Origin of the sequence: Algoriphagus machipongonensis (assembly GCF_000166275.1) — a bacterium.
GTDB classification, from domain to species: domain Bacteria; phylum Bacteroidota; class Bacteroidia; order Cytophagales; family Cyclobacteriaceae; genus Algoriphagus; species Algoriphagus machipongonensis.
Map to the genome: position 1 here is coordinate 4,267,887 of NZ_CM001023.1, position 49,614 is coordinate 4,317,500.

Genomic DNA, 49,614 nt, shown 5'->3' on the forward strand with positions numbered 1-49,614 from the left:
ACACTTGACCTAAGGCCATTTTTCCAGTTGAATTTTCTAATCCTATCTCCGTCAGAAAAGGGCTAGTATTCTGATAATAGAATGCTAATGGAATACAGATAAGAATGGAGGAAAGAAAAAATATTGCGAAATTCTTGTCTTTTAGCAAGGATAAAGCCTCCACTCCTGTAGACTCCCGAATATTGAATTCACCGCTGGATTTTGCTTTTGGCGGAGTTTTAGGAAGAAAAAAACTAAACAATCCCAAGGCAAATGACAAGGTTCCTGCCATCACCCAAGTAAATTTCAATAGACCTTCCTGTAATCCACTTTGACTGTCCCAGCCTAAAAAGCTAATCAAAAACCCTGCTGTGATCCATCCTATCGTACCCCAAACTCTCACGACCGAAAACTCCTTTTCAGGATTTTTCATTTGATTAAAGGAGATCGAATTGACAAGGGCTAGAGTGGGCATGAATAAAATCATATAAGCCAACAGGAAAGGAAAAAAAGAAGAGAAACCCTCTGCTTGGTACAAACCATACATTAAAGCTGCTCCTATTAAATGGATGACCCCTAGAATTTTTTCAGCATTGAAGAATCTATCGGCAATCAGCCCCACTATAAAAGGTGCTATGATCGCCCCAAATGATTGGGTGGAAAATGCCAGAGAAATTTCCTGATCCTTTGCCTGCAGGTTATTTCCGAGGAATGTTCCTAAGGTTACAAACCAAGCCCCCCAGATAAAAAACTCCATAAACATCATCAAGGACAACTGTGCTTTGGTAGCAAATTTCATAAGGATTGCGGTTGATTAGGTCAGATTTCTTCTAATTAAGTCAGAAAGTTTAATTTTTGGGCAATTTGCCGTATTTTAAGCACCTGTTTTGGAATTCAAAGAAGCGATTTTTGATGATTAATAAAATCCATTCATAACGTGAGGAAGCTATTAATCAATTATTCACCCTTCTCGATTAAAGAGCCAAGGATTTTCCAGACAGAATCAATTATTTCAAGCTATTAATACCTGAATAATCTATTCTCATTTATCTATGTCTAAAACAAAAAAATTAAAACTGGGACTAGTCGGCGGAGGTCCAGGATCATTTATAGGAGCCATTCACCTTAATGGAGCATTAATGGATGGTATGTTTGAGTTAGCGGCCGGTGCTTTTAGCTCTAATCCAGAAAAATCAAGAATCAGGGGTGAGGAACTTATGCTCCCTTCCGAACGAGTTTATGACAGTTATGACGAAATGTTTGAAAAGGAACTACAACTTCCTGAGTCAGAAAGAATAGATGTAGTCTGTATTGTCACTCCAAATAATGTACACCTTGACCCAACTCTGAAAGCATTGAAAGCTGGCTTTCATGTAGCATTAGATAAGCCTCTTACCCTCAATTACACAGAAGCTAAAGAGCTTTACCATGCTGTTCAGAAATCAGACAAGCTATTTCTCTTAACTCATACCTATTCTGGGTACCCGATGATCAAGCAAGCCAAGCAAATGATTGCCAATGGTGAAATCGGAAAAGTTAGAAAAGTTTATGTTGAATACCCGCAAGGCTGGCTTTGGAAGCTACTAGAAACCGAAAATAACAAGCAGGCTGCCTGGAGAACTGATCCAACAAAAAATGGATTGGCAGGTTGTATGGGTGATATTGGAACCCACGCTTTCCATATGGCTGAATACATCACTGGAGAGAAAGTAAGCCAAATTTGTGCAGATCTTTATATAAAAGTAGAAGGAAGGCCTATCGATGATGACGGGGTGGTCTTGATGCGATTTGAAAACGGAGCATCAGGAGTTTTAATGGCATCACAAACAGACACAGGCGCAGAAAACAACCTGAAAGTTCGTGTGTATGGAGAAAAAGGAGGGCTGGAATGGGAACAAGAACTAAATAACAGTTTAACTGTCAGATGGCCTGAAGGTCCCGACCAAATTTATCGTGCTGGAACAGGATATTTAGGTTCTCTTGCTAATGAAAACACCAGAACTCCAGCAGGACACCCTGAAGGTTATGTGGAAGCATTTGCTAACCTGTATAGAAACTTTGCTAGATGCATCTACGCCGAAAGAAATGGGGAAAAGCCAAAAGAAGAATGGTTAGACTTTCCTGGTGTGGAAGACGGCATTCGAGGAATGGCATTTATTGACCATGTCTTGAAAAGTAATAAATCAGAACAAAAATGGACTCCATTTATTGTTGAAAAATAAATTCTTTATTCAAACCCAAACCCAGAAACAAAAGAGGAATCTTGTGTTACTTTACCTGGGATTAAACCAATTTAGATAATGAAAACTATTAAAGGCCCTGCTATATTTCTAGCTCAATTTGCTGATGATCAAGCTCCATTTAACAATCTTGAAAATATTTGTAAATGGGTAGCTGGTCTTGGATACAAAGGGGTACAAATCCCAACCTGGGACAGTAGGTTAATTGATTTACAAAAAGCAGCAGAAAGTAAAACCTATGCTGAGGAAATAAAAGGAATCGTTGCAGAGGCAGGTATGGAGATTACTGAACTATCCACTCACCTTCAAGGTCAGTTAGTGGCGGTACATCCAGCTTACAACGAATTATTTGATGGTTTTGCACCTGCAGAACTCAAAGGAAACCTTCAGGGCAAAACTGATTGGGCAAGACAGCAATTAATGTATGCTGCAAAAGCTTCACAAAACATGGGGCTTACCGCGCATGCGACCTTTAGTGGTGCTTTGATGTGGCACACAGTTTATCCTTGGCCTCAAAGGCCTGCCGGATTGGTAGAGACTGGATTTACCGAACTTGCTAAGAGATGGACTCCAATATTGGACGAGTTTGATAAAAATGGCGTGGATGTTTGCTATGAACTTCACCCTGGAGAGGATTTGCATGACGGAATCACTTTCGAAATGTTCCTTGACAAGGTGAATGGTCATAAAAGAGCAAATATTCTTTATGATCCAAGTCACTTTGTATTGCAATGTCTTGACTACCTTGAATTCATTGATTTCTATCATGAAAGAATCAGAATGTTCCATGTCAAAGATGCTGAATTCAACCCAACAGGAAAGCAAGGCGTTTATGGCGGATTCCAAGGCTGGGTAGAAAGAGCTGGTCGTTTCCGTTCTTTAGGAGATGGACAGGTTGATTTCGCAGGAATATTCAGCAAACTTTCTCAGTACGATTTTGATGGATGGGCCGTTTTAGAATGGGAGTGCGCATTGAAGCACCCAGAGCAAGGAGCTGCAGAAGGCGCTCCATTTATCGATTCGCACATCATTAGAGTTACAGAGAAAGCATTTGATGATTTTGCCGGTGTGGGAGCTGACGAAGCTTTCAACAAAAAAGTATTAGGAATTTAAATACCCATATTAATTACATAAAAATGAAAATCACAAAACCGTTAAACCTAGGTCTTGCTGCTTTGGCAGGACTTGCGTTCGCTTGTGGAGGAGGAGAAAAATCCACTGAAACTACTACTACCCCAGCAGTGGAGTCTACTCCAGCTGAACCAGCACAGGAAATGAGCCTTGAAGAAAAATACAAGGATGATCCTATCTACATCAAAGGTCTAGCAAAATTAAAGACCTCTGATTGTACTACCTGCCATATGGTGGAAAGAAAGATCGTGGGACCTTCTTATGCTGACGTTGCAGCCAAATATGAAAGTACCGAGGAGAACATTGAGAAATTGGCTCAGAAAGTAATCGAAGGTGGAGTTGGTGTATGGGGTGAAGTTCCAATGCCTCCACATCCTACTTTGAGCATGGAAGACGCGAAGGACATGGTTGCCTATGTTCTATTGTTGAAATAATTACGAAATGAAGAAAAAGTATTTAGCCTTAGCCGCTTTTGCCAGTTTACTTGCAGCATGTTCTGCTGAGAAAACCGCTGAGCAGGCAACAGAAGAGCCCACAGAAGTTACCCAGAAACAAGAAGAATTTACTCCTTTATTCGAAGGAAATACATTTGCCGGATGGCATAAGTATGGAGGCGGAGAAGTAGGTAAAGCTTGGAAAATCGAAGATGGCACAGTTTACTTGGATGCCAAAAACAAAGATGGATGGCAAACAGGTGACGGTGGTGATATTGTCACTGATGAAGAATTTGAAAACTTCCACCTGAAGTATGACTGGAAAATTGCAGAAAATGGAAACAGCGGTGTGATTTTCTTTGTTCAGGAAGCTCCAGAATACCCGTATTCTTGGCATACAGGCATGGAAATGCAGGTTCTTGACAATGAAGGTCATCCTGACGCTAAAATCATTAGCCACAGAGCTGGGGATTTGTATGACTTGATCGTGAGCAGCGAAGAAACCGTAAAACCTTGGGGCGAATGGAATCATGCTGAAATCATTGCTGATCAAGGCAACCTAAAATTAAGACTAAATGGTGTCACTGTGGTTGAAACTGAATTATGGACCCCTGAATGGGAAGCATTAATAGCAGACAGCAAATTCAAAGACATGCCAGGCTTTGGTACATTTAAGAAAGGGAAGATCGCCCTGCAAGACCATGGCGATTTAGTTTACTTTAAAAATGTAGAGATCAAAAAGCTCTAACAAAAAAAGACCTCAAATATTTGAGGTCTTTTTTTTATTCAATTTTTTTTTAGAACCTGGTCACGTTATCCTTTTTAATGTAGGCTACTTGATCCTTCCACTCTACCTCATACCAGATATCTTTACTGGATTTAATTTTAACTCGATGTCCTGGCTCCACTCGATCAATAAGCTCTCCTCCTGCCGAAGGTTTTGATACGATCATGGTGGGGCTTTGAGTAATCAATGCTGCATTAGGTGCTTTGAGAAAATTATTAGCTGCAAATATCAAAATGATTAAAAATATCGTCGGCCAATAAAACGTTGACTCCGGATTTTTCTTACCTCTTACCCAAATCATGATAATCGATATCACTAAAAATAATGCTAAGGAACCGACGATTATTTCCTGATATTCTATCAGAAACAACATAAATCTCGCTGCATCACTCACTTCATACCCTACCAAATCACTCTGCCCAGTCAAGCTTTTTATCTTGGTAATTGTCTGAGAATTAGGATTCAAATCGTAATATTTACTCAGGTATAAGGTAGCATTTTCCTTATCTCCAATACCCTCTGCAATGAAGGACATTTTGAGTAACATGGCGGGAGAATAAATCCCTTCTTGGTAGTTTTGACGGTAAATTTCCATTGCTTCCTTGTAACTTCGCTGCTGAAACAAAGAATCTGCGTTTTGAAGGTCTTTCACATCTGCCTGACAATTAATGCTTTGCAAAGCAAAGACAAAAAATATCAAAAGTTTTGCAAGAAAGATTGAATTAGGGTTTGGCATTTATAAATCGGTAGCTTAAATTTGCAGTCCAATTACGACAATGATCTGGCAAAAAGCAAGGCCAAAGAGTCAATTTGAAAGGTAAAATTCCACAAAAAAGTGGTTAAAATTTCTGAAAATTTTCAGACCATATGATTCCGTAGCTCAGCTGGTAGAGCAATACACTTTTAATGTATGGGTCCTGGGTTCGAGCCCCAGCGGGATCACATTCGGTGAGATCAAAAGGGAATATGGCGAGAAGCCTGTCCCGATGAGACGATGCAAAGCAAGTCAATATCGGGAAGCCCCAGCGGGATCACTTAGAAATGGAGAAAGGCATTTAGCTATTCCCGATCATTTGGTTCGGAATTTCTCCCTAGTGAATAATTTAACTTGCAAGGAGTTAATAAGTATTTGAGTTTAGTTTAGGAAAAAGTTTCGGGGTGTAGCGTAGCCCGGTATCGCGCCTCGTTTGGGACGAGGAGGTCGTAGGTTCGAATCCTGCCACCCCGACTTTATTTTCCACCTTTGGTCTTCTTCTTTTAGAAGATTAAAATTTTATCCAGGTCCTGTAGCTCAACTGGATAGAGCAACTGCCTTCTAAGCAGTAGGTTTCAGGTTCGAGTCCTGACAGGATCACTTTCTAAAGCGGAATTACGTTCCGCTTTTTATTTTATTAATGAGTACCGATTCCGTAGCTCAGCTGGTAGAGCAATACACTTTTAATGTATGGGTCCTGGGTTCGAGCCCCAGCGGGATCACAAAAGCAGACTAGAGATGGTCTGCTTTTTTTGTTTTCAAGCTAAGAGTTTTGAACACCTTCAATTATTCCAGAATTTTAACAAGCACTAAAAATGATATATGGGATGATTTCATTGGATGTTTAAATACACATACCTTTTACCAAAAGTCATTTGAGTTTCTTGGGGTTGAATTAAAAACTCATCCTATTAAGATTTATATCTCTAAAAGAAGAAAAGAGAATCTGTAATCCTAAGATTGAAATCAAGAAGACACATTAAAGCGATAAGTTATACCTAATGGAGAAAAACACCTCGACTTTAATGAATGGGTCCTGGTCCTCGATAGCAATCGGGACGAGCCCCAGCGGGATCACAAAAGCAGACTAGAGATGGTCTGCTTTTTTTGTTTTCAAGCTAAGAGTTTTGAACACCTTCAATTATTCCAGAATTTTAACAAGCACTAAAAATGATATATGGGATGATTTCATTGGATGTTTAAATGCACATACCTTTTACCAAAAGTCATTTGAGTTTCTTTGGGTTGAATTAAAAACCCATCCTATTAAGATTTATATCTCTAAAAGAAGAAAAGAGAATCTGTAATCCTAAGATTGAAATCAAGAAGACACATTAAAGCGATAAGTTATACCTAATGGAGAAAAACACCTCGACTTTAATGAATGGGTCCTGGTCCTCGATAGCAATCGGGACGAGCCCCAGCGGGATCATAAAAGCAGACTAGAGATGGTCTGCTTTTTTTGTTTTCTAGAGATAGGCAGCTTCATCTTTTAAAGAGAGAAGCTTGCCCGGGTGAGACCTTGCGTCTCATTTATAAAATTCCATTTGCGAATCCTGCCTTTTATACCCAATGTTGGGGTATGAAAAACCTGTTCCTTCTCTTTTGCACTTGGCTTCTGATAAGCTCTTGCGAAAATCCCGTTTCGGACCAACACTTTTACGATGAAGGTATTTCTGCTGAATTAGCGAAATTTCGAAAACAGCAAGTCTCGGAGATCCATTATCAATTACAATTTGATATTCCAGAAAAGAAAACGGATCCCATCCCAGCGAAATTAATTTTAGAGACAAGCATTTCAGACCTCTCCCACCCTTTGATCCTGGATTTTCATGAAGAGGCTTCGCACCTTATCTCACTAAAGGTGAATGGCAACGAAACTGAGATCAACCACCGAAACCAACATTTAATTATCGCCGAAGACAGACTGGAGAAAGGGTCCAATTCAATTGAAATTAATTTCCTGGCTGGAGAACTCTCGCTCAATAGAAATGATGATTTTCTTTATACCCTATTGGTTCCAGATCGCGCCTCTACTCTTTTCCCTTGTTTTGACCAACCAAATCTGAAAGCAAACTACTCACTAACCATATCTGCTCCCAATGAATGGAAAGTCCTCGCTGGAGCACCTGAAATAGCTTCAGAAGAGAGCGATGGATCCACCATCCACCGCTTTGCAAAATCAGATCTAATGAGCACCTATCTTTTTTCATTTGTGGCCGGGAATTTTGAGGAGGCAAAAGCTGAAGGCGATTTTCCACAAAGAATGCTTTATAGAGAGACCAATTCTGAAAAAATCGCAGCAAGTATACCTGAAGTTTTCTCCCTTCATGAAAAAGCAAAAGACTTTTTAGAAGCATACACAGATTACCCCTTCCCTTTCCAGAAACTTGATTTCACCACAATACCCATATTTCAATATGGAGGCATGGAGCACGTTGGGGCTATTCAATACCGTGAGTCCTCTTTGTTTCTAGATGAAAATGCTACCAATTCGCAATTGCTCTCCCGCGCTAAGCTCATTGGTCATGAAACGGCTCACATGTGGTTTGGTGATTTAGTGACCATGGATTGGTTTGAAGATGTTTGGATGAAGGAAGTTTTCGCAAATTTCATGGCTGGAAAGCTTGTCAACCCAGCATACCCAGATATCAATCATGAACTCTCATTCTTGACCAACCACTACCCTTCTGCTTACGGTGAAGACCGAACGAAAGGAACCAACCCAATCCGTCAAGATTTAGCCAACTTAAAGGATGCTGGCTCACTTTATGGAAGTATTATCTATAATAAAGCGCCAATCATGATGAGGCAGCTGGAAACCGTAATGGGTGAAGATGCATTTCAGAAGGGTATTCAGACTTACATCAAGACTTTTGCAAACAGCAATGCGAGATGGAGTGACTTAGTAGAAATCCTCAACCGAGAAACCGCACTCGACTTAAAGGAATGGAGCGAGGTCTGGGTCAATCAATCGGGAAGACCTATTATATCCGATGAAATTGAGTTTTCTGAAAATGGGAATATCACATCATTTAAAATCCATCAAAAAGCTGAAGATGGCTCTGAAAAGGTATGGCCTCAACTATTCAACCTTACCTTCTTTTATCCTCAAGAATCAAAAACAATTGAGATATCCTTAAATGACAAAACAATCAATTTGGAGGAGGCTATTGGTTTAGAAAAACCTACCGCTATTCTTTACAACAGCAATGGCCTTGGCTACGGGGTTTTCCCATTGGACATTAACTCATTGGAAAAGATAACAGACCTCCAAGATGAGGTGATGCGGGGACAATCTTACATCAACCTATACGAGAACACCTTAGCTGGCAACATTTCTCCAAAACAAACTTTCGAAGTTCTTCATAAAGGCATTTTAGAAGAAAAAAATGAGATTCTCGCAAGCTTGATTTCTTCAGAAATGAACTCATTGTTTTGGACTTTTTTAACCAAGGATCAGAGAGAAAGCAAAATTTCTAAACTTGAAGAGGATTTATGGACATTGCTTCAGCAGGATATTTCCACCAATCTTAAAAAGACTCTTTTCTCATTATATAGCGGACTGGCCTATTCCGAATCAGGTCAGAATAGGCTTTACCAAGTTTGGGACAAGTCTATAGAAATTGAAAATCTCAAATTAAACCCTGATGATTTCACAAGCCTAGCCATGAAATTGGCACTATATGGACACCCTAAATCCGAAGAAATATTAGTAGAGGAGAGATCTAGAATAAGCAATCCAGATAAGCTGGCTCGATTTGACTTCCTACAACCGGCTTTATCCCAAAATGAAAGTGAAAGAGATGCTCTTTTTGAATCATTTAGAAATATGGACAATCGGGAAAAAGAATCATGGGTACTTGCAGCCTGTGGTTATATACACCATCCACTTCATCAGGCAACAAGTGTTAAGCATGTCCCTTTGGCTCTGGAGCTTTTGGACGAAATTCAGAAGACTGGAGACATCTTCTTTCCTAAAAGATGGGTGAGTGCCACTGTAGGACAATACAGCTCTCAAAAGGCAGCAAATGACGTCAATGTCTTTCTAGAAGCAAACCCTGACTACAACCCCATTTTAAAAAATAAGATTTTACAAGCCACCGATGATTTGATGCGGGTGCAAAAGATAAAAGGTCAAGAATAAGGTGGAGACGTTTGAAACCAAAAAAAAGACCTCATTTCATTTATTCCCTAAAAACAAAAAAGTCGTCCAATTGGACGACTTTTTATTTGATTTAATCTGATCTTATTTAGAAGCAATAAATGCTAATAAGTCTACAACTTTGTTTGAGTAACCCCACTCATTATCATACCAAGAAACCACTTTCACGAAAGTATCAGAAAGTTGGATTCCTGCACCTGCGTCAAAAATAGAAGTTCTAGCATCACCAATGAAGTCGTTAGAAACAACTGCATCTTCAGTATAACCCAAAACTCCTTTCATGGAAGATTCTGATGCCTCTTTCATCTTAGCACAGATTTCTTCGTAAGAAGCAGCTTTCTTCAATCTAACAGTCAAATCAACTACTGAAACATCTGGAGTAGGAACTCTAAATGCCATACCAGTCAATTTACCGTTCAATTCAGGAATTACTTTACCTACTGCTTTTGCAGCTCCTGTAGAAGATGGGATAATATTTTGGCCTGCACCACGTCCACCTCTCCAGTCTTTAGCAGATGGTCCATCTACTGTTTTCTGAGTAGCAGTAGTAGCGTGAACAGTAGTCATCAAACCTTCTTCGATACCGAAGTTGTCATTCAATACTTTTGCGATTGGAGCCAGGCAGTTTGTTGTACAAGATGCATTGGAAACAAAAGTCATGTCAGAAGTATAAGAACTTTCATTTACACCCATTACAAACATAGGCGTATCATCCTTAGAAGGAGCAGACATGATTACTTTCTTAGCACCAGCGTCAATGTGACCCTGAGCCTTTTCTTTAGTCAAGAACAAACCTGTTGATTCTACAACATATTCTGCACCTACATCACCCCATTTAAGGTCAGCAGGATTCTTTTCAGAAGTTACTCTGATGGCTTCGCCATTCACGATTAACTTTCCGTCAGTTACCTCTACAGTACCTTTAAATTGACCATGAGTAGAGTCATACTTCAACATATAGGCCATGTAATCCACATCGATCAAGTCATTGATGCCCACTACCTGGATATCATCTCTTTCTTGGGCCACTCTAAAAACTAGTCGACCGATTCTTCCGAATCCATTAATTCCTACTTTAATTTTGCTCATAATATTTATTGATTTGCGTATAGGTTTGATTTTCAAACATCCCGCCAAGCATGCCTCTTTTGGCTAAAAATGGCTGAGGGATGGCTAAGTTATTATAAATATTTGGCTAGCCCAAACAGTTTATTTCCTAGAGATTTAAGAATGCCTCCATTTTATAAATCAATCGATTTCGAGTTCAAGATTTTTTTATTTAAAAATTGGGTAATTTGAAAAAAAGTATCAAAACATGTTTGCATCAGCAATTCAAGAAGTAGCCAATTTTACCCGAGCGATCCATAGTATTTCCAGAAGCTTTGAAGCCAACCAAGTACAGCGAGGCTCAGCAACCTTATTCTTTGTAAACCAAGAGGGTTATGCCCTTACCTGTAAGCATGTTGCTCAATGGCTATCTCAAGCAGACAAAATCAATAAAGTCTATCTCCAATATTTAAAAGGGAATCACGAGGGCAAGCAAACCAAACAACTTGCCTATCAATTGGGCTTAAGCAAAGAAAAAACCGCAGAAATGCGGGTAACCTTTGTGGATTGTGTGGATCAAATAAAAAACTTGAAAATTCATGCCCATCCTGAATACGACTTAGCCCTTATCAAATTTGAAGGTTTCACAAAAAAAATGTTTACAAGCACCCCGCGCTTTCTAGGAGATAATAATTCTATCCAGCCTGGAGAAATGCTTTGTCGACTGGGTTTTCCTTTTCCAGAATTCTCCAATTTCCAGTTAAACCTTGAAAAAAACATTCTCGAATGGACTTCCAAGGGAAATGCTCGCTCACCTAGATTCCCTATAGAAGGAATGGTCACTCGTTTTTTGGGAGATAAAAAAGGAAAAGTGTATGGGATAGAAATGAGTACTCCCGGTCTAAGAGGTCAAAGCGGAGGGCCACTTTTTGACACTCAGGGGAGAATTATTGGCATGCAAAGCAGGACTAAACACCTACACCTTGGGTTTGATATTGAAGAGAAATCAATTATTGCCCATGGCAAAGAGAAGAAAGTGAATGACTACTCCTTTATTCATCTGGGAGAATGCATCCATGTTTCTGTCATCAAAGAATTCCTAAACCAGCATCAAGTTTCATTTGATGAGGCATAAAAAAAGCCCTGATTTCTCAGGGCTTTCACTTAATCAAATGTTAATTAAAGACTTGCTAAAACCGCATTAAAGGTCTCACTTGGTCTCATTGCTTTAGAAGTTAACTCTCCGTCTAATTTGAAATAACCACCAATTTCCTGAGGAGAACCTTGGCTACCATTCAATTCGGAAACAATTTGCTCTTCTTTCTCGCTCATGGTTTTTGCCAAAGGAGTGAACTTGGCCTTTAACTCGGCATCTTTGTTTTGGTCGGCCAAAGCCTGAGCCCAATAAAGTGCCAGGTAAAAATGGCTGCCTCTGTTATCCAATTTACCCACGACTCTGGCAGGTGATTTATCATTGTCAAGGAATTTACCTGTTGCCAAGTCTAACGTTTCCCCTAAAAGTAAAGCTTTCTCGTTATGGAAAATTCTACCCAAATGCTCTAAAGAAACAGCCAAGGCAAGAAACTCACCTAAGGAATCCCAACGCAAGTGACCTTCTTTCACAAATTGCTCCACATGCTTTGGTGCAGATCCACCGGCACCAGTTTCAAACAAACCTCCACCATTCATTAAGGGAACGATCGATAGCATTTTTGCAGAAGTACCTACTTCTAAAATCGGGAATAAATCAGTGAGGTAATCTCTCAACACATTTCCTGTCACAGAAATAGTATCCATTCCTTCTTTAATTCTGGCCAAAGTGAAATTAGTAGCTTCCACTGGTGACATGATATGAAGTTCGATTCCCTCAGTATCATGATCCAACAAGTACTTATTCACTTTTTTGATCAACTCCTGATCATGGCTTCTTTTAGAGTCCAACCAAAAAACTGCCGGCGTACTAGAAAGCTTTGCTCTAGTCACTGCCAACTTCACCCAATCCTGGATCGGTGCATCCTTGGTTTGACACATTCTCCAGATATCTCCTTCCTGAACAGCGTGAGATAAAATCACCACACCATTTTCGTCAATTACCTCTACAGTACCGGCAGCAGGGATTTCGAAAGTTTTATCATGCGAACCGTATTCTTCAGCTTTTTGAGCCATCAAACCTACATTAGGAACAGAGCCCATTGTAGAAGGATCAAATGCGCCATGCTTCTTACAAAAGTCGATGGTAGCTTGATAAACTCCTGCATAACTTCTATCAGGAATGATGGCTTTGGTATCTTGAGAATTACCTTCTTTATTCCACATCTGACCAGATGTACGGATCATTGCTGGCATAGAAGCATCAATGATCACATCACTTGGTACATGTAGGTTGGTGATTCCACGGTCAGAATTAACCATAGCCAAATCAGGACTGTCTGCATAGCAGGCATCAATGTCCGCTAAGATTTCAGCCTTTTTATCTGCAGGCAATTTTTCAATATTCGAAAGTAAATCCCCAAAACCATTATTTACATCCACTCCAAGCTCTGCTAAAACGGCAGCATGCTTAGTAAATACAGGTTCGAAGAAAACTTTCACAGCATGTCCAAAAATAATAGGATCAGACACCTTCATCATAGTAGCTTTCATGTGAATCGAAAACAAGATTCCCTGAGCTTTAGCGTCATCCTTGGCTTTTTTCAAAAAGGCTTTCAATGCAGAAACGCTCAAGGTGGAAGCGTCGATAACTTCCCCATCTAATAAAGATAAACCTGATTTAAGCACTTCTTTACTTCCATCCTCTTTGGTCAACTCGATAGACACTTTGGTCGCTTGAGTCATGGTATGAGATTTTTCACTTCCGTAAAAATCACCTTCGCTCATACTATCCACATGAGATTTTGAGTCAGCTGACCATTTACCCATGGAATGCGGGTGCTTCTTGGCATATGCTTTAACAGCTTGAGGAGCTCTTCTATCAGAGTTTCCTTCTCTCAAAACAGGGTTTACCGCTGAACCTTTGATTTTATCATAGGTCGCTTTAATATTTTTCTCTTCCTCATTTTTAGGCTCTTCTGGATAATTTGGAAGGGCATAACCTTTTCCCTGCAATTCTTTGATTGCTGCTTTAAGCTGTGGAATTGAAGCGGAAATGTTTGGAAGCTTGACAATGTTAGCCTCTGGAGTCTTGGCTATATCACCCAATTCAGCCAGTGCATCACCGATTTGCTGCTCTGCTGTCAGATAACTTGGGAAATTTGCAATGATTCTTCCAGATAAAGATATGTCTCTGGTTTCTACCTGCACTCCTGCTGAGCTCGTAAAAGCCTGAACAATTGGGAGCAATGAATACGTAGCCAAGGCAGGTGCCTCATCAGTTAGCGTATAAAGGATTTTTGGAGTTTGGTTACTCATGGTTTGATCAAGTACTTTAAAAAGAGTGGAAAATAACCCTGTTAAAGAAAACAGCTCTCTTATTGCCTTTTCATCACCAAAACTTCTCTAAGTCGAAACTTTAGAAAACAGGGTCGTAAAATTTTGCGGCTAAATTACGGAAAATATCCTTGTTTCAAATCCGTTTCACCCACGGTAATGTACCCTTTATCAAAGGATTCTACCGAATCATGAAGTCATCACTATCCATCCAGGCAGGAAATTTCTCTCTAAAAGCATCCAATTCAGCCGCTTTCAAAGTAAAAACCTCTATTTTTTCCTGTTCGAAATCATCTGTGGTTTGAGAATTCCCCAAAGCTTTTCCCTTAAAATCATAGATTTCTGAATGGCCGGTATAGTCAATACCATTCCCATCTTTACCGACTCTATTTACTCCCGCAACAAAACAAAGATTTTCTATAGCCCTAGCCGGTAATAAAGCATCCCAAGCGGAGGAGCGAGCTGCTGGCCAAGAGGCGACAAAAAACATCAAGTCATACAAAGGGCTTTCATTGATCCTTCGGTTTCTGGACCAAACAGGAAACCGAAGATCGTAACAGACCTGTGGGCATACTTTCCAGCCTTTCACCTCGAAAATTGATTGGCTTTCTCCTTGGGAAAAAGTTTGATCTTCCTGGGCCATTCTAAAGAGATGCCTTTTGTCATAATGAGAAATTTCGCCTGTAGGAGTAACCCAAAGAAGCCGGTTAAAAAACTTTCCCTTTTCAGAAATTATCGCACTTCCGGTAATCACAGCACCCGTTTGGGATGCCATTTGTTTCATCCATTTACAAACGCCTAAATTCATGGGCTCGGCTAATTCAGCTGCCTCCATACTAAAACCGGTCGGAAACATTTCTGGTAAAATTATTAGATCAATGCCAGACTTTAATCCCCAGATTTTCTCTTCCAGCATAGCCAAATTTGCCACTTTATCTTTCCAATAAAGCTCCGTCTGAACAAGTGCGATATTTAACTCAGCTGATTTACTCATCTAAGAGGATAAACCATTCTGTAATCAGTAGAGACCTTTCCTTTACTGACGTCTACCAGTTTCGATTTAAGCAATCTTTTCTTTAAACCTTTTAGGTAGTCAACAAATAGAATTCCTTCCAAGTGATCGTATTCATGTTGGATGACACGTGCAGTCATCCCAGAAAACTCCTCTTCATGGAGATTCCAGTTTTCATCAAAATATTCTATAGTCAATTTCTCGGGTCTGGTAATCTCTGCCCTTACATCAGGGATACTCAGACAACCTTCTTCAAAACTATAATCATCCCCATACTCATCTAAAATGATTGGGTTAATAAATGCTTTTCGAATCCCTTTCTCCTCATCTTCCTCATCCAGCATCAAATTACTATCGATGACGAATAGCCTAACTCCCTCATTGATCTGAGGAGCGGCTAAACCAACACCATTGGCGTTATCCATCGTAGCGAACATATTTTGGATCATCTCATCCAAAGCTGTCCCTTCATTGATCTCATCAGCCTCTTTCTTCAAAATTGGGTTCCCGTATGCAACTATTGGGTATATCATTGTCTTTCTAAATACGATTGTAAAATTATTGCCGCGCTTACCTTATCTAGGTTTCCTGCCTTTTCCCTGCGGTCTTTCTTCTTGCTCCCCATGGTGATCATACTTTGCATGGCCATTTTGGAGGTAAATCTCTCATCCACTAACTCCACCTTCTGAGAAGGGAAGTTTTTCTCCAACTTGGTTTTCATCGCCATCACTTTAGGAGTCATCTCATTGTCTTTTCCATTCAGTTTTGTAGGCAAGCCCAGTACAAGCGTATCTACTTCCTCTTTCGCGATGTATGCTTTGATGAAATCAATCAACTTAAAGGTCTCAATTGTTTCAAGTGGATTTGCCAACATCTTCAGCGGATCGGTAACAGCCAAACCTGTTCGTTTGGTTCCCAGATCAATTGCTAGTACTCTTGGCATCAGTTGGTCTTTATTTTATTTCGAATTTTTCTTAGCGCCTCTCGCTCTAATTGTATTGCCTTTGGAAAAAGTAGATCATCCTCAATCTGTGCATGAATCCTCAATTCTCTTTCAAAGTTTTGCAGTTCATGGTAAAGGACTTTCATCGTCAAAGGCGCTTCTTCAGAAAGGGTATACTCTGAAGTTAGCTTTCTGATTCCTTCCATTTCATCATCGTGCACCTCATGTGCATCTGCTAATAAATGAATGGGGTCTCTTTCTAATATTGTTAAGGCATCCAGCAAACTGTAGTGCCCTTGCTCCACATCTTGAAGAAGTTCTATTCTTTTAAATAGACGGCTTTCCTCTTCATGAATGTGGTGGATAAAGTCCTCCACAAACAGAGGGAACATGATCCTCAAATCTGACATGATGGAAGCATACTCAGGCTCCGCCTTAATCCCGGAAATGATATTAGCCAAAAATGGAAGTTCTTGACGTACGAAGTAATAATGCTTTTGCTTTAGATAAGCGACCAATACTTCTATTGGATTTAGGTACAATTCCTCATTAGAGGGATCCTTCCTGGCGGCCCAGGCTTCTAGTTCCGTGATGAGTTGATTAGGATGTACTTTATGCTTTTTGCAAACTTCCTCTAAAGATTGTGTTGGATATTGGTAGAAGCTAATTCCAAAATAATGCAACACTGCTGCGAAAACATAGTTTTCGGACACTAAATCCCCAACTAAGTTCTTATTGAAATCGTTTTCAGCCCTCATGTCACAAAAATAATTTTTTTTAACAGAAAAAAGGTCAATAATTTGCTTCATTATCGCACCCGTCCGTATAAACATTCGTTAACTTTATACGGAATGACTTTTGAACACTAGCCAATTATGCTAGTTTATTAGATATTGCAATACAAAATTTAGATAGGAAAAGACGTGAGCGAGACTAAAAACACGAAAAAACAAATAAGGCTACCGATCATATTGGCGTTGGCGATTTCTGCCGGCATATGGATTGGGGCAACATTTGCAGAACCCAAGAGTAATCAAAATGACCTGAGAGCAGCATTATACAAGCTCCAGGAAATTATGACTTATATAAATAGGGATTATGTAGACAGTGTCAACACCAATGAACTGGTAGAATTTGGGATTACCAAAATGCTGGAAAACCTAGATCCGCACTCAAGCTATATACCTGCAAGAGATGCTTCATTGGCTCAATCCCAATTAGATGGTGAATTTGATGGAATTGGAGTAGAATTCGGAATTATTCGTGATACCATTTATGTGGTTGCGCCTTTAACCGGAGGACCATCTGAAGCCTTGGGTATTCAATCCGGAGACCAAATCATTAAAGTTGATGAAAAAACGGTTGCTGGAATAGGGGTTACCAACCGAGATGTTTTTGACTTATTGAGAGGACCAAAAGGTTCTACTGTAAAAGTGGATATTAAAAGAAAAAATCAAAAAGAACTGATTTCTTACGATATCACCAGAGATAAGATCCCGCAATACAGCATCAATGCTTCTTATATGGTCAATGATGAAGTAGGTTACATCAAAGTAACTCGATTTGCTGCGACCACTTACGATGAGTTCAAGAGCTCAATCGAAGATCTGAAAAGTAAAGGCATGAAAAAGCTGATTGTTGATTTACAAAGTAACCCAGGTGGATATATGGGAGCTGCGATCAATATGGCGGATGAATTACTTGGACAACGTGCATTGATTGTTTCTCAGGAAGGAAAAGTAGACCAATACAATCAAAAAGCTTTTGCTTACAGACCAGGGATTTTTGAAGAAGGACCAGTCATTGTTTTAATCAATGAAGGTAGTGCTTCTGCATCTGAGATTCTATCTGGGGCAATTCAAGATAATGACCGTGGGCTTATTGTAGGTAGAAGATCATTTGGAAAAGGATTGGTTCAGTTACCAATTGATTTATCAGATGGAGCTGAATTAAGATTAACGATCGCTCGATATTACACACCTTCAGGTAGATCTATTCAAAAACCTTACGGAGCTAATCACGAGGATTATGAAATGGATTACATTAAGAGATTTGAACATGGAGAATTTTTCTCTGCAGATAGCATCAGTTTCAATGATAGTCTGAAATACAACACCGTAAAAGGACGAACCGTCTATGGTGGAGGAGGTATTATGCCAGATTACTTTGTGCCGCTGGACACCACTATGAATAGCGCCTATATCAGCAGATTGTTCAATTCTGATTCCAATAGAGAATTTGTCCTAGATTATGCCAACAAAAACAAGGACAAATTTGAAGACATGACGATTGAGGAGTACAAGGACAAGTTTACTGTAAATGACGCGATGTTGATGGAGCTAGTAGAAGTAGGCAAGAAAAACAACGTGAAATTTGACCAAGTAGACTTTAATAAATCTAAAGACTACTTAAGAATTTTGGTCAAAGCACATCTTGCAAGACAACTCTATGATGACAGTGCATTTTATATGGTCGTCAATGATATCAACGAAATTTACCAGCAAGCATTAAAACTCTTTGACCAAGCAGAGCAAATTGCCATGGCTAAGGATTTGACTGATGTAGATTTACAAGAAGAGGAAGAGTAACACCTTCTTCAAATGGATACTAAAAAGAGCAACTCTAACGGGTTGCTCTTTTTTTATATCATTTTCCTTTCAATCTTTTCTTAAAAGCGTGACATTAGAATTTCAATGAGGTCATACTTTAATAAATCCAATAACAATGAAATATATTTTCACCTTCCTCCTATTGTCAGGAATTATCATGAGCACGACTGCTCAGATCAAAGTTAATCATATCGCGGTTCACGTTTCAGACTTAGATGCCAGCAAAGAATTCTATCAATCCATTGTAGGACTCAAGGAAATTGACGAACCCTTTAAAGATGGACTTCATGCCTGGTACGACATTGGTGGCGGTGCCGCACTTCACATTATCGAGGCACCGAATGTACCCACTGAGATTTCAAAAGTGAATCACCTATGCTTTAGCATGGAGGACATGGATTCATTCATCAAAACTCTTCAAGACACAAATTATCCTTTTGAAAGCTGGCCAGGAGAAAAAGGAAAAATCACCACCCGAGTTGACGGAGTCCGACAAATCTACATTCAAGACCCCGATGGCATATGGCTGGAAATAAATGATGATTATTAAGCATAAAAAAAACCCTGAGAAGATCTCTCAGGGTTTTAATTTTTAGTTGTTATCGTAAATTACTTGAGGCCAGCTATCATTTCCAAGATTAACATCTGGTAGAATTTTATCTGGATCTAGGACAACTCCGGTGATTTTCTTATCTGTTTTAATTAAGTGATTCCAAGTATCACCTCTTTGCCAAATCTCAACTGGAAGAGTAAATCTCTCTGTAGAGTTATCATCATAAGTTAACTCATAAACTACTGGCATTGGGATCTCTCCTTTATTCGAAATGCTAAGCACATAATTTCCAGCATATGGAAAAACTCCATTTACTGCCAAATCAATATTTCCATTACCATAGAACCATCCTTGCCAGAACCAAGAAAGATTCTCTCCACCTACATTCTCCATGTGATTGAAGAAATCAGAAGGCTGAGGATGCTTATATGCCCAAGTCTTGATGTAAGATTTAAAAGCATTATCAAAGCGCTCTGGACCCAGGATATATTCTCTCAACATCAAAAGTCCTATCGCTGGTTTGTTATAAGCAATCATCCCAAGATTGGATACATTTACCACATCTGGGTAAGTATCTATTCCTTCTCTAGTTTCGCTAGTGAAATAATTTACAGATCTTCTAGTTTGATCAAGTCTAGATGGATACTCACCGTCGTTAAAAGCCAAAGTGCTGTAGTGATTGATGAAAGTATTGAATCCTTCATCCATCCAGGCATATCTTCTTTCATTGGAACCTACAATCATTGGGAACCAGTTATGACCAAACTCATGATCTGTCACTCCCCAAAGACCTCTACCTTTTGAGTTGTAACTACAGAAATTCAACCCGGGGTACTCCATTCCACCTATGTCAGCTGCAACATTGGTAGCGGTAGCATAAGGAAATTCAAACCAAGTTTCAGAATAATGCTCAATTGACGCTTTAGAATATTCAGTAGATCTCGTCCAAGCCTCTACCCCATCAGATTCTTTTGGGTATACAGACTGAGCCAAGATTTTTTTACCACTAGGCAAATTGATTTTTGCTGCATCCCAGATAAAAGATTTAGAAGAAGCAAAGGCAATATCTCTACTGTTTTCAATCGCAAAACGCCAAGTAACTGTTCCTTCTTGCTTTGGTCTTGTCAATTCAGTATTCCCGATTTCCTCAGGTGAAACCAAATAAACAGTTTCATCACTTTCCTGTGCTTTTTCATATCGATCCAGCAACTCCTTACTCAAAACTTCTTTTGGGTTCAATAATTCTCCAGAACCAACTACGATATGGTCATAAGGAACCGTGATTTCATATTCAAAATCACCATACTCCAGGTAAAACTCTCCAGCACCCAAGTAAGGCTCAACGTTCCACCCTTCGATTTCATCAAAAACAGCAGCTTTTGGATACCATTGTGCAAATGCATAGATGGTTCCATCTTCTACATCTAATCTTCCCATTCTATCCATTCCTTCTACCGGAACTTTGAAAGAGAAGTTCATGGATACAGTTGCTTCTCCTCCTTTAGCAGGAATAGGCTCAGCAAACCAAACTTGCATTCTTGTATCGTTGATGATATGCTTATTGGAAACATCTCCTTTGGAACCCACTTTGGCTTCTAGGTTGGTGATATCAAAACCACCATCTGTATCCCCATTGTATCTGTTTCCCTGAATAGGAGTAGTAAGAGTTCCTCTTGATTCTTCAGTAAACCTATTCTGCTCCAGTTGCATCCAAATGAAGTCCAGTGCTTCCGGACTGTTATTGGTATAGGTCATGGTAATCTGCCCTGTCAAGGTGTGAGCCTCATCGTCTAAAGTAGCTTTGATCGAATAATCGGCTTCATTTTGCCAATACCCTACTCCTGGCTTACCCGATGCAGTTCTTGAATAGGTACCTCTACGGTCCATAAACTCTCCAAAGACAGATTGATTGTTTTCTTTTACCTCCTGGGCGTAGGATTGGGACATTTCTGTAATCCCCATTCCTGCCAACAGGAGTGATAGAATTAATTTTCTTTTCATGGTACTTATTTAATAATTGGCGCCTAAAATACAGATTTCCTTTTTTTCTTCCAGTTTGTTTTACACGAGAGTTTTTTCATTAACTAAATTTCACACAAAAGTCAAAGTTGGAAATAGACTTTTTTCGCCAGTTATTTGACCCGAAATCACATTTCAAACCATGAAAAAACAATTTCTTTTTGCGATCCTAACTGGACTAGCTTTATCTACAAAAGCCCAAACAGATACGACTACTCAGCATTTAGATGAGGTCATTATTCAGGAGAACAGAATCCAGATTCCTTTTTCAAAGCAAAGTCGAAACATCTCTATAATTGATAAACAACAGATTGAGACCACACCAGGAAGAAGTTTGCAGGAAATCCTATCTTTTGTACCTGGGGTAGATGTTAGACAGCGAGGAGTAACAGGCGTGCAAGCGGATATTGGAATAAGAGGGGGCTCTTTTGCACAAACTCTTATGCTTCTTAATGGCATCAAATTAACAGATCCACAATCAGGGCATCACATGATGAATATTCCTGTGCCGATGGTCAATATCGATCGAGTGGAAGTCCTTAAAGGCCCAGGCTCCAGAATCTATGGTCAAAATGCATATGCAGGTGCAATCAACGTTATCACTTCTTTAAGTGAAGAGAAGTTTCTCAGAGTCCAAGGTTATGCAGGGGACTTTGGAATGAAAGGGATCAATTTTGCAGGCTCATTACCTGCCGGGAAATACAAGCAGAATATTGCTGTTTCTTACGATGACTCTAATGGTTACCAATACAATTCAGATTACCAAGTCAGCAATATTTTCTACGAAGGTGGGATCAACTTAAATGATCAAAACAGCCTTCGAGGAATGATTGCCTACACCGACAGAACCTTTGGTGCAAATGGATTTTACTCCAGCTCCTTCCCAGATCAATGGGAAAGTATACAGACCACCTTATCATCTCTGAGCCATACGTTAAATACTGGACAGTTTTATCTTAACTCACGAGCTTATTATCGACGTAATGTAGATGAATATAGATTGAGGAGAAACGAACCTGAATTCTATCAAAACAACCATACCTCCAATGTTTACGCCCTTGAGGCAAATGGACATTTCAAGTCTTCTCTTGGTACCACGGGATTTGGAGTAGAAACAAGACAAGAAACAATCGAGAGCAATAATCTGGGTGACCGTGAAAGGACCATGGGCGGTTTGTTCTTGGAGCAACTATTCAACTTTGGAGATCTAGTTGATCTAAGAGCGGGTATTTATTCCAACTATAACTCAAACTATGGATGGAAGCATTTCCCTGGAGCTGAAGTCGGTTTTCAAGCCAGTAAGGAAATACGCCTCTATTCTGGTTATGGCGTAAGCTATAGAGTCCCTTCCTTTACGGACTTATATTATGTAGGCCCAACAAATATTGGTAACGATCAATTAGTCCCTGAGCAAGCTCAAAATTGGGAAATTGGCGCAAAATGGAGCAAAGCTAATTTTAGGTCTGAACTGGTTTATTATATCCGGAATACCGACAATCTAATAGAGTGGACCCGTCCTACAGACAATGCAGGCGAAGATATTCCTTGGCAACCACAAAATTTCACGAAGGTTAATTTCGACGGGATCGAGCTTTCCCTTTTTTACAGAGTGAATCCAAGAGCGACAACTTTTCAGATTAAAGAATTTAGCTTTTCTTACAATTATATCAACGCGGATTTGAAAGAACAGCCGGGTGTTGAAACGCGGTATGCACTGACTTCTTTAAAAAATCAAGTCATTGGTGGTGCGCTGTTTGGTATAGGAAAGAAAACAGAATGGAACACAAAAATGCGATATGTGGAGCGGATGAATCAGGACCCTTATTTTGTGATTGACATGAGAATTGACTACAACCGACTGGGAAAGATTGGAGTCTTTGCAGAAGCTTCCAATTTAACCAATACGGAGTATGTAGAAGCTGCGACGATCCAAATGCCAGGAAGATGGTTTAGGGCTGGGTTTATGTTAAATCTGGAATAAGTGAAATTAAATTAAAGTCTTGATAAATATTTTTTCATCTCATTATCAAATGATTATTTAAAGACATTAAAAAAAAGTATCGCAATATTTGCTTCAAATTAATTTCAAACTACCTTTGCATTCCCTTTCGAAAGGAAAGGAAATCAAAGTTTAAAGTTTTGCTTATCCTAGACAGTAATCAGGAGATTTATAGCAACTTTAAAATATTGGGAGTTTAGCTCATCCGCGATAGCTATCGGGAGGTTCAGAGCTCCAAAAACATATTGGGAGTTTAGCTCAGTTGGTTCAGAGCATCTGCCTTACAAGCAGAGGGTCGGGGGTTCGAATCCCTCAACTCCCACATCCTAGTAAATGCTCTCACGTGAGCATTAAAAGGCTTACAGCCTTACATAAATTTAAGTTTTGCTTATCCTAGATAGTAATTAGGAGATTTATAGCAACTTTAAAATATAGGGAGTTTAGCTCATCCACGATAGTTATCGGGAGGTTCAAAGCTCAAAAAACATATTGGGAGTTTAGCTCAGTTGGTTCAGAGCATCTGCCTTACAAGCAGAGGGTCGGGGGTTCGAATCCCTCAACTCCCACATTCAATCCTGGATAATTCATTCAGGATTTTTTTTTGCTTTATGGCTTGCAACTTTTATATATTATACTCCTCCGTACTTGACAAGTTCTACCTTGGACATACCTGCGAACCCCTAGAGGAACGGTTGAGAAAACACCTTGCTAACCACTCGGGCTTTACTGGAAATTGTAAGGATTGGAAAATAGTTTATTCCGAAGAATTCTTGGACAAAAGCGCTGCCTATCAAAGGGAAAGAGCGGTCAAAGCTTGGAAAAGTAAAAAGAAAATCATAGAACTGATCCAAAATAAAACTTAACTAAATACTCTTCTTGATGATTGGACTGCAACTGAGCATTCCGATGCAATCGGAAGGGTCGGGGGTTCGAATCCCTCAACTCCCACATTAGCCTCAGATTATTCTGGGGCTTTTTTTGTTTAAACAGTCCCTTTTTTTTTTCAATTTCATAATTAAGAACCCTATTACATTTATTTAGAACCATGTGTCCTATAAACCTACTTTTATTCGACTAAGAAATAAAGGGTTATAAATTTCATGAAAAGACACACACTACTTTTAGGGATTTTAATTTTCAGTTCAATTTTCACTCTTCAAGCGCAAAGCTTGCAAGAAAATCTATTGGGAAAATGGAAACTCACTAGGGATGAAGGCTTTGAATACGTTGCAAATTCACCGGAGTTCATGGCTGGTCCTCAAGAAGAGAAAGACAAATTCTTTGACTGGATGGAAGAGGTACACAGCAAATCTTATAAGAACTTCTATAGTCTAGACTCCATGACTTCCACGATTGTTGATAGAAAAGAAATCATTCAAGAAAAATCTGTCTGGAATGTCCGTAAAACAGACTCTGTAATCACATGGAAAATTAGATTTGCACCAAAAGTGATTCAGGCAAAAGTCATCAAAATAACTGATCAGGAATTAATCCTTGGATACTTAAATCAAGACCAAACCTTGGGCAGGTTTAAGACATTTTACAAAAAAGAAGAAACCAACTAATTTCTACCCAAATCAAAAAGCCACAGATAATTTTCTGTGGCTTTTGCATTAATTATATATCAAATTTTATTCCTTGAGCTAAAGGAAGATTAGCAGAGTAGTTGATTGTATTAGTTTGCCGTCTCATATAGGCTTTCCAAGCATCCGAACCTGATTCACGACCGCCTCCAGTTTCTTTTTCTCCTCCGAAAGCACCTCCAATTTCTGCTCCAGAGGTACCTATATTCACATTTGCTATCCCACAGTCTGAACCTGCTACCGACAAAAAGGCTTCAGCCTCTCTCATATTTAAGGTCATTATCGCAGAGGATAAGCCTTGCGGCACTCCATTTTGCAAAGCAATCGCTTCTTCCAACTCCTCATATTTAATTAAATATAGAATTGGAGCAAATGTTTCATGCTGAACAATTTCAAAGTGATTTTCTGCCTCATAAATCGCCGGCTTCACATAGCAACCTGATTCATACCCCTCTCCTTTCATCACTCCTCCTTCGACGACAGCTTTGCCACCTTCGGTCTCCACTTTCTTTAGCGCTGCCAGATACATATTTACGGCGTCCTCATCTATCACCGGTCCAACATGATTTTTTTCATCAAGGGGATTTCCAATTACCAACTTAGAGTAGGCATCAGCCAATCGACTTTTCACCTCATCGTAAACTGAAGAATGAATAATTAATCTACGAGTAGAAGTACAACGTTGTCCTGCGGTGCCTACTGCACCAAATAATGCCCCTCTAATCGCCATATCCAAATCCGCACTTCCAGTAATGATAATCGCGTTATTACCTCCTAACTCAAGCAAAGATCTTCCCAATCTAGCTCCTACTGCTTCGGCAACAAGTTTCCCCATTCTCGTCGAACCAGTGGCTGAAACTAGAGGAACCCTTTTGTCATGAGAAATCAATTCACCAACCTTATAGTCTCCTACAATCAAACTGCAAATACCTTCAGGCATCCCATGCTTTTCAAAAACTTTGGCAGCAATATTTTGACAGGCAATGCCAGATAAAGGCGCTTTTTCGGATGGTTTCCAAAGACAAACATCTCCACAAACCCAAGCCAATGCAGCATTCCATGACCAAACGGCTACTGGAAAGTTAAATGCAGAAATAATCCCTACAATCCCTAAAGCATGCCACTGCTCATACATACGATGACCTGGTCGTTCAGAATGCATGGTCAATCCATACAATTGCCGGGATAAACCCACGGCAAAGTCACAGATATCAATCATTTCCTGAACTTCTCCTAAGCCTTCCTGGTAAGATTTCCCCATTTCGTAGGATACCAACTTCCCCAAATCAGCCTTCACCTCTCTCAGTGCATTTCCAATCTCACGAACAATCTCACCCCTCTGTGGTGCAGGGACATTTCTCCAAGTCTCAAAGGCCTTTTGAGATTGAGAAATAATAGCCTCGTAACTCTCCTTACTCCCCATTTGCACTTGAGCGATCTCTTTACCATCTGCAGGCGAAATGGAAGCAAAAAAAGCTTCATTAGTACCTATCCATTTCGTTCCCGTTGAGGACCCGGGGTTTTTATCTTTTATCCCTAAAATTTGTAGCGATTTCTGTATTCCGAATTGATCAGACATAATTTGGGTTGTTTTATTTTACTACTTAAAGCTATAAATATTTAAAAGATCTGTCTCTTTCTTAATCATAAAAGATCCGAAAGAATTCTTATTGGATTCACCTTCTGAAAACCCTTTTTGAATTTGTCACCGACATTGATTTTATAAATCAAATTAACTCTGTAATTCCCGGTATTGATCGAGTTATCAAAAAACTCCTCTTTGATAAGATTAGAGTTTTTATAGACATAGTTCATATTAATTGAGAATCGGTCGTTGTTATATCCGAAAAACCCTCTCAAAAAATAAGTTGGGACTACACCCCATTTCTTGGTTACATTTTGATTTTCCCAATCCGAATATCCAAGACTGAGATTTGCCGATGCTACTCCTGTCAAGAAAAAACCTCTTCCAAAAACCAATGTTCCAGCAAGCCCGGCATTTGGCCCTGCTAAAAAATAGCTAGACTTTTGGAAGTTAGAGGAAAGGCTGATCATTTCAGAACTAGGAATCAATAAGGAATCTCCTTTGACTGATCCTCCATAAGCTTCAAAACCAACAAAGGGAGAAAAAGCAGAACGCTTCTGAATATGTGATTGATTAAATGCAGCCTCCAAAGACAATTTCTCACCATTAAACAGGTAATTCACATTGAGCCCTACAGTTCTTAATTTCATGTCTTCCCGAGGGTAATCTTCGGAAGTATTACTTAAATATTCAGAAGCTATGGAATAACCATTATAAAACTGGCCCAAAAAATCAATGATTAATTTTTTGGGATAAGCATGAACCTGAAGATCTAAATATATCGGCCAATCTTCGTATCGACTTTTATTCATAAAGCCAAATGGCCCAGCGACATTCAATGTGAATTTCTGATAAGTAAAGCCAAGACCTAGGTTGAGACCAGAATTAGGCATAAACCTATAATCCTTTCCCTCTCCTGGCACAGCCACTCTCAAATCAGTATATTTTTTTGAGGTATAAAGTCTGATTAAAAACTTTTCCGGCTGCATATCCACATAGCTAGTATCATAAACCACTTGACCAAAAGCAGAGATTGATAAGAAAAAAGACAATAATCCTGCAAATAAGATTATAAAGGATTTGGAGTACGCCGGCATAAATTTGATTTAGGCCTAAAAATAGGGGGAAAATAAACTCAAAAAAAAATCCGGACCTTAATCCGGATTTTTGAAAACTGATAGAGCTCGAAAAATGAATCCTATTCGAATTCAAAGTCTTAAAAAATCAAATAATAGAGAAAAGTTGTTTAATCACCGTTATAAATTTATCACAATCATTTAATTAAACAAATTATTGTTTGGATTTTTTTAGAAAATCAAGATGAAAAAAGTCTTTAATTTTGATTTATAGAACAAATTGAAATCATTTTTAAAGATCACCCATATTTAGAGATCACTGATAACTAAGGGCTTGAGTCACATCAACCCCCTTTACTTTTAAAAAGAAAATCTAGGAACCCTTTTTTTGCATGAGGCTTTGAACTGCCTCTGAAAAACTTCAAAGAAACATTATGCCCTCTATTCCTTTTGATGTACTTAAAAAGTTCAATTCTCGGGATTCCATGAATTGAGACGCCAGATAGAAAAGATGCTATCGGCAGACTCAATTGATCTCGATGTGAATTTTCTGAGAAGACTTTCGCCCATTGACTTTCCAAATCTTTTACTTCCTGAGATCTATCCCGAACCAGTACCATCGTTTCAAAAAGTCCTATATCGTCTTTAAATCCTTGTGATTCTGCAAAAGCTAAAGTTTTCTCCACATTCACAGGAAGATCTTTTTTCTTTCGAAGGATCTCTTTGGCCTCCTCCTGCAAAGTAGAACGCTTAGGGTGAACACATGTCATAAAACCTCCATTATAAAATCTATCAAGGAACAATTGTGGATCTTGAATTATCTCCATATTTCCATCCATGTAGATTGTTAGGTCATATTCGGAAGGAAGTTCAGAGCTTTTGATTTTTATTAGGCGTTGCTGCTTAATAGGCTCTTCTGATTTGGGGATGGGTTTAGTCTCCCACCCTTCTACCTTCAAGTCCTCTTGATCTGTAAATAACCAGAAATCAAATCCTGAAAAGCTTTGGACCGGCTTTATCGTATCGTATTGATTGGTAACTACGGAATAGATCAGTTTTTTGGACATGAATGCAAGAGTAAATTTTAATATTCTTTAAATATCGCTAAGAATGCATGAAGTCAAAAATGCATGGGACAATGAAATATTAGTTAATATTGAAGTTTCAATCGATAAAAAACCAAACTTACTCATACAATAGCTTCATGTTCAAACATAAAGTAAAGTCTTCCTTCAAGGCATTTTGGAAAAATTTAAGATTTAATCTTAGTGCTTCAGACAACCCTCTTTTTATTTCGTTCTACAAACATTTTTATCAACCTAAAAAAGGTAGTCTTTCTGAGTTTCTTTCAGCCTATTCCAAATCAAAAAAAGGAGATTTTTATGTGATACAGATTGGAGCAAATGATGGGATAACTCACGACCCTATTCACAAATTCATAAAAAGAGACCGTTGGAAAGGGGTACTATTAGAACCTCAACCCGATGTCTATAAAAATGAATTGAGTAAGATTTATCAAAAGAATGAAGGGCTATATCCTATTTGCGCTGCAATTGGAGAAGAAGATGGTTCTCAAAAACTCTATAAAATTGGCTTTTCAGAAATGCGCTGGGCAACCGGCTTAGCATCATTTTCCCTAGAGAAAATTGAGGATCATTTCAAAAATGGTGTAGTCCAGCTTAATTGCGACAAATATGGTTTAGAAATTCCTTCGGATCCTAAAGAACAAATTCAAGCGGTGGATGTGGATGTCATTTCACCAAAAACCTTAATTGAAAAATATAAAATTTCACAAATAGACTTGCTGCAAATAGATGCTGAAGGCTATGATCTGCAAGTAATTTTGATTTTTGACATTCCAAACACCAAACCGGAAGCAATTATTTTCGAAAATGAAAACTTGGACCCTAAAGACTTAGAATCTTGCTATGAGTTACTTAGATCCAATGGGTATTTGCTTAAAGAGTTTGGAAGAGATACCCTCGCATTAAAATCCACTAATAAAGAAATGCGTCAATTTATGGATTGATAAAATCTAAATCTTATCAAGACCTTTCCAGAATTTCAGAAAATAATACTTTAAGGGATTGCTGTATTTTAACTGCTTCCAAGGACGACTTGCATGGGGACGGTGCCACACAGGAGCATTCATGAGCACATAATTTTCAAAACCCAATTCAATAGCTTTTTTGGAAATAAAAGTATCATACCAATCTTTTGCCTCATCAAGACCTGCGAAATCGAAAGCCTCCAAAAATGGCAATGTGAACAAAGTGCAGCAAAAACTCAAACTCCTTTGGGTGGATATCACAGACTCTTTCACACCTTTAAATTTCAGGTAGGGGAAATTTACATTTCCTTTCTCATCAACGGTAACAGATCCTACAAGACCTGATTTTTTTTGGGCCAATTGAAAATTTAAAATATCTGAAATAGTATTGGTTTTTACTACCACATCAGATTCTACTACTAACACTGGCAATTTACTTTCCAACCCCTTCTTTTGAGAAACCTGAAGTACCAGTTTATAATTTGGAGAAGGATGATCTGTCAGGTCTTCAATATGAATCAACTCATATCCGATTTGATTCTTTTCTTCTTCCAGTTTTTGCTTGGTTTCTTCAGTACTGAAATCGTTAAAAATAACATGCCTGACATTGACACTGGAAGCAGCGATAGCTCGTGCTGTATCTAAGGTGGTTTCAATAGAATTCTTAACGGGTGTAATTACGATTACTTCAGCCATAAAAAAGATTTGCTCAAAATTAAGTCATTCCGCCAAGGCAAAAAAATAACCCTGAATTTCTCCAGGGTTATTCCTCATTATTTTTTTTTAAGCTAACTCGCCTAAAGCTTTTTTCATTCTGCCTAATGCTTCTTTTAGCTCTTCCTCGGATGCCGCATAAGATAGTCTTACGCAAGTTGGTGCTCCAAAAGCCGCTCCAGTAACCAAAGATATATTTGCTGCCTCTAATAGGTACAAACAAAGATCATCAGCATTACTTATGGTATGACCTTTAGCTGATTTCCCAAAGAAATCAGACACATCTGGGAAGAAGTAAAATGCCCCTTCAGGAACATGAGTCTTGATACCAGGAATTTCTTTCAGTAAGCCCATCACCAATTCTCTTCTTTTGAAATAAGCATCTGCCATTTCCTGAGAAGGTTTTTGATCTCCTGAGATTGCTGCCAAAGCCGCACGCTGTGCAATGCCCGTACCACCAGAAGTAAACTGACCTTGGATCTTTTCTACCGCTTTTGCGATGAACAAAGGAGCACAGATATAACCTACTCTCCATCCAGTCATTGCATAGCCTTTAGAAAAACCGTTGACAGTAATGGTTCTTTCAAACATCCCTGGAAAAGATGCAATGCTATAATTTCTTCCTACAAAATTGATTAGCTCATAAATCTCATCTGCAATGACCATGATATTATCATGCTTCAAAACCACCTGAGAAATAGCCTCCAGCTCTTCTTTACTGAATACAGATCCAGAAGGGTTGCATGGAGAAGAGTATATCACAGCCTTAGTTTTTGGAGTAATTGCCTCTTCCAACTGGGCAGCTGTAGCTTTAAAATTATTTTCAAGAGTACCTTCAATCAAAACAGGTACGCCGCCTGCTAATTTGATAATCTCTGCGTAACTCACCCAGTAAGGAGAGAATATCACAACTTCATCTCCTTCGTTGATCATACACATAAAAACATTCGCAATGGAATGCTTCGCTCCAGTGGAAACAACAATGTTTTCAGCTTTTGCTTGTGCGATTTCATTTTGATCTCTTAACTTCTTGGCTATTGCTTCTCTCAAATCCTGATATCCAGCAACTGGGGGATACGAAAAGTATTTACCTTCATCAATTGCATCTTTTGCCGCTTCCTGAATATGCTTAGGAGTTTTGAAGTCTGGCTCCCCTAAACTTAGGCCAATGATGTCGATCCCTTGAGATTTCAGCTCCCTGGCTTTTTTTGCCATTGCCAGCGTAGCTGATTCTTCCATGTTGATGATCCGATCTGATAGAATAGAATTCATTATTTTCTGTGGTTTATTCAAAATCTCCCAAAAATAGAGAGAAGATTATAAATTCTAAACAATTGTCTGGTTTTGATAGCGAAATGTTATTTTTGAAGCAAAATACTCGGGAGCTTATTCCGTTTTCTTAGATAGATGAGTAAATATTATTTTCTTCTGTTCAGCCTCCTTTTTCTCAGCAAATTAAGTTTTGCCCAAGAATCGGACACCCAAAAGGAAGCAGACCCTGATTCCTCAGGTGTGGTAGATTCCAATCTACTTCCTACTACCATGCCCTTATTGCTATTTGATGACAATAAGGAAAAAGAGGAGAAAAAAGAGAAAAAGAAGAAAGCGAGAAAAAACATCTGGTTTGGACTGAAAACCAGAAAAGGCTATACCAAGAGAGAAATCCGAGATCAACAAATCTTTGAATATTTTAATTATACCGAGGAAAGCAGAAGACCTAGCCCTTATATAAGAGATGTTTACTGGTATGACACTCAAGAAAGAAGCATAAAAACTTCTGGATATGAAGAAGGAAAAGGGTATTTATTACATGGCCCTTACGAAAGAACGGTCAATGAAACAGTGGTTGAAAGTGGCATGTTTTACTTTGGGAAAAAGCATAAAACCTGGATGCTTTTCGATTCAAAGAATGTGCTTCAGGATAAAAATCATTTCAATGAAGGTTGGCCTAGTGAATCTAGAGTCAAATATTACGATGCCTCCACCAATACTGTCGAGGAAATCACACCGATCCAATATGGCTTAGAAGAAGGTAATTATTTTTATTTCTATGATGACAAACAAGTAGCTGTCACCGGAGAATATCAATACGGGGAAAAAGTGGGGCTTTGGACTGAGTATTGGGACACAGGAAACACCAAAGCCATTAGAAAACGTGAAATCCAATATCAGGAGGAAGCTTATTCAAAAAATTTCCGCCCCTACATTCGCGCAGAATGGGATAAGGACGGAAATCTTGTGTATAAAAAAGACCTTTAATTTTTTATTGGGCTCGGTATTTAAACTGCTGCCCTCCCACAGATGCTTCATACATCAGTCCACCTTTGGTTCGGGTAAAAACTGCCACTCCATCAACATACTCGGCGTTTAAAGATGCACCTGAAGCTGCTGCTACTGCAGAAACCTGAGCGGCCATTTCTATTTTACTCTCTTTGAATCGATCAAACTTTTCTTTGGTCTCAAAAAACACCACCTCGCTATACAACTGCCCACCAGCCTGAAAACCTATTGTCACCTGCGTCATTTTAGCAAAACCGATCATTTCTCCCTGCTCAAATGCCACACCATTGCCTGCAGCGCCACCTATACCTAGACCTCCTTTGCCCACATTTGGGAGGATGATGTAAGCATAGGAATTCTCAAAAAACTGAGACATACCTTCATCATCTTCTAAAAAGGCTTCCTTTGCTTCTTGACTATCTTCAATTATCTGCTCATCTTTTTTAGAAGATTGGGCAAACGAGTAAACAGCAACTACTGCAAAAAGCGCTGTAAAAATAATTTTTTTCATCATAATAGTTTTGGGTGAAATATGCTTGCATTAATAAAATGCATCTTCAAAATGCCTATAGTTTATGGCACCTGTTCTGTCTCTGTAAACGCCAACAATATCAAAACGGATATCTGATTTCCAGTTTTTTTCATGGATGTAATGATCTGCCGCTTTGATAATAAGTTTACGCTTGGTGTAATCCACAAACTCTTCTGCATATCCAAACCCTGTACCAGAACGAAACTTCACCTCCACAAATACCAAAAGTTTTTTATGGGTTAAGATCAAATCAATTTCTGCATACCCATGGCGATAATTTTTCTCTAAAAGTTGATATCCTTTACTGATCAGCCATTGTGCTGCCATTTCTTCTGCCAACTGACCAGATCTATTATGTTCAGCCATTTTGAATAATTGCTTAATTTTGAAAAAAAGTAAACGGGAAGTCCAAAAAAGATGTTAGGAAGCTACCCAATAGGCTACTATGAACGAAATTATTAATAAAAAGGTAGAATTCCGAGATTTAGGGAAAATGGATTACCAAGAAGCATGGGATTTTCAGGAGTCTGTTTTTGCTAGTATTGTGGATACTAAAATCAAAAACAGAAACCTTCCTTCAGATCAACAGGAACCTACTAACAACTATATTTTCTTTGTTGAGCATCCTCATGTTTACACCTTAGGAAAAAGCGGAAAAGAAGCGCACCTACTTCTTAACGAAGCTGGTTTAAAAGATCATCAAGCGGTTTTTTACAAAATAAATCGCGGTGGTGACATCACTTATCATGGACCTGGCCAATTGGTTGGTTACCCTTTATTAGACCTTGATAATTTCTTTACCGACATCCACAAATACTTGAGATATCTGGAAGAGGCCATTATTAATACCTTGGCAGAATATGGTGTAGAAACAGGGAGAATTGAAGGATTAACGGGAGTTTGGATTGATCATTTGGAGCAAAAGAATCCAAGAAAAATCTGCGCAATGGGAGTCAAATCCAGCCGTTGGGTGACCATGCATGGTTTTGCTTTAAATATAAATGTGGACTTGAGTTATTTTGGACACATTGTCCCATGTGGAATTGAAGACAAAGCAGTGACATCACTCAGCCAAGAGTTAGGTAGAAAAATCGATATGGAAGAAATAAAAGGAAAATTATTAGCTCAACTTGAGAAGCAATTCGAAATGGATTTAAAACTTCAAGCATGAAAAAAGACATCAACTTTCATCCAGTAACAGGTGTAAAGCTTGCGATCGCAAAAGAAGAAAAAGAGACAGGCACTGAGTGGGCAGTCTACCTTCTCAACTTAAACTTAATCGAACTGAGCACCGTCATGATTACCTCGAAGGGTTATGGAGAGCTGGAGGGCGAAAAGCGAAAAACGTCTACATTAAGGCATATGATTGAAGAGCTTGGAGCGCAAGAGATGGCTAAAATAGAACCTATCGACCCTGCCGTTTTTACTTTAACTAATGAATTTTGGGTAAGTTATTACATCCTCGACCAGATTTTTGATAAAAAGTTTATCTTTACTCCAGGCAGTTTTGATCCTGCTAACCTCCAAATGATTCCTGAATTGGGTTTGGAGGGTATTCTTCACGGTTAAACCACAGTACTATGGCTAATTTTTTTGATCAATTAGGAGACATCCTTTTTTTGGACATTGAAACAGCTTCATTGTCTGATAAATTTGAGAACCTTCCCCCGAGGTTGCAGGATGAATGGATCAAAAAAGAAAAGCTTATCCAAACTGAAAATGGCAAAATAGAACCTGGAGCCCTATATTTTGACAGGGCAGGAATCCATGCAGAATTTGGACAGGTAATCTGCGTAGGTGTGGGTTATTTTCAATGGAAGAAAAAAGATAAAAAGCTGATTTTCCGATCTAAAGTTTTTTCCAATGAGGATGAAAGGGAACTTCTTTTAGACTTTAACACTTTATTAGAGAAGAAAAAATGGATTCTCTGTGCACATAATGGAAAGGAATTTGATTTCCCTTACCTTTGCAGGAGAATGTTGGTACAAGGAGTCACACTTCCTGAGCCCTTGCAGATTGCAGGGAAAAAACCTTGGGAAGTTAGGCATCTGGATACCTTAGAGCTTTGGAAGTTTGGAGATTACAAACATTACACCCGACTAGAACTTTTAGCTGCAGTTTTCGGAATCCCAACATCCAAAGATGACTTAGATGGCAGTCAAGTCAATACCACTTTTCACTTAGAAAAAAATATCAACCGAATCAAAAAGTACTGCCGAAAAGACGTAGAAGTGACTGCCCGCGTTTATTTGGCAATGCACCCACAGCTTGATGAAATGGAGCTGGAGATGGTACACTTAGAAGATTCACCCAAAGATCATAAAGATTAATGCGAAAAGACATGCAATTCTTTATACATTGGACAAACACAATCACCCCGACATATGGGAAGAAAATCAAACAAAAAGAATTCAAGAAATAATAAAAAAGGACATAGTAATGACGCCGCCAACTTAACCAGGCGAATCGTCCAATTTTTAGACACTAATTATGGAGTAGAATTCAACTCCAAACAAATCATCAAAAAACTCGACATCCGTGACTCATTAAGTAAAGGAGCTGTGGAGCCCATACTCGCAAAACTTCTGGAGAGTGGGCATGTCTCGAAAAATCCAAGAAACTATTATTCCTCTACCAAAGATCCCAGCTTCATAGAAGGTACAGTAGATTTCGTTAATCCTAGATTTGCTTTTATCATTCCAGATGATCCTGAAAAAAGTGAAGGAGATATCATGGTCAAAGAAGCTGATATGAAGCAGGCTTTGGATGGAGATAAAGTGAGAGTCATGGTTAACCCATTGAAAAGTAAGTTTGGGAAACCTGAAGGCCGCGTGCTGGAAGTAGTCGAGCGAGCTCGAGACGAGTTTGTAGGGAGAGTGGAAATTTCGCCTCGTTTTGCATTTGTTGTCCCGGACTTTAAGAAAATGCACAAAGACATCTTTGTGCATAGAGGAGATCTGGAAGGAGCAAAACACAACGAAAAAGTAGTTGTCAAACTTACCGAATGGAGAGAAGGCGATAAAAACCCTACTGGAAAAGTCATCAGAGTATTAGGTGAAGCAGGACTACATGAGGTAGAAATTCATTCCATCATGGCTGAATTTGGGCTTCCGTTTGAATATCCCGAGGAACCTAACAAGGAGGCAAATGCTATCTCAGAGAAGATTACTGCAAAAGAGATAAAATCACGGAAAGATTTTAGAGGAGTACCCACCTTTACTATTGACCCTGCAGATGCCAAGGATTTTGATGATGCCATTTCCTATCAGGTACTACCTAATGGAAACTTAGAAATCGGAGTTCATATTGCAGATGTAACCCATTATGTACAACCAAAAACAGCTCTGGAAAAAGAAGCCTTTAATAGAGCTACTTCTGTTTATTTAGTGGATCGAACAATCCCAATGCTTCCAGAGAGATTGAGTAATGGACTATGCTCTTTGAGACCCAATGAAGACAAGCTCACTTTCTCCTGTGTCTTTGAAATGGATAGGGAAGCAAATATTTTAAAACATTGGATAGGAAGAACAGTTATTCACTCTGACAGAAGATTTGCCTACGAAGAAGCGCAGGAAAATATAGATAATCAGTCGGGAGATTTCTTTGCTGAATTAACTTTATTGAATGATTTGGCTAAGAAAGTCAGAAAAAAGAGATTCAATAATGGAGCTGTTAACTTTGAAACTGTAGAAGTAAAGTTCAAACTGGATGATAAAGGAACTCCCTTGGGCCTAATCGTCAAAGAAAGAAAAGATATCCATAAACTTATTGAGGAATTTATGCTCCTTGCCAATAAGTTTGTAGCAGAGTTTATTTACAAAAAGAACAAAGGAAAGGATACTTTTGTCTACAGAACCCATGACTTCCCTGATATGGAAAGACTGGATACATTTTCAGGATTTGCTAAGAGGTTTGGACATGAGTTTGACATAGAAAATGAACAGAAAATTTCGGGAGCCTTGAATAAATTAATGGATGAAATTCAAGGGAAACCAGAACAAAATGTTTTGGAACAACTCGCGATCAGAAGTATGGCTAAAGCTAAATATACCACCGAGCCAAAAGGGCACTTTGGATTAGCATTTGCACATTACACGCACTTCACATCTCCTATCAGGAGATACCCAGATATGATGGTGCACCGATTACTGGATCACTACCTTCAAGGTGGTAAATCTCCCGATCCAGATTCTTGGGAACAAAAATGTGTTCATTCATCCGACCGGGAAAAAAGAGCTGCAGATGCAGAAAGAGCTTCCATCAAGTACAAGCAAGTGGAATTTATGTCCTTAGCAGAGGACAAAGATTACGAAGGGATTGTCAGTGGAATCACTGAATGGGGAGTATTTGTGGAGATTTCCGAGACAAAATGTGAGGGTATGATCCGGGTACAGGATATGGAAGACGATTATTATGAGTTTGACCAGAAAAACATGAGACTGGTCGGATCGAAAACGAAAAAAATGATCACTTTGGGTGACAAAGTGAAGGTCAGAGTAGTAAATACTGATATTGACCGAAGAACTATAGATTTGGAATTTGCAGACAATGACGGAAAAAAGCCACGCAACCGCGCTTTTAGATAAACTGGAGGTTTTTATCCAAAACCAAAATTTTGGAGAATCCCCAAAGGAACTTTATGAACCAATAAATTACATCCTGAATATAGGAGGTAAAAGAATAAGACCTCTCCTTAGCTTGCTTGCCTATGGAATGTATGCCGAAAACCCTGGCAAAATCCTGAGTCAAGCATCAGCAATTGAGGTATTTCACAATTTTACTCTCATGCATGATGACATCATGGATCAAGCTCCTTTGAGAAGAGGAAATGCTACGGTTCATGAAAAATGGGATGCCAACATCGCGATTCTTTCCGGAGACGTCATGCTTGTCAAAGCATACGATCTATTGATGGAAACTGAGCCGGCTTTGCTACCAGAAATCATCCGCCTTTTTAATAAAACAGCTGCAGATGTTTGTGAAGGTCAACAGTTTGACATGAATTTCGAAAACCAAGATCATGTGAATGAGAAGGATTACCTGAACATGATCCGTCTAAAAACAGCTGTATTGCTGGGATGCGCCTTAAAAATGGGAGCGATCTTGGGCGGAGCAAGTTCTGATGAAGCTCATAGACTGTATGAATTTGGAGTGAATGTGGGAATAGGCTTTCAGCTTAAAGATGATCTTTTGGATGTTTTTGCAGATCAGGAAAAATTCGGAAAACAGGTAGGAGGAGATATTATTTCAAATAAGAAAACGTTTTTACTAATTAAGGCTAAAGAACTCGCAAGCGGAGAAATTGCTCAGGAATTGGACCAATGGATTGCTGCAACTGAATTTGACAAAGAGGAAAAAGTGAATTCTGTAAAAGCTATCTACGAGAAATTAGGAATAAGAGAGTTGACAGAAAAAAAGATGAATAGTTATTTTGATGCTGGCTTCGAACAGCTTGAAAACATCAACTCAAAATATCCTTCCTATTTTAATGAGCTCAAAAAAATGACCGTGGACCTGATCCATAGAGAAAAATAACATGGGATTTTCTATCACCACTTTATTGATTGTACTCACAGCAATCACCAGTATCATTGGGTTTAATAAACCAGAATTTCTAAACCGATGGATGTTCACCCCATACATCATCAAAAGACAAGGGCAATGGGATCGATTTGTAACCTCTGGATTTATTCATAGAGATTACATGCACTTGCTATTTAACATGTTCACCTTCTATTTTTTTGGAGGATTTGTAGAGCAGTTTTTGGCATATAAATTTGGATTAGGCTTCGGAGGCTTGATCTATATCGTATTCTATATTCTCGGTATTGTCCTTTCAGACATTCCTACATACCTAAAAAATCAAGATCACAGCTATTACAGAGCTCTTGGCGCTTCAGGAGGTACGGCTGCAACAGTATTTGCCAGTATTATCATTATGCCTTTATCAGACATTTGTTTGTTTGGTATCCTCTGTCTTCCTGGGTTTATCTTAGGTGGATTATTTCTGATCTATTCTTACGTGAGGGGTAAAAATGGAGATGATGCAATTAATCATGATGCCCATTTATACGGGGCAATTTTTGGAATTATTTTCATATTGATTATTTCTCCAAATAGTGCTCTTACTTTTTTTGAAGAAATCAAATCTTACCAGCCATTTTAAAAAAAGCTCCCGATATAAATCGGGAGCTTTAATTTTACTTCTTAATATCTATTTTCGTCCTCATTTCTTCAATATTGAAGATTTGTGAAATCTGTTTCTGTTCGAGCTCTTTAAATCGAGCTAGTTCTACATCAATCTTTTCGGTCAGCTCATCCTTCACTTCATATGATTGGTCTGTTGGTTTCCAATCACCATTCCCTACCACCACATTTAAGTGCGCCAACTTATTATTCAATCGAATGGGGAAGTTAAGAGGATCTTGACGACTTTGGTTCTGAGTTTGGTAAAGCGTTTTCTCAATCTCATCCATTTCAGCCTTGATCATATCCAAGTTGGCTGGTTTCGTCTCTAAACTATCCATTTCAGATCTATATTGACGAATCAACTTGATGACACGATGAGTTTCAGTCAACTTATCTCGGACACTCATTAAAAACTCATATTGAGCTTCTAAATCTGCTTGAGAAGATTCATACCGAGGATCTGGTAAAACTTTAAAGGACTCTTCCTGAGCCACTCCGTCTTTTGTGATTTTTACTTTGTAGGTTCCTGGAACAACTTTAGGCCCTCTTAAACTTCCAGACCACATAATCATCCCTTCAAAATCCTCTGCATCTTCCACTCTTAGATTCCAATTAAATTCATTACTGCCTTTTTTAACCTTTAAAGTATCCCCATCAATTCCTTTTGTGGAGTAAGCTTTTAATGGTTGGTCATTGGCATCAAAAAATTCTATTTTCAATTCATCCTCTGGCTCTTCATTGATATAGTAATATACCAAAACACCTCCAGGTCTGTTGGTTCCAGCTGTCTCACTCTTTCTCTTCGTGCCATCAATTCTATAAGAATCCTGTGGCTTAAATAATTTCAATTCGCTGCTTTCCATCCCCGGCTCTGCTTGGTGTAGAACCGTCAAGTCATCAATAATCCAGAAAGATCTACCTTGAGTAGCTGCGATCAGGTTATTTTCTTTGATCGCCAAATCAGTTATTGGCACGATAGGTAAATTCAATTGAAGAGAATGCCAGTTTTTACCATCATCTTTAGAATAATACATGGCCGTCTCAGTTCCAGCGTAAAGGATCCCTCTTTTCACAGGGTCTGCTCTTATCACACGAGTGAAGTGCTCGGCATCAATACCAGAGGTGATCTTTGTCCAAGTTTCCCCATAGTCCTTTGTAGTATACAAGAAAGGCTCATAGATTCCACTCTTATAACCTGTAGCAGCGAAATAGGCTTCTGCCGGATCAAATGGACTTGCCTCGATACTATTAATCTGAAGCCATTCAGGCATATCTGCTGGAGTAACATTCGTCCAAGTAACACCATTGTCTTTTGTTACATGCACTAAGCCATCATCAGAGCCCGCCCAAAGAACTCCTTCTTTTACTGGAGATTCTGCTGCTGTGAAAATAGTCGCATAATATTCCACCGAAGTATTATCCTTCGTTATTGGACCACCAGAAGGACCTAATTTACTCTTATCATTTCTTGTCAAGTCTGGAGAAAAAACTTCCCAACTTTGACCTCCATTGGTAGAACGATGGAATTGATTACTCGTCGTATAAAGAAGTTTTGGGTTATGAGGTGAGAAGAAAATAGGGAAATTCCACTGGAACCTATATTTCATATCTTCAGCGCCATGTCCCATTGGATTGTTAGGGTAAACATTGACAGACCTAGATGTTCCTGTCGTATGATTTTCGCGCGTCAGATAACCGCCATAAGAACCCCCATAAACGATTTCATTGTTTAATGGATCTGGAGCAATCCAACCACTTTCTCCACCTGCTGTAGGCTCCCAATCATTTTCCGTAATGGATCTGCCATCTGTTCTATGTCTGATTCTTACTGTAGAATTATCTTGCTGAGCACCGTAGATTCTGTATGGAAAACTATTATCCGTAGTAACCCTATAAAACTGTGAGGTGGGCTGATTCATTAAAGAAGACCAATTTTTTCCACCATCGGTAGAAATCTGCGCACCTCCATCATCAGCAATAATCATCCTTTGATTATCATCTGGAGCGATCCATAGATCATGATGATCTCCATGTGGAGCATTTGCGCTCTTAAATGTCTTTCCTCCATCAGTAGATTTATGGTAGCTCACATTTAAAACATATACTGTTTCCTCATCCTGTGAATCAGCAAATATCCGTGTATAGTACCATGCTCTTTGTCTTAAGTTTCTATCGTCATTGGTCTTTTCCCATGACTCGCCTCCGTCCTTCGATACAAATACTCCCCCATTTTCATTTTCAATGATTGCATACACTCTATCTGAATTAACAGGGGATACTGTAACCCCCATGATCCCCAGAGTTCCTTCAGGAAAACCTTCCTTTTCGGTTAAGTCTTCCCAGGTTTCTCCGCCATCTGTCGTCTTAAACATCTTGGATCCAGGACCGCCACTTTCAAGGCTATAGGGCGTTCTTTTGATATCCCAGGTGGTTGCAAATAAAACATCAGGATTCTGCGGATCCATCACCAAGTCTACAGCCCCAGCTACATCTGTTGAGTAAAGAACCTTTTCCCAAGTTTCTCCGCCATCAGTAGTTTTAAAAACACCTCGCGTTTCATCTGGCTTAAAAATATCTCCCATTACAGCAGCATAAACTACATCTGGGTTATCCGGATGAATTCTCATTCTAGAAATAAAACGGCTCTTATCTAAGCCAGCTCTTTCCCAGGTTTCTCCAGCGTCTTTACTTTTCCATACTCCATATCCAAAAGAGACGTTTCCACGAACCGTCTTTTCTCCTCCTCCAGCGTAAACAACACTGGTATCACTTTCCGAAACAGCTACAGCTCCAACGGAACCTCCAAAAAACCCATCAGAAACAGGTTTCCAGGTGTTACCAGAATCCACCGTCTTCCAGACTCCTCCGCCAGTAGATGCAAAGTAATAAGTATGATCGCTGCCTTTTACTCCAGTAGCCCCATCGGATCGGCCTCCTCGGTGCGGACCGACTAATCGCCATTCTAAGGCATCGTAAATTTTTGGGTCGGGAATTTCCTGGGCGAAAGAAAACACCGTTGTCCCCATGAGGATAAAGAATATCCCCAATCGAATCAATTTGTTCATGAAAGTTGTATGTTGATGGTTTCCTCAAGTTAACAATTTCAGAACTGCTTGATATGCCGTTTAAAAAATCATTCAGCATCAGGTAAAAATTGGACATAAAAAAAGCTCCTTCAAATGAAGGAGCTTTCAATATCTAATAAATTTCAGATTAAGCTTCTGCAGGCAATACGCTAACGTATGATCTACCATCAAACTTCTTTCTGAATTTTACAACACCATCAGCAAGAGCGAATAATGTATGGTCTTTTCCAACACCTACATTGTCACCAGCATGATGCTTTGTACCTCTTTGTCTAATAATGATGTTTCCAGCAATTACTTGCTCACCACCAAATTTCTTCACACCCAATCTTTTGGAATGTGACTCTCTTCCGTTTTTGGAACTACCGACGCCTTTCTTGTGTGCCATGGTTTTATTCTTTTATGTTTTCAGAGAGAAAACTTATAGTACAATATTTTCGATCAAAACTTTTGTAAAATCTTGTCTGTGACCATTTTTCTTTTTGTAGCCTTTACGACGTTTCTTTTTGAAAACGATCACTTTGTCACCTTTTACATGATCTAGGATTTTCCCAGATACCTTGGCTCCTTTTAATGTAGGAGCTCCAACAGACACAGAGCCGTCAGCTTCCGCTAACAAGACTTGGTCAAATTCCACGGAAGCGCCAGCTTCGCCATCTAGCTTTGGAGCATAGACGAACTGATCTTTTGTTACTTTGAACTGCTTTCCTGCGATGTTTACAATTGCGTACATGAGTATTATGAATTCTTAGTCGAAATCGGAGTGCAAATATAAGGAAGTACTTTGGAAGAAAAAAACCAAGTTTTAAAATATCTTGCATCTCTTAAAAGTCTGCGACTAACAAGAACTGGCTTTTAAAATAAAACTATCTTTTTGAATCAAAAATAAACCACGGGAAATCTAAGTGAATAATCAAAAAAAATACATTTTTCCGGTTTTAAGAATTGACAGACAACCTGTTACAAATTCGTATGGCAGACTATTTTTTATTGACCAAGGTTCAAAAAACGTGTTGAATTTTGGTAAATATTTTTTTTTTAAACTTTCTGAAAAAATTTCAAACAGCCAAAAATAGGCCTGATCACTAATCAATTACTTTAAATAGAGTCACACAACCTATTGATTTACTTGGCATTTAATAGTTTTTGACTACTGGTCAAAAACAAGGTTTAAGTACTTCTTCAGGGATTTTATTTGTCCGAATTGGTTCACATATTTGTCCTAAGGCTGTACTGAAAAGACAGCCTTTCCTATCCCAGGTCTCCTTAAAAAAATTCAAAGTACCGGAGCCGAATATATTAACAGATATAATTATTTAAGAGAGAAAGATGCAGCAAGAGCCAATTTTATCAGAAAACAAAAACAGATTTGTCTTATTCCCAATCCAGCACGCAGACATTTGGGAATACTATAAGAAAGCTGAAGCAAGTTTTTGGACCGCCGAAGAAATTGATTTGGGTCAGGACATGGTGGACTGGAAAAGCCTAAATGATGGTGAGAGACATTTTATTTCTCATGTGTTAGCATTTTTTGCTGCAAGTGATGGTATCGTAAATGAAAACTTGGCCGAGCACTTTGTGGCGGAAGTTCAGTATACAGAAGCTAAATTCTTCTATGGTTTCCAGATTGCGATGGAGAACATCCACTCTGAAACCTATAGTCTTTTAATAGATACTTACATCAAAGATCCTTCAGAAAGAGACAAATTGTTCAATGCGATTGAACATATAGACTGTGTCAAGAAGAAAGCGGATTGGGCACTAAGATGGATTGACAATGGAAACTTTCAGGAAAGACTAATCGCTTTTGCGGCGGTAGAAGGAATTTTCTTCTCAGGTTCTTTCTGTTCAATTTTCTGGTTGAAGAAAAGAGGCTTGATGCCAGGCTTAACCTTCTCCAATGAACTTATCTCAAGAGACGAAGGATTACACTGTGACTTTGCTTGTCACCTTTACACTAAGCATGTGGTCAACCCACTTCCTAAAGAAACTGTTAGAGAAATTATTATCGATGCAGTTAAAATAGAAAAAGAGTTTGTTACAGATGCACTACCCGTAAGATTGATCGGAATGAATTCCGATTTGATGTGCCAGTATATTGAATTTGTTGCAGACAGACTTCTTTTAGAATTGGACTGTGAGAAAGTATGGAACAGTACCAATCCATTTGATTTCATGGACATGATTTCGCTTCAAGGTAAAACCAACTTCTTCGAGAAGAGAGTTGGCGATTATCAAAAAGCTGGCGTTATGAAGTCCGCAGATTCTTCAGATTCGAAACCAAGATTCTCCATTGGCGAGGACTTTTAAATTATCTAATAACCCCATCCCCACTACCTAAAATCTCCAAAGCATATGTTAGTAATTAAAAGAGACGGAAGAAGAGAGTCGGTACGATTTGACAAAATCACCGCCCGTATTGAAAACCTTTGTTATGAACTTGATCCTAAGTTCATCCAACCCATTGAAGTGGCTAAGAAAGTCATCGATGGTTTATACGATGGAGTAACTACCTCAGAACTAGACAACCTTGCTGCAGAGGTTTGTGCATCCTTGACGGTAAAGCATCCTGACTATGCGATTTTAGCAGCTAGAATTGCTATTTCAAACTTACACAAAACGACAAGTCAGTCTTTCTCAAATACAATGAAGAGACTGTATACCTACATCAACCCAAAGACAGGTGGTAATGCTTCACTGATCGATCCGGAGGTTTATGGTGTCGTTAAGAAAAATGCTGCCAAGCTAGATGCAATCATTGATTACAAAAGGGATTTTGGGTACGATTACTTCGGTTATAAAACTTTGGAGAGAAGTTATTTGATCCGTCTGGATGGCAAAGTAGTAGAAAGACCTCAGCATATGTTGATGCGAGTGGCGGTAGGAATTCATAAGGAGGATATTGATGCAGCGGTGGAAACTTACCACTTGCTATCAGAAAAATGGTTTACACATGCCACTCCTACTCTCTTTAATGCGGGTACTCCTAAGCCTCAGCTTTCTTCTTGCTTCCTATTAACCATGAAGGATGATAGTATTGATGGCATTTATGACACCTTGAAGCAATGTGCCAAAATCTCTCAATCTGCTGGAGGAATCGGTCTTTCTATCCACCATGTGAGAGCAAAAGGATCCTACATCAAAGGAACCAATGGTGTGTCAAACGGAATTGTGCCGATGCTAAGAAACTTTGATATGACAGCTCGTTATGTCGATCAAGGAGGCGGGAAAAGAAAAGGAAGTTTTGCTATCTACCTAGAGCCATGGCATGCGGATGTAAAAGATTTCTTAGACCTTAAAAGAAATCATGGTAAAGAGGAAATGAGAGCCAGGGATTTATTCTATGCGCTGTGGATTTCTGATTTATTCATGAAAAGAGTGGAGCAAAATGAGACTTGGTCTCTATTCTGCCCAAATGAAGCTCCAGGGCTTTCTGACTGCTACGGAGAAGAGTTTGAAAGACTGTATGAGAAATACGAAAAAGAAGGTAGAGCAAGGGAAACTGTCAAAGCACAAGAACTTTGGTTTGAGATATTAGAATCTCAGATTGAGACAGGAACTCCTTACATGCTTTATAAAGATGCTGCCAATAAGAAATCTAACCAGCAAAATCTAGGGACTATTAAGTCCTCTAACCTTTGTACAGAGATCATTGAGTACACAGCACCAGATGAGGTAGCGGTTTGTAACCTAGCCTCTTTAGCACTTCCTAAATTTGTAAGAACTGGACCTGATGGAAAGTTATTCTTTGATCATCAAAAGCTTTACGAAATCACTAAGGTGGCTACGCGTAACTTGAACAAAGTTATTGATGTAAACTACTATCCAGTAGATGAAGCTAGAAGATCTAATTTTAGACACCGTCCTATTGGATTGGGTGTTCAGGGTCTTGCAGATGCTTTCATCATGTTAAGAATGCCTTTCGAGTCAGCTGAAGCAAAAGGATTGAATGAAGATATATTCGAAACAATCTATTATGCAGCAGTAGAAACTTCTATGGAGTTAGCTAAAGTAGAAGGTACTTATGAAACCTATGAAGGTTCTCCAGCATCCAAAGGCATATTACAATTTGATATGTGGGGCGTAACTCCAAAGTCGGAAAGATGGAATTGGACTGAGCTTAAAGAAAAAGTAAAGAAAGTTGGTTTGAGAAACTCCTTGCTAGTAGCTCCAATGCCTACTGCATCCACTTCTCAGATTTTGGGTAACAATGAGTGCTTTGAACCTTACACGACCAATATTTATACAAGAAGAACACTTTCAGGTGAATTTATTGTAGTGAACAAACACCTTATGAAAGACTTGATTCGCTTAGGTCTTTGGGATGATAACATGAGAAACCGATTGATCTCTACTAATGGATCGGTTCAAAGTCTTCCAGGTGTTCCTCAAAACATTAAAGATCTTTACAAAACAGTTTGGGAAATCTCACAAAAGGTGATCATTGATCTTGCTGCAGATAGAGGTGCATACATTTGTCAATCACAAAGTATGAATGTCTTCCTTCAGGATCCGAACTTCGGTAAACTTACTTCTATGCACTTCTACGCTTGGAAAAAAGGCCTGAAGACGGGAATGTATTACTTGAGATCTCAAGCCGCTGCCAGCGCCATTAAATTCACCTTAGACAAGAGTAATTTAGAGCCGAAGGTCGACAAGGCAATGCAGGAAGAGATCGATGCTAAGTCTTTAAAACAAGATGCTATTTCCTGCTCATTAGATGATCCCGATGGATGTGAAATGTGTGGCAGTTAAAATATTTAGAGTTCGTTAAATAGTAAAAGGCGTTTGATTATATCAAACGCTTTTTTTTATCTTATAAAAATTAGCTAAACCAATAAAAAGAATGGATTTAAAGCATATTAAAGAGAGACTATCCCAGTTAAAGGAAGACAGTAAGAAGAATTTCGGGATAATGACTCCTCAACATATGGTGGAGCATTTAACTATCACGATGAAGATTTCTAGTAATAGAATTCCTTATCCTGATTTCACCCCTTCCGAGAAACAGCTACAACAAAAGAAGGCTTTACTACATACTGACTTACAATTCCCTCAAGGTGTTATGGCGCCAGGGATAGGAGAACGTCTTATGCCATTCAAGCATAGCGATTTGGAGACAGCGAAGGAAAAGCTTTTAAGCAGCATAGAAGAGTACGAAAACTTTTTTAAAGAAAACCCTTCGAACCATACCAACCATCCAAGATTTGGATTAATGACATATCAAGAATGGGAGTTATTTCACCCAAAACATATTGAACACCATTTTGGCCAGTTCAATATTTGAGGTAGAAAAAAGCATTAAAAGAACTGAGGTATAGGCAAAAAAAAGCCAGCTGTTATAGCTGGCTTGAATAATGTGGCGGCCCCCGATAATTATCGCGGGCGACTCTCCCGGGTGTACCCCCTTTGCTTTCGGCACTGAATCCATTCGATTTCATCCAAAAGTTTCTTCTTGGAACCCATCTCAATTTTACTCCTACGAAGCTACGGCAGAAACAACCATTGTCACTACATGCTAGGAAGAGGATTAACAAAAAAAAGCCAGCTGATATAGCTGGCTTGAATAATGTGGCGGCCCCCGATAATTATCGCGGGCTACTCTCCCGGTTGTAACCCCTTTGCTTTCGGCACTGAATCCATTCGATTTCATCCAAAAGTTTCTTCTTGGACCCCATCTCAATTTTACACCTACGAAGCTATGGCAGAAACAGCCATGGTCACTACATGCTAGGAAGGAGATTAACAAAAAAAAGCCAGCTGTTATAGCTGGCTTAAATAATGTGGCGGCGACCTACTCTCCCGGGTGTAACCCCAGTACCATCGGCGCGGCAGGGCTTAACTTCTCTGTTCGGGATGGGAAGAGGTGGGACCCCTGCGCTAGGCCGCCTAAATTGTAAGTATACAGTCGGCAGTGATCAGTGATCAGCCTGTCCGGCTCTGTATCTAATATCTTAAGTTCTTTCTTGGTACTTTGTACTCGATACATTGTACTCAAGAAAATAACATGTCTTGGCAGAAACTGTAACAAACAGCGGTAAGCTTTCGGGCAATTAGTACTACTCAGCTATGACATTACTGCCTTTACACCTGTAGCCTATCAACGTCATCGTCTCTGACGGCCCTGTTTGGAAGTCTCATCTTGAGGGGAGTTTCGCACTTAGATGCTTTCAGCGCTTATCTCTTCCCGACGTAGCTACCCGGCAATGCAATTGGCATCACAACCGGTACACCAGCGGTCGGTCCAACCCGGTCCTCTCGTACTAAGGTCAGGTCCTCGCAAACTTCCCACGCCCGCAACAGATAGGGACCGAACTGTCTCACGACGTCTGACCCAGCTCGCGTGCCACTTTAATGGGCGAACAGCCCAACCCTTGGGACCTTCTTCAGCCCCAGGATGTGACGAGCGACATCGAGGTGCCAAACCTCCCCGTCGATATGAGCTCTTGGGGGGAGATCAGCCTGTTATCCCCAGCGTACCTTTTATCCTTTGAGCGACGGCCCTTCCATTCAGAACCGCCGGATCACTATACCCGTGTTTCCACCCTGCTCGGCTTGTCGGCCTTACAGTCAAGCTCCCTTATGCTATTGCGCTCCTCGTACGGTTACCAAGCGTACTGAGGGAACCTTTGGAAGCCTCCGTTATCCTTTTGGAGGCGACCACCCCAGTCAAACTACCCACCAAGCAATGTCCCCTGTTCAGGGTTAGATACCAAACAAACAAAGGGTGGTATTTCAACAGTGACTCCACGAATCCTGGCGAACCCGCTTCATAGTCTCCCACCTATCCTACACATCATTTGTCCAGTACCAATGCTAAGCTGCAGTAAAGGTGCATGGGGTCTTTCCGTCCCGTTGCGGGTACGCGGCATCTTCACCGCGACTACAATTTCACCGAGCTCATGGCTGAGACAGTGCCCAGATCGTTACACCATTCGTGCAGGTCGGAATTTACCCGACAAGGAATAAAAAAAACCTTAGGACCGTTACAGTTACGGCCGCCGTTTACCGGGGCTTCGATTCAGAGCTTATCTTGCGATAACTCCCCCTCTTAACCTTCCGGCAACGGGCAGTGTCAGCTATATTAGTCGTTAAACTTTGCAAAGCCATGTGTTTTTGTTAAACAGTCGCCTGGGCCTCTTCACTGCGGCCTCTGTCACCAGAGGCGCCCCTTCTCCCGAAGTTACAGGGCTATTTTGCCGAGTTCCTTAGCCATGATTCACTCGAGCACCTTAGGATACTCTCCTCGACCACCTGTGTCGGTTTGCGGTACGGGTGAATGTACTCTTGACGCTAGAAGTTTTTCTTGGAAGCCCTTAGGGAAACTATCCGGTTGTCCGTAGACGCCCGGTACTATCGGCTTTCGGCTAAACAGGCGCATTTAACTACCCGTCCAATACCTACAACCTTCAACGCGGTAT

Annotated in this window: 40 protein-coding genes, 7 tRNA genes, 2 rRNA genes and 1 pseudogene (2 of these 50 running past the window's edge); 29 read left to right on the plus strand and 21 right to left on the minus strand. The window is 39.4% G+C overall.

All coding sequences use genetic code 11. The features are described 5' to 3' along the window. Positions 1–778: the 5' portion of a nucleoside permease gene (locus tag ALPR1_RS17995; RefSeq protein WP_008202832.1), read on the minus strand. It extends 449 nt beyond the left edge of the window; 778 of the gene's 1,227 nt are visible here — the first part of the coding sequence; the start codon lies at positions 776–778; the stop codon falls past the left edge of the window. Positions 779–1,031: 253 nt separating this feature from the next. On the opposite strand from ALPR1_RS17995, the gene ALPR1_RS18000 reads away from it, so the two are divergent. The 4 genes from ALPR1_RS18000 (at position 1,032) to ALPR1_RS18015 (ending at position 4,532) form a co-directional block, all read left to right on the plus strand. Further along, positions 1,032–2,201, plus strand: a complete 1,170-nt coding sequence (locus tag ALPR1_RS18000; protein ID WP_008202833.1) for a Gfo/Idh/MocA family protein — start codon at positions 1,032–1,034, stop codon at positions 2,199–2,201. Between the two features lie 78 nt (positions 2,202–2,279). Next, complete coding sequence (locus ALPR1_RS18005; protein ID WP_008202836.1) at positions 2,280–3,332, plus strand: sugar phosphate isomerase/epimerase family protein; 1,053 nt, start codon at positions 2,280–2,282, stop codon at positions 3,330–3,332. A 23-nt stretch (positions 3,333–3,355) separates the two neighbouring features. Further along, positions 3,356–3,784 carry a c-type cytochrome gene (locus tag ALPR1_RS18010; RefSeq protein ID WP_008202837.1) on the plus strand — a complete coding sequence of 143 codons (429 nt, stop codon included), beginning with the start codon at positions 3,356–3,358 and terminating at the stop codon, positions 3,782–3,784. 7 nt (positions 3,785–3,791) lie between these two features. After that, positions 3,792–4,532: a 3-keto-disaccharide hydrolase gene (locus ALPR1_RS18015; protein ID WP_008202839.1), complete on the plus strand. Its 741-nt coding sequence runs from the start codon at positions 3,792–3,794 to the stop codon at positions 4,530–4,532. 49 nt (positions 4,533–4,581) lie between these two features. Here the strand turns inward: ALPR1_RS18015 and ALPR1_RS18020 are convergent, their stop codons facing one another. After that, a complete protein-coding gene (locus tag ALPR1_RS18020) occupies positions 4,582–5,307 on the minus strand; it encodes an SH3 domain-containing protein (protein ID WP_008202840.1) in 726 nt (241 codons plus the stop codon). A gap of 133 nt (positions 5,308–5,440) precedes the next feature. Here ALPR1_RS18020 and ALPR1_RS18025 point away from each other — a divergent pair. From ALPR1_RS18025 to ALPR1_RS18055, 5 genes are all read left to right on the plus strand, one after another. After that, positions 5,441–5,513 (plus strand) — tRNA-Lys (locus tag ALPR1_RS18025). 212 nt (positions 5,514–5,725) lie between these two features. Beyond that, a tRNA-Pro gene (locus ALPR1_RS18030) sits at positions 5,726–5,799 on the plus strand. 52 nt (positions 5,800–5,851) lie between these two features. Then, a tRNA-Arg gene (locus tag ALPR1_RS18035) sits at positions 5,852–5,925 on the plus strand. A gap of 49 nt (positions 5,926–5,974) precedes the next feature. After that, positions 5,975–6,047: transfer RNA gene (locus tag ALPR1_RS18040), tRNA-Lys, on the plus strand. Positions 6,048–6,907: 860 nt separating this feature from the next. Continuing rightward, on the plus strand, positions 6,908–9,472 hold the full coding sequence (locus tag ALPR1_RS18055) for a M1 family metallopeptidase (RefSeq protein WP_008202841.1): 2,565 nt from the start codon (positions 6,908–6,910) through the stop codon (positions 9,470–9,472). Between the two features lie 102 nt (positions 9,473–9,574). On the opposite strand, the gene gap is transcribed toward ALPR1_RS18055, so the two are convergent. After that, positions 9,575–10,579 (minus strand): type I glyceraldehyde-3-phosphate dehydrogenase, encoded by a 1,005-nt coding sequence (gene gap / locus ALPR1_RS18060; RefSeq protein WP_008202842.1) that lies wholly within the window; start codon positions 10,577–10,579, stop codon positions 9,575–9,577. A gap of 226 nt (positions 10,580–10,805) precedes the next feature. Here gap and ALPR1_RS18065 point away from each other — a divergent pair, with 226 nt between their 5' ends. Beyond that, positions 10,806–11,672 carry a S1 family peptidase gene (locus ALPR1_RS18065; protein WP_008202845.1) on the plus strand — a complete coding sequence of 289 codons (867 nt, stop codon included), beginning with the start codon at positions 10,806–10,808 and terminating at the stop codon, positions 11,670–11,672. A 44-nt stretch (positions 11,673–11,716) separates the two neighbouring features. Here the strand turns inward: ALPR1_RS18065 and ALPR1_RS18070 are convergent, their stop codons facing one another. The 5 genes from ALPR1_RS18070 to ALPR1_RS18090 form a co-directional block, all read right to left on the minus strand. Next, positions 11,717–13,945, minus strand: a complete 2,229-nt coding sequence (locus tag ALPR1_RS18070; protein ID WP_008202847.1) for an NADP-dependent isocitrate dehydrogenase — start codon at positions 13,943–13,945, stop codon at positions 11,717–11,719. Between the two features lie 199 nt (positions 13,946–14,144). Beyond that, entirely contained in the window at positions 14,145–14,957 is an 813-nt protein-coding gene (locus ALPR1_RS18075) for an amidohydrolase (protein ID WP_008202849.1), read from the minus strand. Beyond that, positions 14,954–15,508, minus strand: coding sequence for a peptide deformylase (def, locus tag ALPR1_RS18080; protein WP_008202851.1), 555 nt, complete (start codon positions 15,506–15,508; stop codon positions 14,954–14,956). Before def ends, ALPR1_RS18075 begins: the two co-directional genes overlap by 4 nt. After that, complete coding sequence (ruvX, locus tag ALPR1_RS18085; RefSeq protein ID WP_008202854.1) at positions 15,505–15,918, minus strand: Holliday junction resolvase RuvX; 414 nt, start codon at positions 15,916–15,918, stop codon at positions 15,505–15,507. The genes def and ruvX overlap by 4 nt, the downstream gene beginning before the upstream one ends. Then, complete coding sequence (locus ALPR1_RS18090) at positions 15,918–16,676, minus strand: hemerythrin domain-containing protein (protein WP_008202856.1); 759 nt, start codon at positions 16,674–16,676, stop codon at positions 15,918–15,920. The genes ruvX and ALPR1_RS18090 overlap by 1 nt, the downstream gene beginning before the upstream one ends. A 165-nt stretch (positions 16,677–16,841) precedes the next feature. Between ALPR1_RS18090 and ALPR1_RS18095 the strand changes: the two genes are divergently transcribed. Together ALPR1_RS18095 and ALPR1_RS18100 are read left to right on the plus strand one after the other, a co-directional pair. Further along, a complete protein-coding gene (locus tag ALPR1_RS18095) occupies positions 16,842–18,506 on the plus strand; it encodes a S41 family peptidase (RefSeq protein ID WP_040302994.1) in 1,665 nt (554 codons plus the stop codon). A 136-nt stretch (positions 18,507–18,642) separates the two neighbouring features. Continuing rightward, entirely contained in the window at positions 18,643–19,077 is a 435-nt protein-coding gene (locus ALPR1_RS18100; protein ID WP_040302995.1) for a VOC family protein, read from the plus strand. 42 nt (positions 19,078–19,119) lie between these two features. Here the strand turns inward: ALPR1_RS18100 and ALPR1_RS18105 are convergent, their stop codons facing one another. Continuing rightward, entirely contained in the window at positions 19,120–21,081 is a 1,962-nt protein-coding gene (locus ALPR1_RS18105) for a M1 family metallopeptidase (protein WP_008202861.1), read from the minus strand. Positions 21,082–21,241: 160 nt separating this feature from the next. Here ALPR1_RS18105 and ALPR1_RS18110 point away from each other — a divergent pair, with 160 nt between their 5' ends. From ALPR1_RS18110 to ALPR1_RS18130, 6 genes and pseudogenes are all read left to right on the plus strand, one after another. After that, complete coding sequence (locus ALPR1_RS18110) at positions 21,242–23,080, plus strand: TonB-dependent receptor (RefSeq protein WP_008202863.1); 1,839 nt, start codon at positions 21,242–21,244, stop codon at positions 23,078–23,080. A gap of 265 nt (positions 23,081–23,345) precedes the next feature. Further along, positions 23,346–23,420 (plus strand) — tRNA-Val (locus ALPR1_RS18115). Positions 23,421–23,589: 169 nt separating this feature from the next. Beyond that, a tRNA-Val gene (locus tag ALPR1_RS18120) sits at positions 23,590–23,664 on the plus strand. A 42-nt stretch (positions 23,665–23,706) separates the two neighbouring features. Next, a pseudogene (locus tag ALPR1_RS21125) lies at positions 23,707–23,871 on the plus strand (GIY-YIG nuclease family protein); the annotation flags it as partial. A gap of 22 nt (positions 23,872–23,893) precedes the next feature. Further along, positions 23,894–24,046: transfer RNA gene (locus ALPR1_RS20865), tRNA-Cys, on the plus strand. A 152-nt stretch (positions 24,047–24,198) separates the two neighbouring features. Beyond that, positions 24,199–24,663, plus strand: coding sequence for a hypothetical protein (locus ALPR1_RS18130; RefSeq protein ID WP_008202867.1), 465 nt, complete (start codon positions 24,199–24,201; stop codon positions 24,661–24,663). Between the two features lie 52 nt (positions 24,664–24,715). Here ALPR1_RS18130 and amaB read toward each other — a convergent pair whose 3' ends face one another. From amaB to ALPR1_RS18145, 3 genes are all read right to left on the minus strand, one after another. Continuing rightward, positions 24,716–26,260, minus strand: a complete 1,545-nt coding sequence (gene amaB / locus ALPR1_RS18135) for an L-piperidine-6-carboxylate dehydrogenase (RefSeq protein WP_008202869.1) — start codon at positions 26,258–26,260, stop codon at positions 24,716–24,718. 65 nt (positions 26,261–26,325) lie between these two features. Beyond that, positions 26,326–27,363 carry a DUF4421 domain-containing protein gene (locus ALPR1_RS18140; protein ID WP_008202870.1) on the minus strand — a complete coding sequence of 346 codons (1,038 nt, stop codon included), beginning with the start codon at positions 27,361–27,363 and terminating at the stop codon, positions 26,326–26,328. A 323-nt stretch (positions 27,364–27,686) separates the two neighbouring features. After that, the gene (locus ALPR1_RS18145) at positions 27,687–28,409 is read right to left on the minus strand and encodes a DUF616 domain-containing protein (protein ID WP_008202871.1); all 723 of its coding nucleotides are present in this window, start codon (positions 28,407–28,409) and stop codon (positions 27,687–27,689) included. Positions 28,410–28,546: 137 nt separating this feature from the next. On the opposite strand from ALPR1_RS18145, the gene ALPR1_RS18150 reads away from it, so the two are divergent. Next, complete coding sequence (locus ALPR1_RS18150; RefSeq protein ID WP_008202873.1) at positions 28,547–29,371, plus strand: FkbM family methyltransferase; 825 nt, start codon at positions 28,547–28,549, stop codon at positions 29,369–29,371. Between the two features lie 6 nt (positions 29,372–29,377). Here ALPR1_RS18150 and ALPR1_RS18155 read toward each other — a convergent pair whose 3' ends face one another. Both ALPR1_RS18155 and ALPR1_RS18160 read right to left on the minus strand, forming a co-directional pair. Continuing rightward, on the minus strand, positions 29,378–30,088 hold the full coding sequence (locus tag ALPR1_RS18155; RefSeq protein ID WP_008202875.1) for a hypothetical protein: 711 nt from the start codon (positions 30,086–30,088) through the stop codon (positions 29,378–29,380). A gap of 87 nt (positions 30,089–30,175) precedes the next feature. Next, positions 30,176–31,378, minus strand: coding sequence for a pyridoxal phosphate-dependent aminotransferase (locus ALPR1_RS18160; RefSeq protein WP_008202876.1), 1,203 nt, complete (start codon positions 31,376–31,378; stop codon positions 30,176–30,178). Positions 31,379–31,513: 135 nt separating this feature from the next. Between ALPR1_RS18160 and ALPR1_RS18165 the strand changes: the two genes are divergently transcribed. Continuing rightward, positions 31,514–32,365: a toxin-antitoxin system YwqK family antitoxin gene (locus tag ALPR1_RS18165; RefSeq protein ID WP_008202878.1), complete on the plus strand. Its 852-nt coding sequence runs from the start codon at positions 31,514–31,516 to the stop codon at positions 32,363–32,365. 4 nt (positions 32,366–32,369) lie between these two features. On the opposite strand, the gene ALPR1_RS18170 is transcribed toward ALPR1_RS18165, so the two are convergent. Beyond that, the gene (locus ALPR1_RS18170; RefSeq protein WP_040303887.1) at positions 32,370–32,897 is read right to left on the minus strand and encodes a YSC84-related protein; all 528 of its coding nucleotides are present in this window, start codon (positions 32,895–32,897) and stop codon (positions 32,370–32,372) included. A gap of 30 nt (positions 32,898–32,927) precedes the next feature. Continuing rightward, positions 32,928–33,284 carry a YraN family protein gene (locus tag ALPR1_RS18175; RefSeq protein ID WP_008202881.1) on the minus strand — a complete coding sequence of 119 codons (357 nt, stop codon included), beginning with the start codon at positions 33,282–33,284 and terminating at the stop codon, positions 32,928–32,930. 79 nt (positions 33,285–33,363) lie between these two features. On the opposite strand from ALPR1_RS18175, the gene lipB reads away from it, so the two are divergent. From lipB to ALPR1_RS18205, 6 genes are read left to right on the plus strand one after another with little or no spacing between them, the layout of a single operon-like run. Beyond that, a complete protein-coding gene (gene lipB / locus ALPR1_RS18180; protein WP_008202883.1) occupies positions 33,364–34,089 on the plus strand; it encodes a lipoyl(octanoyl) transferase LipB in 726 nt (241 codons plus the stop codon). Next, entirely contained in the window at positions 34,086–34,487 is a 402-nt protein-coding gene (locus ALPR1_RS18185) for a hypothetical protein (protein ID WP_008202885.1), read from the plus strand. The genes lipB and ALPR1_RS18185 overlap by 4 nt, the downstream gene beginning before the upstream one ends. Before the next feature lie 11 nt (positions 34,488–34,498). Then, complete coding sequence (locus tag ALPR1_RS18190; protein ID WP_008202887.1) at positions 34,499–35,248, plus strand: 3'-5' exonuclease; 750 nt, start codon at positions 34,499–34,501, stop codon at positions 35,246–35,248. 54 nt (positions 35,249–35,302) lie between these two features. After that, the gene (gene rnr / locus ALPR1_RS18195) at positions 35,303–37,504 is read left to right on the plus strand and encodes a ribonuclease R (protein WP_008202889.1); all 2,202 of its coding nucleotides are present in this window, start codon (positions 35,303–35,305) and stop codon (positions 37,502–37,504) included. After that, positions 37,467–38,453, plus strand: a complete 987-nt coding sequence (locus ALPR1_RS18200) for a polyprenyl synthetase family protein (protein WP_008202891.1) — start codon at positions 37,467–37,469, stop codon at positions 38,451–38,453. Before rnr ends, ALPR1_RS18200 begins: the two co-directional genes overlap by 38 nt. Before the next feature lies 1 nt (position 38,454). Then, positions 38,455–39,084 (plus strand): rhomboid family intramembrane serine protease, encoded by a 630-nt coding sequence (locus tag ALPR1_RS18205; protein WP_008202892.1) that lies wholly within the window; start codon positions 38,455–38,457, stop codon positions 39,082–39,084. 34 nt (positions 39,085–39,118) lie between these two features. Here the strand turns inward: ALPR1_RS18205 and ALPR1_RS18210 are convergent, their stop codons facing one another. From ALPR1_RS18210 to rplU, 3 genes are all read right to left on the minus strand, one after another. Beyond that, positions 39,119–42,172 carry a VPS10 domain-containing protein gene (locus ALPR1_RS18210; RefSeq protein WP_008202894.1) on the minus strand — a complete coding sequence of 1,018 codons (3,054 nt, stop codon included), beginning with the start codon at positions 42,170–42,172 and terminating at the stop codon, positions 39,119–39,121. 148 nt (positions 42,173–42,320) lie between these two features. Next, a complete protein-coding gene (rpmA, locus tag ALPR1_RS18215; protein ID WP_008202895.1) occupies positions 42,321–42,581 on the minus strand; it encodes a 50S ribosomal protein L27 in 261 nt (86 codons plus the stop codon). A gap of 33 nt (positions 42,582–42,614) precedes the next feature. Beyond that, positions 42,615–42,926, minus strand: coding sequence for a 50S ribosomal protein L21 (gene rplU, locus ALPR1_RS18220; protein WP_008202897.1), 312 nt, complete (start codon positions 42,924–42,926; stop codon positions 42,615–42,617). Between the two features lie 596 nt (positions 42,927–43,522). On the opposite strand from rplU, the gene ALPR1_RS18225 reads away from it, so the two are divergent. From ALPR1_RS18225 to ALPR1_RS18235, 3 genes are all read left to right on the plus strand, one after another. Then, complete coding sequence (locus ALPR1_RS18225; protein WP_008202899.1) at positions 43,523–44,503, plus strand: ribonucleotide-diphosphate reductase subunit beta; 981 nt, start codon at positions 43,523–43,525, stop codon at positions 44,501–44,503. Between the two features lie 45 nt (positions 44,504–44,548). Next, a complete protein-coding gene (locus tag ALPR1_RS18230; RefSeq protein WP_008202901.1) occupies positions 44,549–46,948 on the plus strand; it encodes a ribonucleoside-diphosphate reductase subunit alpha in 2,400 nt (799 codons plus the stop codon). Between the two features lie 91 nt (positions 46,949–47,039). Then, a complete protein-coding gene (locus ALPR1_RS18235) occupies positions 47,040–47,480 on the plus strand; it encodes a DUF1569 domain-containing protein (RefSeq protein ID WP_008202904.1) in 441 nt (146 codons plus the stop codon). A 494-nt stretch (positions 47,481–47,974) separates the two neighbouring features. Here the strand turns inward: ALPR1_RS18235 and rrf are convergent. Continuing rightward, positions 47,975–48,086: ribosomal RNA gene (rrf, locus tag ALPR1_RS18240) — 5S ribosomal RNA — on the minus strand. Positions 48,087–48,226: 140 nt separating this feature from the next. Continuing rightward, positions 48,227–49,614: ribosomal RNA gene (locus ALPR1_RS18245) — 23S ribosomal RNA — on the minus strand (it continues 1,478 nt past the right edge of the window).

Bases quoted from the DNA above. Each gene is read 5' to 3' on its own strand.
- ALPR1_RS18130 (WP_008202867.1), top strand. From the start codon at position 24,199: ATGAAAAGACACACACTACTTTTAGGGATTTTAATTTTCAGTTCAATT.
- ALPR1_RS18210 (WP_008202894.1), bottom strand. From the start codon at position 42,172: ATGAACAAATTGATTCGATTGGGGATATTCTTTATCCTCATGGGGACA.
- ALPR1_RS18090 (WP_008202856.1), bottom strand. From the start codon at position 16,676: ATGAGGGCTGAAAACGATTTCAATAAGAACTTAGTTGGGGATTTAGTG.
- ALPR1_RS18200 (WP_008202891.1), top strand. From the start codon at position 37,467: ATGACGGAAAAAAGCCACGCAACCGCGCTTTTAGATAAACTGGAGGTT.
- rplU (WP_008202897.1), bottom strand. From the start codon at position 42,926: ATGTACGCAATTGTAAACATCGCAGGAAAGCAGTTCAAAGTAACAAAA.
- lipB (WP_008202883.1), top strand. From the start codon at position 33,364: ATGAACGAAATTATTAATAAAAAGGTAGAATTCCGAGATTTAGGGAAA.
- ALPR1_RS18190 (WP_008202887.1), top strand. From the start codon at position 34,499: ATGGCTAATTTTTTTGATCAATTAGGAGACATCCTTTTTTTGGACATT.
- ALPR1_RS18075 (WP_008202849.1), bottom strand. From the start codon at position 14,957: ATGAGTAAATCAGCTGAGTTAAATATCGCACTTGTTCAGACGGAGCTT.
- ALPR1_RS18185 (WP_008202885.1), top strand. From the start codon at position 34,086: ATGAAAAAAGACATCAACTTTCATCCAGTAACAGGTGTAAAGCTTGCG.
- ALPR1_RS18175 (WP_008202881.1), bottom strand. From the start codon at position 33,284: ATGGCTGAACATAATAGATCTGGTCAGTTGGCAGAAGAAATGGCAGCA.
- ALPR1_RS18000 (WP_008202833.1), top strand. From the start codon at position 1,032: ATGTCTAAAACAAAAAAATTAAAACTGGGACTAGTCGGCGGAGGTCCA.
- ALPR1_RS18150 (WP_008202873.1), top strand. From the start codon at position 28,547: ATGTTCAAACATAAAGTAAAGTCTTCCTTCAAGGCATTTTGGAAAAAT.
- rpmA (WP_008202895.1), bottom strand. From the start codon at position 42,581: ATGGCACACAAGAAAGGCGTCGGTAGTTCCAAAAACGGAAGAGAGTCA.
- ALPR1_RS18225 (WP_008202899.1), top strand. From the start codon at position 43,523: ATGCAGCAAGAGCCAATTTTATCAGAAAACAAAAACAGATTTGTCTTA.
- ALPR1_RS18165 (WP_008202878.1), top strand. From the start codon at position 31,514: ATGAGTAAATATTATTTTCTTCTGTTCAGCCTCCTTTTTCTCAGCAAA.
- ALPR1_RS18010 (WP_008202837.1), top strand. From the start codon at position 3,356: ATGAAAATCACAAAACCGTTAAACCTAGGTCTTGCTGCTTTGGCAGGA.
- ALPR1_RS18020 (WP_008202840.1), bottom strand. From the start codon at position 5,307: ATGCCAAACCCTAATTCAATCTTTCTTGCAAAACTTTTGATATTTTTT.
- ALPR1_RS18230 (WP_008202901.1), top strand. From the start codon at position 44,549: ATGTTAGTAATTAAAAGAGACGGAAGAAGAGAGTCGGTACGATTTGAC.
- ALPR1_RS18005 (WP_008202836.1), top strand. From the start codon at position 2,280: ATGAAAACTATTAAAGGCCCTGCTATATTTCTAGCTCAATTTGCTGAT.
- ALPR1_RS18235 (WP_008202904.1), top strand. From the start codon at position 47,040: ATGGATTTAAAGCATATTAAAGAGAGACTATCCCAGTTAAAGGAAGAC.
- ALPR1_RS18015 (WP_008202839.1), top strand. From the start codon at position 3,792: ATGAAGAAAAAGTATTTAGCCTTAGCCGCTTTTGCCAGTTTACTTGCA.
- ALPR1_RS18055 (WP_008202841.1), top strand. From the start codon at position 6,908: ATGAAAAACCTGTTCCTTCTCTTTTGCACTTGGCTTCTGATAAGCTCT.
- ALPR1_RS18140 (WP_008202870.1), bottom strand. From the start codon at position 27,363: ATGCCGGCGTACTCCAAATCCTTTATAATCTTATTTGCAGGATTATTG.
- amaB (WP_008202869.1), bottom strand. From the start codon at position 26,260: ATGTCTGATCAATTCGGAATACAGAAATCGCTACAAATTTTAGGGATA.
- ALPR1_RS18110 (WP_008202863.1), top strand. From the start codon at position 21,242: ATGAAAAAACAATTTCTTTTTGCGATCCTAACTGGACTAGCTTTATCT.
- def (WP_008202851.1), bottom strand. From the start codon at position 15,508: ATGATATACCCAATAGTTGCATACGGGAACCCAATTTTGAAGAAAGAG.
- ruvX (WP_008202854.1), bottom strand. From the start codon at position 15,918: ATGCCAAGAGTACTAGCAATTGATCTGGGAACCAAACGAACAGGTTTG.
- ALPR1_RS18145 (WP_008202871.1), bottom strand. From the start codon at position 28,409: ATGTCCAAAAAACTGATCTATTCCGTAGTTACCAATCAATACGATACG.
- ALPR1_RS18160 (WP_008202876.1), bottom strand. From the start codon at position 31,378: ATGAATTCTATTCTATCAGATCGGATCATCAACATGGAAGAATCAGCT.
- ALPR1_RS18205 (WP_008202892.1), top strand. From the start codon at position 38,455: ATGGGATTTTCTATCACCACTTTATTGATTGTACTCACAGCAATCACC.
- ALPR1_RS18070 (WP_008202847.1), bottom strand. From the start codon at position 13,945: ATGAGTAACCAAACTCCAAAAATCCTTTATACGCTAACTGATGAGGCA.
- ALPR1_RS18105 (WP_008202861.1), bottom strand. From the start codon at position 21,081: ATGAAAAGAAAATTAATTCTATCACTCCTGTTGGCAGGAATGGGGATT.
- ALPR1_RS18065 (WP_008202845.1), top strand. From the start codon at position 10,806: ATGTTTGCATCAGCAATTCAAGAAGTAGCCAATTTTACCCGAGCGATC.
- ALPR1_RS18170 (WP_040303887.1), bottom strand. From the start codon at position 32,897: ATGAAAAAAATTATTTTTACAGCGCTTTTTGCAGTAGTTGCTGTTTAC.
- ALPR1_RS18100 (WP_040302995.1), top strand. From the start codon at position 18,643: ATGAAATATATTTTCACCTTCCTCCTATTGTCAGGAATTATCATGAGC.
- gap (WP_008202842.1), bottom strand. From the start codon at position 10,579: ATGAGCAAAATTAAAGTAGGAATTAATGGATTCGGAAGAATCGGTCGA.
- ALPR1_RS18155 (WP_008202875.1), bottom strand. From the start codon at position 30,088: ATGGCTGAAGTAATCGTAATTACACCCGTTAAGAATTCTATTGAAACC.
- rnr (WP_008202889.1), top strand. From the start codon at position 35,303: ATGGGAAGAAAATCAAACAAAAAGAATTCAAGAAATAATAAAAAAGGA.